Origin of the sequence: Paraburkholderia dilworthii (genome assembly GCF_000472525.1) — a bacterium.
Classification (GTDB): domain Bacteria; phylum Pseudomonadota; class Gammaproteobacteria; order Burkholderiales; family Burkholderiaceae; genus Paraburkholderia; species Paraburkholderia dilworthii.
Map to the genome: position 1 here is coordinate 1 of NZ_AWZT01000006.1, position 57671 is coordinate 57671.

Genomic DNA, 57671 nt, shown 5'->3' on the forward strand with positions numbered 1-57671 from the left:
TAATCATTTAATGAATCCACAAAATGTCCAGTCGCTCTGGCCGCACATCCATTCGCTGACGGTACTCGCCATGACCGCGAGTTTCACGGCCGCCGCACAGCGGCTGGGGATCAGCAAGGCTGCGATGAGCCAGCGCATCGCCGATCTCGAGGAGGCCGCCGGCGTGCCGCTCGTGCGTCGGACAACGCGTAGCGTNAGGCTCACAGAGGCAGGGCAGACGCTCGTCGATAGCACGCGCGAGGCCTACGAGACGATCGAGATGAACTTCGCGCGCGTGAAGGACCTGGCCGGCGAGCCGCGCGGCCTCGTGCGCGTGACGGCGCCCGTTGCGCTCGGCCGGCAGCAGATCGTGCCGTTGCTGCCAGCGTTCATCGAACGATATCCCGGGGTACGGATCGAGCTGGAGCTGTCGGACCGGCTGTTTTCGCTGTCGCAGGAGGGCTTCGATCTCGCGATTCGTCACACGACGACCGCGCCGCAGACACACGTGGCCTGGACGTTGTGCGAGACACGCTCGCTGCTCGTCGCCAGCCGGGACTATCTGGCGCGACGCGGTACGCCCGAACATCCGAACGCGCTCGTCGATCACGACTGTCTGTGCTATCTACGCGGCAACGAGCCGACAGCATGGAGCTTCGAGCCGCGCGACCGGCGCAAAAGCCGGGTCAGCGTACCGGTGCGCGGCTGCTTCGCGGCGAACAACAGCGAGGCGATGCGGGAAGCTGCGCTCGGCGGGCTCGGGATCGCGCTGCTGCCGGATTTCAGCGCACAGAACGACATCAACGCAGGCAACCTCGTGCCGCTGCTTGACGCATGGCGGCCGTCGGGTGCGTTCGGCGATCATATCTTCGCGATCCGGCCATACAGCCCGATCGTGCCGAGCGCGGTGCGCGCACTGGTGAAGTATCTACGCGAGCGATTATCGGGAGGTTTTTGATTGCCTTGGGCAGGCGCATTCACACGGTGCATGGGGCTAACCGACGCCGTTGACACATTTATTTCGCACCCTGCATGCCCTTGCGCAGCTAGGCCTTGCCGCACGCGGTGGAACGCCGCAGGGGCAAAGTGACACGTTTACTGTCGCAACGTTGACAGATTTAATACGTTCTACGTCTGCTGGAACAGAAAGTCGACATCCGTGTCATCCAGGTATTGCTGGGCCACAAGAAGCTGGAGACAACCGCGCTCTATGCGCAGGTCGCGACCGACCTGCTGCGCGAAGTGATCAGTCCGCTGGAGAAGCTGAACAGCAACGGCTGAACGGCGGCCCACCGCCGTGCCGGAAGTCGCGGACATCTTCCGCGCCCATGGGTCTGCGTGGCGACAGACCGTACAGCTGCGCCTGGGACAGCTGAAGGTCATGTCGGCGATTGAACAGTGCCGCAGCGCGGCGCTGGGAGGACATGTGTTGCGCTGTTCCGGCTGCGATCAGATCGAGGTCGCCTACAACTCCTACCGTAACCGCCATTGCCCGAAGTGCCAGGCAAGCGCCGCACACCGGTGACTCGAGGCACGTCAGGCCGATCTGCTGCCGGTCGAGTACTACCACGTCGTCTTCACACTACCTGCGGCGATCAGCGCGATCGCCTGTATAACAAGTCGATCATCTACGGGCTGCTCTTCGACGTCGCCGCCGAAACCCTGCGCACGATCGCTGCCGATCCAAAGCATCTGGGCGCGCAGATTGGCGCGACCCTGGTACTGCATACGTGGGGTTCTGCGCTCACACACCATCCTCACGTGCACGGCATCGTTCCCGGTGGAGGCCTCGCGCGTAATGGTGAGCGGTGGGTCGCATGCCGGCCCGGCTTCTTCCTGCCAGTACGCGTGCTCTCGCGGCTGTTCCGGCGCCGTTTCCTGGAAGAGCTCACCCACGCGTATCGCCAGGGCAAGCTGCGGTTCTTCGGTGATCACGCCGCACTTGCCGATCCCGCTGCCTTCGCGCGGTGGCTCGCGCCGCTGCGCGCATGCGAATGGGTCGTATATGCGAAGCGGCCGTTCGCAGGACCAGAAGCTGTGCTTGCGTATCTGTCGCGCTATACGCATCGCATGGCCATCTCCAACCAGCGACTCATCGCGCTCGACGAGCGCGGCGTGACCTTCCGCTGGAAGGACTATCGGGCCAGCGGTCGTACACGCCACAAGACGATGACGCTCGCGCCCCAGGGAGTTCATGCGGCGCTTCCTGCTGCATGTGCTGCCCGAAGGCTTCCGCCGCATCCGCCATTACGGTCTGCTCGCCAACCCGGTGCGGCGGCAGAGCCTCGCAACGATACGCGCGTTGCTGCGCGCTCCGGCAACCACTGCCGCCAGTGACGACGCGTCAGCCCACACAACGGCACCGCCATTCGTCTGCCGGCACTGCGGGGCGCCGATGGTCATCCTCGATATCCTGCTGCGCAGCTACCCGATTCGCGCGCCACCTCGGTCCCGAGGTAAGGCGTGAACCAGAATGACCAGGCATCATCAGTCCGACTGTCGGCTCTTAGGCAACGAGCGCCAACAGGAGACGCTCGTGTGCATCTCACCCGGCAGAGGTTGCCGCCTGTTGAGAATCCCGACAGAGGCGCTGTGCGACAGCATCGCTATTACAACGGCATCAATCCAGCCCCGGCTTCAGCTCATCAACGTGTGATCAACCGGGCCGCGCGATCACTTCAATCGCCATAGCCGCATCGGTACACTCCGCGGTTTCCTCCCTCGAGCGTTGTCCAACACCTGCCCACATACGCCGCTGCGGAGTCACGCGTCCGCAGACATGGGCAGACATCGAACAACGCTTAACAATAGCGGTCTCTCCTATAGAACTAACCTTGAGCCGCTGCCGGCGAAGTCTAGCGCTCATCCGTGACTGCATTCCGGTACGGTCTTCCCGAGCAACTCGCACGATGCGGCTCTGACTTCCTGATCTACGATTAGCGAACAGGCTCCATATAATTCGGACACGGGCTGCTGGATCAGAGTAGCGGCTGCTGACATCACTTAGAGAATCAAACTATGAACGAAGCCTGGATTCTTCAAGCCTCTGAAATTCGGCGGCCGTTTTCGCGAGCGACCTGGGTACCCCTTCGTGCGTCGCTCAATAACGAGAAGGGCAACGTGACGGAAGTGGGGTATGTCAGCGACGTATTCGCTTGCGGCTCCGTTGCTTTTCCCAAGCATCATCACGAGCTACCGAGCGTTTGAGTTGGAGCGACATCGGCATCGGGCACACCGTAGCACCGTATGCGTACTCGGACGGCCATTACTCGCCGATCGACGAGTATCAGTACAACGACAAGGAGCCTCTTGGGGTCAACCTCGTTTTCGAGCATTCGCAGCCCGTGGTCGGTCGCCCGCAGTGGATCCTGAATCCGGACCTGGTGGTCGCGCTTCGCCTCATTAAGGAGGGGCCGAACTGGGTCAGGCCGAAAGAGGACTTTGTCGTGGTCGCCAGGGAGACGGTGGACAGTGATGGCAGCCATCGCCTGATAGAGATCAAGCGCGAATTTCTGATGGACTATCTAGCTGCGCGGGGTCTTTCCCTGCGTCTGTCCTATTACCGCCAGCGCGTCGAGAACGTGGTCGACCTCAAGGACAGCCCCTATGCCGGTCTGAACGAGATCCAGGAGCAGCGTGAAGGTGGAAGGTACGAGCTGCGCATCAAGAAGCTGAACGCCGTGTTCGGCGGCAGCTAGGCGTCGTTTCGTATGTGGCGAACCGACGTCGACGAGGAGGAAGACGCTCCGGTCATGGGGCCTGAGACGAACGATAAAACCGCCTCAGAGAGCGCCAGGGGCCATCGAAGCGGCTACCCCGGCGTGCGTGTCGAAGGCGACTTCTGGCGCGATGAGTTGATCGAACATCAGGAAAAGAGCACACGTGTGCGCGGGGACGAGGATCAGAATCTGCCGTACTTCATCGCCGACACTGACGGCTCGCGCAAGTTCTCGGCCAGAGCTCAACAACGAAGACATCGGACGGTGGCTCTGGTTCCGCCCGTCCGCGGTCAATGAGCTTCTGAGCCATCGAGGCTTCTCCCTGGAGTGGTACACGGCTGAAACCGGCGCAATCAAATCCCCTTCGGCGAATTCGACCCATTTCGGTGTCAACGCCTCGGAACTCATCACAGTCTATGCTTACGACATCGCCAAGCTGCCCGCATGGGAGCAGTTGCTCTGGGCCTTGAACAACGTTGCGCCGGAGGGGAAAGTCAGCGCGGAGCTCCTCGCCTCACAGGTTAAGGCGCAGCCAGCGGACACGAATGCCGTGGAGGAGATGCTGTTTGGGTGCATGCGGTGGCTGGAGACCGACTTCCGCAAGACGTTCGGTGTGTCGCTGTTTTCACATGAGATTGACGATGTGGCGTCGATGCAGCACGTCTCTCGCTTTTCGAGCAAAGACCAGGCGTCGCTCTTGCGGCTGGCCAAGGAGCTCGTTCGCATCTTCTCCGACCGACTCGACGTGCGCTCTCTTCGAAAGCTGTCCAACCACCCCGACAAGGAGAAGCTGGGTTCTAACAAGTTGCTGCAGAACATTCTGGCACAGAATGCCGGAGAGGCTCTCGCACGCGAGGTCTTCGGTGCCATCGCTGGCGCCTACGATATGCGCCTTGGCGACGCACACCCGATGAGCTCCAAGATCGACGAAGCCCTTAAGCTCGCCGGCATCGACGGTTCGGCGTCGTATCTGCGGCAAGGCGAGCAGTTGATCCGCAACTTCGGCCACGCCCTTTGGTACACAGGGAATCTGCTTCCGAGGTCATGAGAAGAGCGGGGGATAAATAAAGCCGTCCGCTGTCGGACGCTGGTCGCCGTTGGCCCGCCGGTTCTGCTATGCCTCGTTATTGGGTCGGTACAGTGCCTGCAAGCGGTCACGGTCGACCTATACGGGCGTAAATCTGTCCGCTGCATCCCGCCTTGTAAGGATGTCTATCGTGTCGCTCGCCGACGTTCCAACGGGTTCGCGGCCCTTCTCGCAGCAAGCACTGCGCACGGGCCGTCGACGACAATAGCCGGCCGAGAACCACAACCCTAACTCGGAAACTTCTCACTGCGGTATCGAGCCAAGCTGTGCTACGGTCGCTGCCGGCGCTTTGTGCAACCAGCCGCGCCCATTCTGCATCCCGCACTGGATCCGCGTTGCGGAGCAAGGCCATGTTCATATATACACGACCCAGATCTTGCGCGTGGTCTCAATGCAGCGCCAGACGCCGGTGAAGTCCGGCTTCATGACAAACGCGTCGCCAGGGCGAACAAGCACTGGCTGCTTCCCGTCTTCCGTCAGTTCCGACAGACCTGAGAGGATGTAGCAGAACTCCCAAGTCCCGCCCTTGATGGACCGGTAAGTACCGGGCGTCGTCTCCCACACGCCTGTGCGCACCTTCTCGTCTGAAGAGCTGTCGACGTCCCAGTTCTTAAACTGAGGCTCACCTTCGATCAGGCGCTCCGGCAAGGGAGCGCCATCGCGCGAAGCGCCCAGGTCGTCGACTGTGAAGAATTTCAGATTGTTCATGAACGTTTGTCCTATTTGATGTAAGAAAAAATCGCGCCTGCAGAGAATCGAATCGCGCCGGTCGATTAGTATCTCTAAATTATATTCTCGTAGTTATAAAGACTGCGCCGTTTATTACAATTTGTGCAGTAACGTCTGATTCTTCCTTCGCTAATCTGAACGGCCCTCTGCGATCCGGACGTTCGACAGACGCAGTGCAACGAGAGTGCCATCGAAGGAACCTGAGCCGACGGCGTTGGTGGCAGTGTCACCGATGAAGCAGCAGTCCACACGACTGGCACAAACGCCGACGGTGTGCTCGCGATCTCGATCGACACGCTCTCGGTGACCGTCGGCGTTCTGGCGACCCGCTCGTGCTCTACTTGCGCTTCGGTCTTCCGCGCGATCCAGCCGCGAAGCACGTTCAAATTGAGGTCGTGCTCCATTGCCGTCCTGGCGATCAAGACGCCAGGCTGCAGACAAAGCTGCACAAGCTCATCGCGAGCAGCATCGTCGTATTCACGACCGCCCTCTCGCTTCCGGGCGGTCACCGATCGGCTAAGCCGTAAGCGCCCGGCAAAGGCACGGTATAGCCTGTTCAGACCGGGAGCGGCCGCCAGTGATGCGGCAGTAATTGGACGATGTGGTCGGCCCGATGAGTTGAAGCGGCGACGTCTTCGAAGCGGCATGCTGGGATCACGCGAGGAGGTACATATACGACGTTCACGAGCGTACGCCGACTGCGGATACCCAGAAACTGCTCGAGATGATCGGCGAGCTCTACAGCATCGAAGCCGACATTCGCGGCAAACCTCCCGATGAGCGGTTGCGTGTGCGGCAGGAGAAGAGCAAGCCTCTGCTCAACACGTTCGAATCGACGATCAGGGCCAAGCTTGCGACGCTGTCGAAGAAGTCTACGCTCACGGGCGCGATCAACTACTCGCTGAACCACTGGGCGGCGCTCACGTTCTATTGCGACGACGGACGCGCCGAGATCAGCAATGTACTCGCAGAAAATGCCCTGCGTTGTGTCGCTCTGGGCAGGAAGTACTACCTGTTCGTCGGCTCCGACAGCGGTGGTGAGCGTGCGGCAGCGATGTACAGTCTCATCGGTACGTGCAAGCTCAACGAAGTCAACCCACGTGCCTACCTCGAATAGGTGCTTACTCATATTGCGGACCACAAGGTCAATCGCATCGACGAACTGCTTCCCTGGAACGTGGCCGACAAACTGAAGCTGGCCGCTCCGCTCACGTCCAACGTTTGACCGCGTAGATCCAGATAGATCGTGGCCACGATCATGGAACGATCTTCACGTGGTCTACGCCAGACCTACCCACGCTCTCACATCATGCTCCACGCGCGCGCGAATCGGGGACGGGCCCTGCCGAGCCGCTTACGGAAAAACTGCCGACCGGATCCTGAGATTGTCGCTTTTGAGGCATGAGCCTGGAGACTCGAAAGCCATTTTTCCGCGTCAAGTCCGCGACGTGATGGCGTGCGTATGTTGCCAGCGAAACGGCCGGCTCAGTCAGCATCTTTTGCGGCCGCGTGCAGCGTATCGACGAATGCATCTAGGTCCGCTTCATTCATGTAGATATGCGGCGACACGCGCAGACCTTCCAACTGGCCAACGCGCCGGTACTTAACATGAACCGAGAACGATTGCCGCAAAGTACGCTCGAGGCGCGCGGCATCAATGCCGTCGATCGAAAAGAGGCTCACCGCGCCCAGCGTGTCCGCATCCAGCGGCGTGTGAATGCGCAAGCCGTTAATGTCCGCCGCGCGTGCGGTCCAGTAGCGGGTGAGCGCACTTAACCTCGCATGAATGTTTGCGACGCCGATCGCCTGATGAAAGCGAATCGCCGGCTCGATGCCGGCCTGCAACGCCGAGTTATAGGTGCCTAGATTCCAATGATCGAACTTGTCCACCGTGTCGGGCGCGGCATCGAACGGGGCGAGCAATGGCCAGGTTTCGCATATGCGTTGTCGATTGATGATCAGCATGCCGTTCCCGATGGGCGCGCCGAGCCATTTATGCAGGCTCGTTACGAAGAAATCGCAGCCCAGCTCGCAAAAGCTGATGGGCATCTGCGCGAAAGATTGCGCTGCGTCAACGATGGTAATGATGCCGCGCTCCCGTGCAAGCGCGCACAGGCGAGCGACCGGCAACACTCTGCCTGTCCAGTGAATCATATGCGTCAGGTGCAGCACGCGCGTGGCAGGACGGAATGCGGACGAATAGGCGGCGACGATTTCTTCATCACTTGCGAGCAGATCGAACGCCACCGTGTCGACGACAATGCCCTCGCGCGTCTGACGCTGTTGCCAGCCGGCGAGTGCGCTCGGATAGTCCCACGGCGACACGAGCACCCGCTCGCCGGCCGACAACGGGATGCCGAAAATCGCAACGCTAAGCCCTTCACTTGCATTCCGATTGAGTGCTATCTCTTCGGCGGAGCAATTGGCGAGCGTGGCTAACTGCCTCTTGATGTCCGGAAGCTTTGCGTCGAGGCCAGTCCACATATTGACGTCGGGATTTTTGCCGACGAAGCGGTAGGCTTCGATGACCGCCTGCTGGACAACGAGCGGCGGCGGACTCACGGATGCGTTATTCAAATTGAGCAGTGGGTGCTGCAGGGGATACGACTCGCGCACTCGTACCCAGTCCACGGCGGTGCTTGTTTCACCAGAAATACGTCCAAGCATGTCTTTCGTCCTGTTCTAGTCGCCGCGGCGGCGCATTCAAGTAACCTTCTCAAAACGCTCGCCACGGCTCATTGTCAAAGAATTCATACGGCTGCTCTGCGTGACCGCGTCCTCGTGGAAATGGTCATCGATGGTCGTCGTGCTGATGGACGCCGCAGAATGACACGCGGTTCATCTCGCTGCAGCGTGGCACGAGCGACCGCGGCCAAGCGGGGATCCGGCCGGCACGAACGCAGGTTCCGACGACCACCCATCCGCTGCGGTAGCCTGCGAACAGCCTGTCGCCGCGGAAACGGTGCACAGACCGACAACCTGCGGTCAAAGTCTGGCTATCACATCATTTCCGGTACCTTCAAGGAACTGCCATCTGTAAAGCGGCCCAAACGGTAAGGCGAGATATCCAACAATGGTTTGGCTCCGGTCACCATATCGGCGACAAGTTCTCCTGCCGCCGGGCCCAATCCAAAGCCATGACCACTGAACCCGGTCGCGACATAGAAGCCGGGAAGTTCTGAAACATCGGAGATAACGGGAATGAGATCGGGTGTCGTATCAATAGCACCGGCCCAGGCGTGCACAACGCGCATGTCGGAAAACTCCGGAATGGCGCGCTTCACACTATCCAGGGCAACTTTCACAAATTCGAGATCGGGCTTCGGGTCCAGCACGCGGCAGCGTTCGAACGGCGAAACCTCGTCAAATTGCCAGGTCGCCGATGCCTCGGGACCTTCGAACCAGGCCTTTGAAAGGCGGTACTTCAGCTTTTTGCGGATGTCATTTTGGTAATTGCTGTAATACCTCAACGCGTTCTTAAGGCCAAGCGGCGCGAGGTCGATGCGGCCAAAACCCGGAACGGCCAGCGTGTATGCGCCGTCAAGACGACGACGCAGTGCAAAACCCGGCCCGGCGAAGCAACCATTGACCACGTTCGCTGCGACAGACGTACGCATGGCCGTTCCCACAACGTTTACTGCTACAAGCTCAACGTTGTGGCGCTTGCAAAAACGTGAACTCCAGGCGCCCCCAGCGCATACCACTCTGCTCGCCTTGATCAGGCCGCGTTCGGTCCACACACCGCTGACACGCCCTGCACTGAGATCCAGGCCGCGTGCTGCGCAGTTCTGGTAGAGCAGGGCACCGTGACGCTTCGCCCCCTCAGCAAGAGCGGGTGCCGCGCGCGAAGGCTCAGCGCGCCCGTCGTCGGGCGACCAGACGCCACCCGCGTACCGCGGACCGCCACGCGGAGCGCGGCTGTTTATCTCGGTCGAGCTGAGCAAATGACTGACAAAGCCGACCTCACGCGCCCGCCTGCACCAGGCGTCCCACTGCGCGATGCTTTTTGCGTCGGCGCTGGCATAAAGAATACCTTCGCGGCGAAAGCCCAGGTCGATCTGGAGTTCATCCCGTAATTCGCTCCAACGACGAAGGCTGCGCATGGCAAGCGGCAGTTCGAAGATGTCGCGGTTCTGCTGGCGGACCCAACCCCAGTTGCGCCCCGATTGCTCGCCACCGACAACACCTTTGTCAACCAGGGCGACGGAAACACCCCGTCGCGCCAATTCATAGGCGGTAGCAGTCCCGACAATTCCAGCGCCAATCACGATCACATCGGCGGCGCCTGAAAATTCCGGCGTGTCATATACCTCTTCAACTCTAAGCATTTCAGGTTTCCATCGTTCACTCAGCCCAGCAACAGGCCAAGACAAGATCAATAACCGCACGACATGCGGACTACTACGCCGGTCAACGCTTCGTTGGCAAAGGGCTTTGAAGACTGGCCATCACGACTTCAGCGCCGCCTTCGCGCACGGTGCTCTCCAGCGAACTCGGACTGGCGCACGTGCCGCAGGCAGCACCGGATTGCGGTCAGCAGCGTATGCCAACCAGCCCTTACAGCCGTTACCCGTCCACGCCAGCGTTCTTTATGCCGGTCTGTTTTCTCCTGGGCGCTACAAGCGCCCATTCATGCCACGGCTTCTGTCCCGCCGTTATCCTCGTGCGGATCCTCGACGCGGTGCGTAAGGACGTGGCGCAGAAACTCCCGGGTGCGCGCTTCGCGTGGCGCGCCGAGCACCTGCTTGGCACTGCCTTCCTCGATAATGAGCCCTGTGTGCAGGAAGCACACGCGGTCGGCCACTTCGCGGGCGAAGCCCATCTCGTGCGTGACGACCAGCATCGTCATACCTTCGCGAACCAGCGTGCGCATGACGCCCAGCACTTCACCCACGAGCTCGGGGTCGAGCGCAGAAGTCGGTTCGTCGAAGAGCATCGCCTTTGGCTTCATCGCGAGCGACCGCGCGATCGCGACCCGCTGCTGCTGGCCGCCCGACAGTTGATGCGGATACGCGTCGAGTTTCTGGCCAAGGCCGACCTTGTGCAGCAAATCGATCGCCTCGCGCCGCGCTTGCGCAACGGGCTCGCGCTTGACATGCACGGCCCCCTCCATCACGTTCTCTATCGCAGTACGATGTGGGAACAGGTTGAAGCGCTGGAAAACCATACCTACCTGGGTGCGAAGCTGATTGATATGGCGCGAGCGCTGCTCAACCACTTGATCCAGAAGCTTGATCTCGCCCGAATCGTATGACTCGAGAGCATTGATGCATCGAAGGAGCGTTGACTTGCCGGAACCCGACGCTCCGATCAGACACACCACCTCGCCTTGTTCCACTTTCAGCGTAATTCCCTTGAGCACCGGCACACCACCGAAGCTCTTGTGCACATCCGTAATTTCGATCATCGCAATCTCACTTGACCTTGTGTTTTCCGAAGCGCCGTTCCAGCAACTTTGTCAAACTCATCAACGGAAGACTCATGGCGAGATAGCCGATCGCCACGAGCGTATAGACCGTCAGGTTCTGAAAGGTCGCTGCCGCAATCAGCGCCCCTTGGTGCGTCATCTCAGCAACGGTAATTGTGGAGGCAAGAGACGAATCCTTGACCATTGACACAAGCGTATTGCTATAAGGCGGCAATGCGACCTTGATAGCCTGCGGGAGAATCACCCGGGTCATGGTTTTGATGCGACCCATACCGATCGACTGCGCCGCCTCGTACTGGCCCTGATCCACCGACTCGATACCTGACCGGATAATTTCCGCGACGTACGTGGAATAACCAAATGCCAGACCAACGATGCTCGCTTGCAAGGCGCTCAGCTGGATATGAACCGAGGGCAATACAAAGTAGATGTAGAACAGGAGCACGAGCATCGGCAGTCCGCGAACCACGTTGATCAATGTGGTGGCCGCGCGCCTGACCGGCGCATGCCGTGACATCTTCAGAAGCGCCCAGACGAGACCCAGCGCAGTGCTGAGAATCAGGCAGCTAACTGTGATAAAGACGGTCATCCCGGCTCCTTGAAGCAGTATCGGGACAAACTCGACTATGTCGCTCCAACGCATGATTCGCCTTTTTAATAATCGTTACACTGTATGACGGCACCCATCCTCATCGTAGCTATCGATACCAGATGATTGTGCAAGCTACGCCCAGACATTCAGGCAACCGTCCGTCTCCATATTCCGCGACCGCATTCATGCACATCTCTCGGGCTGCGTCAGGGGTGCGGCAGGACCTGGCGCAAGACGCACGTCGCTATACGCCCATGCAAATCGAGCGACAGTCCGCATGCTAATTCACGAACTTCCACTTCTTCAGAATCTTGTCCAGCGTTCCGTCTGCCTTGATTTTGGCCAGCCCATCGTTGATCTTCGAAAGCAGCGCGGTGTTGCCCTTCTTGACTCCAAATGCGATCGGCACCTTTCGGATCGGCACGAAACTATCGACCACGCGCGTGCCCTGCATCGTACCGGCCGCTTCCTGGGCCTTCAGGATCGGATAGTCATTGAACGCTGCGGTAATACGACCCAACGCAACATCACGCACGATATCCGCTCCGCTGTTGTACAACCTGACCTCCTGGAAGATGCCAAGCTTCATGAGTTCGTCTGCGATGTCCTCGCCGGTGCCTGCTCCGACGATGGTCCCCTTCAGATCCTGAACTGTGCGGTAGTTGTGCTTATCGGAAGCGTTGACAATGATCCCCTTTCCGAACTCTGTCACTGGTTGAGAGAAGTCAATCACCTCTGCACGCTTTGGCGTGGGAGTCATGCCCGCAACGATGACATCTATCTTGTCGGAGAGAACCGACTGGATCAATGCGGGGAAAGGGATGACGTCGAACGACACGTCGAAACCTTCGCGCTTGCCGATTTCACGAAACACATCCGGCATGAGCCCTTCGATCTCATGCGTTTTCAGATCCAGGAAGGCGTTAGGAACGCTGGACGGCGTCGTCCCAGCGGAAACCTTGATTGCAGCTGCGTTTGCGTTACCGGCTCCGAATGCCATTGACATTGCAACGGCGGCGGCAACGAAAATGCGCTGGACGAAACGAGCATGCGTACCCGAAGCACATTGCGACGTATATCGATACATGACTGATCCTTAACGAAACTTCTTCAGACAAGTGCGGTAAAAGCATACGCACGGGTCACCCGACGGCCTTACGCCGATGGAAAGCACTACCAAAAGCATTCACCACCACATCAACCGACTCCAAACCAGATTCCTAGCTGTCGTTCGCGCTCCTACGTCTGCGCGTACGTTCACCTTTCGTCTTGACGGTGTACTGCCCGTCACAGTGGAAGCCTCGTGCTGGCCATCGAACTGCCAGTGATAGCGCCGTTTTACATCCGATCGAAGTCGATCAGCACGCTCTTGAAGCGCAGGCTGGCTTCCAGCGCCTGGCGTCCGAGATCTTTGCCGATACCCGATTGCTTGAATCCCCCCGTTGGAATGATCATGTCGCTGCTGCGGCCGTAGCGGTTAATCCAGACGGTACCCGCCGCGATACGGCGCATCGCACGCAGCGCCTGCCCGATGTCGCTCGTGTGAACGCCGGCGCATAGCCCATAAGTCGGGTGCCCGGCGAGCGCGATGCCCTCATCCTCTTCCCGAAACGTCTGAACGGTCAGGACCGGGCCGAACAGTTCTTCGCGCACCGCAGGCGTCGACTCTGTCACGTTAGCCAAAATCGTCGGCCGGTGGAAATAGCCATCGTCGGTGTCGTCGAAGTAACCGCCCCCGAAGATCACTTCGGCGCCGCTCGCGCGGCTTTCGCTGATCAGCGACTCAATCCGCTCTGCCTGGCCCCGGCTGATGATCGGGGAGTAGCTGGTCGTGCCGTGCCATAGCGGTCCCGGCTTAATTCCCGCCAGCTGCATCCGCACCGCGTCGAGTAGCGGTTCGGCGATCCGTTCGTGCACGATAAGCCGCGTACCAGCGACGCACGCCTGGCCGCCGTTGCTTGTAAAGCCACGCGCGATGCAACCGGCCGTGTGCGCCAGGTCAGGCACCGTCTCGAACACAAGCTGGGGGCTTTTGCCGCCAAGCTCTAGCGTAACGGGCTTCGTCCCATGCAGGGCTGCGTCACTCATGATCGCCGCGCCGGTGCGGGTCGAGCCGGTGAAACTGATCTTCGAAATATCCCGGTGGCGGATGAGTGCGGCGCCGGTCGTCGTGCCATGGCCGTTCACCACATTGAAGATGCCGGACGGCATGCCAGCTTCGATCGCGAGTTCCGCAAGGCGCAGCGTGGAGAATGGCGTCAATTCCGACGGCTTCAGCACGACGGCGTTACCCGCCGCTAGTGCGGGTCCGCATTTCCAGGAGCACATCGACAGCGGGAAATTCCACGGAGTAATCGCGCCGATCACGCCATAGGGCTCGGATGCCACGAATCCCACACTATCCCGGCGGGTCGCCGCAAAGTCGCCTCCAAGCTTGTCAGCAAGCTCTGCGAAGAAGCGGATCGCCTCCGCAGTAAACGGCACATCGGACGCATACGCTTCGGCTACCGGGCGCGTTGAACTGACGGCCTCAAGTTGCGCCAGCTCCAGTGCGTTCCGGTCGATGAGCTCCGCCCAGCGGGTCAACACCTTGGCGCGCTGACGCGGCGGCTGCGTTGCCCACCCACTGCTCTTCCATGCTTGCAGGGCGTTGCTCACCGCATGGTCGACAGTGACTGCGGATGCGTCGGGGACATAGCCGAGCAACTGGCCGTCGGAAGGGCGATAGACGGAGATCTGCGCTTCATCGGTCGAACAGTATGCACCTCCAATGAAATGTCCCTGCGGCAACGAGACAGTAGATGGATCGAAATCGAGTGACGGGTTGGACATGGTCGCCTGCTCTAAACACACCGTGAAGCGCCGACATGAGTTGCTGTTTCCAGACGTCGCCGCAAGTCGCGAGGCCTGTCATCGCGCTATGGGCGATGAACAGGCGTCAGATGTGGTTCATTATAGTGAACAAAAAATGAATTGCCAGTGATCAAAAAAGAAATGTCGAAAGTTTTCGTGGTGCAGTGCAGAAGGATTTTCCGCGCCCGAGCCGGCTGACAACCGATGAAAGGCTGCCCCTGCGCCAGCGCTGACGTGAGAGGGCCGCGCGCCGAGCACGCAGCATTGCCGTGGAAGGAAATGGCAGCGATGTTCGGCGAACGGATGCTGGAGCGCGCTCGACAGCGCCACGCATCAGAAATGGACGACCGGCGGCTGGGTGTTGATGAGCCACAGCAGACGAGCCGTCTTGCCGCTCTCGTTACGTACGCTGTGCGGCACTGTGCTCTTGAACTGGAAGCTGTCGCCGGCGTGCAGCTCGGCGCGGTGGTCGCCAACGTTCAGCACCACCGTGCCTTCGAGCACCAATCCTCCTTTCTCACCCACCCCGACGAGCACTTCATCTGAGCCTGTGCCCGCCGGAAGCAGGATGATCATCATCCTAAGATCATGCTCACCGTGCGGCGACAGCAGTTCTTTCTGGATGCCGTGGTTGCCGACATCGAACACCGGCCGCTCGGCTGCCCTGCGCACGAAGTCGCCCACGTCTGGATCCGATACTGCGTCGTCCTCCTCAAGCAGTGCGCTGAGCGGTACTGACAGCGCCTGCCTCAAACGTTCCAGGATGCGCACCGACGGATTCGCCTTGTTGCGCTCGATCTGGCTCACGGTGCCGACCGACACGCCGGCGCGCATCGCGAGTTCGTTCACGGACAGCGCGTGAGCGGTGCGCAGGGCCCGCAGTCGAGCACCGACGTCGGCGTGAGTCAGCTCGGTCACGCTCTTTTTCCTGACCTGTGTTGGCTTCATATCATCCCTGTTGAAACTGTTCGGTGGTCATTCCCTATGCCTATGCCTATGCCTATGCCTATGCCTATGCCTATGCCTATGCCTATGCCTATGCCTATGCCTATGCCTGCGCACCCGCATTCGTTTGCTCGTGCGCCTGCTTTCGTTGTGGCCAGCCGACATTGGCAGTCGTCAGCAAAATGAATGCGGGAATCTCTTGCTCATTATAATGAATAATGCCATATTGCGCTGAACGCAGGGCGGTTGTTCAACGCACCACAAGAAGATCTTTTATGACAGCGCCGAAGGCTGCGCTGTCGCCGTCGACGATGTCCGTTATCAGGAGCGATCAGTGTCCGATTCACTGCCTAGCAAGGCACCTACCTATCGACCGTTCAGGTCCGACGATATCTCCGCCGCTCATGCGCTGTCTGCGACCATACGCTGGCCGCATCGTGCAGACGACTGGCGCTTCATGTTCCAAACCGGCAGCGGCTTTGTCGCAGAGGATAACGGCGCTGTGATCGGCACCGCCCTGTACTGGAAGTTCGGCGAGCACTACGGCACCCTGGGGCTCGTGATCGTGTCTGCGCAGGAGCAAGGACGGGGAATCGGTCGTCAGCTAATGGAGCAGGTCCTTGAAGCGCTTGGCAGCCGCACGACGTTTCTGTACGCCACGCCGGCCGGCAAGCGGCTCTATGAGAAGCTGGGCTTCGACAGCTGCGGCACCCTCGATCAACACCAAGGCACCGTCGGCAGTACCGCTGCGGTCGCGCCGACAGAAGGCTACCAATTACGCCCGCCGGTAGCCAGCGATCTGCCGAAACTGATCGAACTCGCGTCGCGCGGATGCGGATTCGATCGTAGCGCGGTTTTGCCAGCGCTGCTCGATGTCGCGCAGGGCGTAGTGCTCGAACGTGGCGGCGAACTGGCCGGTTTTTCGCTGCTGCGTCGCTTCGGTTCGGGGTACGCGATTGGCCCGGTCGTCACGACACCTTCGCCCGACGAGCAGCTTGCGAAGTCTCTAATCAGCTACTGGCTCGCAAAGCACGCCGGAGATGTGCTGCGCATCGATGTGCCGGGCGGCACAGGCATCAGCGACTGGTTGATCGCGCTCGGCATGACGCGCGTCGACTCGGTGACGAGGATGGTGCGCAATGCGCCTGCCCAGCTGTACAGCGGCGAACCCGATGCCGCGTATCGCATGTTCGGCATCATTAACCACGCTATGGGGTAAGCGACGATGACCCTTCTCTACAAGTCCGATCCAGTCCGTGGTGCAATCTGGGCCGAGCGCTTCGCCGATCTCGCGCCGGACATCCCGTTTCGCGTCTGGCCAGACATTGGCAATCCTGCGGCCATTCGCTATCTCGTCGCCTGGCAGCCGGACGACCTGGCCGCCACGCTGCCCGCTCTCGAAGTGGTGTTTTCGGTGGGTGCCGGCGTCGATCAACTCGATCTAACCCGTCTTCCGGCCCATTTGCCGGTGGTCCGGATGATAGAGCCCGGCATTGTCGACGGCATGGTCGAGTACGCAACCGAAGCCGTGCTGGCGATCCATCGGGACCTGTTCGACTATGCGCTGCAGCAACAGGCGCGCGTCTGGAAACCCATGCCGCTGCGGCCGGCCGCTTCGCGGCGCGTCGGCGTGCTGGGCCTCGGGGTGCTCGGGACCGCAGTGCTCGAACGGCTGCGACTCTTCGGCTTCGCATGCGCCGGCTGGAGCCGTTCGCCGCACGACATTGAAGGCGTCGAATGTTTCGACGGCGACGCCACGCTCGATGCGTTCCTTGCGCGCACCGACGTGCTGATCTGTCTCTTGCCCCTCACCGACGCCACGCGGGGCCTGCTCAATCGACGCGTGTTCGCAGCGCTTCCCAAAGGCGCGTCGATCGTGCATGTGGGCCGCGGGCCGCAACTTGTCATGGACGATCTGCTCGAGGCGCTGGAGCGCGGCCAGATCCACAGTGCGGTGATCGACGTGACCGATCCCGAGCCCTTGCCCGCCGAGCACCCGCTCTGGAGCCAGCCGCGCGTGCGGATCACGCCGCATATCGCAAGCGCAACGTGCGCCGTCACCGCCGTCGACGCAGTGCTGGACAATCTGCGCCGGCACCAGGCAGGTGAACGCATGATCGGCGAAATCGACCGGGCGCGCGGATATTGAGCTAACCGGATGACTCCCGGACAAGGCCAATCATGAACAGGAAATATTCCCATGAGCATGAATCTCGAACTGCAGGCACGAACGCTCATTCGTGACAACAACTTCATCAATGGTCAATGGGTCGCGGCAGCGGGTGGACGGCGCTTCGCGGTCACCGATCCTGCTACAGGGAAACTGGTCGCGGACGTAGCCGATAGCTGCCCGGCCGATGCACGAGCCGCAGTGGACGCCGCCGCTGCAGCGTTGCCGGGGTGGCGCGCCACGCTCCCCAAGGACCGCGCCGCTGTACTGCGCCGCTGGCATGCTCTCATTCTGGAGCAGCAGGATGCGCTGGCCGCGCTGATCTCTCTTGAACAGGGCAAGCCGCTCGCTGAAGGCCGCGGCGAGATCGTCTATGGCGCGTCATACGTCGCATGGTTCGCCGACGAAGCTACCCGCATCTACGGCGACCTCATTCCGCAGCAGCAGCGCGGCAAGCGCATGAGCGCGATCAAGGAGCCCATCGGTGTGGTGGCGGCAATCACCCCGTGGAATTTCCCGCTGGCGATGATCGCACGCAAGATCGCGCCGGCACTCGCCGCCGGCTGCACCGTGGTGGCCAAGCCTGCTGAAGATACGCCGCTGACCGCCATCGCGCTGGTGATGCTCGCGCATCGGGCCGGCGTACCTGACGGCGTGCTGAATCTGATTTCGGCATCGCGCGAGTCGGCCGTCGAAGCGGTGGGCGAATGGCTCGCCGATAGCCGCGTGCGAAAGATTACTTTCACCGGTTCCACCCCGGTCGGTAAGTACCTCGCGCGCGAGTCGGCGAACTCGCTCAAGAAGGCCTCGCTGGAACTTGGCGGCAACGCGCCGTTCATCGTATTCGAGGATGCCGATCTCGACGCCGCCGTGACGGGCCTGCTCGCGGCCAAGTTCCGCAATGGTGGGCAGACCTGCGTCAGCCCAAACCGGGTCTACGTGCAGCGCAGCGTGTATGCGCGGTTCTCTACCCTGCTTAGCGCAAAGGTCGCCGAACTGCGCGTCGGCCCCGCAAGCGACCCGGCGTCGCAGATCGGCCCGATGATCAACGTACGCGCCGTCGAAAAAATCGCGCGGCACGTCGAGGACGCGCTCGTGAATGGTGCGCTAGTACTGACCGGTGGCAGGCGCCTCGCGGAACTCGGGCCACACTACTACGCACCGACGGTGCTCGCCAACGCGACGTCGAGAATGCTCCTTTGCAATGAAGAGACGTTCGGCCCCGTCGTGCCGCTCTTCGCATTTGACACGGAGCAGGAGGCCGTGCAAGCCGCGAACGATACGCCGTTTGGCCTCGCATCGTACTTCTATAGCCAGGATGTGCGTCGCATCGATCGCGTGTCGCGGGCGCTCGAGGCGGGCATCGTCGGCATCAACGAGGGCGCGCTCGCGTCTGAAGCGGCGCCGTTCGGCGGCGTGAAGGAATCGGGCTATGGCCGCGAAGGCTCGAAGTATGGCCTCGACGACTATCTGTCCATCAAGTATCTGTGTCAGGGAGGACTGGAATAAAGATGGATACCTACCCGATCGAAGTCGACTTTCCCGATCTTGCCGCGCATGCCCCTGGCAATGATGGCGTCCCTTACGTCTATACGTTCGATTCTGGTGTGGCCGGCCCGCACGTGATGGTCAACGCACTGACGCACGGCAACGAGGTGTGCGGCGCGATCATCGTCGATGAACTGTTGCGCGCGCGATTGCGCCCGCGTCGCGGCCGGCTCACGCTGTCGTTCGCGAACGTGGCTGCCTATGCGCGTTTCAATCCCGCGATGCCGGACAACGCGCGCTTTGTCGATCAGGACTTCAACCGCGTCTGGACCGTCGCCAAGCTCGACGATCCCGCGACGCGCTCGTCGGAACTCGATCGTGCCCGTGAGATGCGGCCGGTGGTCGATAGCGTCGATCTGCTGCTCGACCTGCACTCGATGCACGAGAAAAGCGCGCCGCTGATCGTCGCCGGCCCGCTAAAAAAGGGCTCTGAGCTCGCGCTGCGCCTGGGCACCCCGGGCACGGTGATCTGCGACGAGGGCCACCCCGAAGGACGCCGGATGCGGGATTACAAAGGTTTCGGCGATGAAGCCAGTCCGAAGAACGCGCTTCTCATCGAGTGCGGCCAGCACTGGGAGACAAGCGCCGTCACGGTGGCTCGCGGCTGCACCGCGCGTTTTTTGCTGCTGGCAGGTGTCGTCGACGAAAGCGATCTGCCGCGCGGATGGCTTGTACCCCTGCACGACGAGATGCGTGTAGTGCGCGTGACCGAACCGGTCGTTGCGCGAAGCATGGAGTTTCGCTTCGCAGGGCCGTACACGGGCCTCGAAGTGTTGGAGGACGCCGGTACGGTGATCGGCTGGTCCGAAGGACAGGCCATCACCACGCCGTACGACAACTGTGTGCTCGTCATGCCGTCTCTGCGCCAGTTGCGGCCCGGCGTGACCGTGGTGCGGCTCGGCCGCATCGAACAGCGCATTGACCATTCCACTCTGAAACAGGAGAAAACAACGTGAAAGTGCAGCATAACCTACCGGGAGACGAGATGTCCGAACTGCAACGACTAGCGACGGTAAATAGCCGTCCTCGATCCTTCATTGACCTGAAAGCGTTCGCGTCGGACGCCAGCCAGGGCATCGCGTTGGCCGCTTCGCCGGGCGATCGCTTCCTGTCCAGCCGCCGCTTTGTGGATTTACCGCCGGGCCCTGTGACGGCCGGCGTCATTACGCTCGCGGCAGACAGTGGTGCAGTATCGTTACAACCGGCAGACGAGTTCGTCGTCGTTGCCGAAGGAACGATAATGTTCAGGCAAGCAGAACGGGTGTTGACGCTGAATGCCGGGAGCAGCGCCGTGATCCCGGAGGGCGCGTACTTTGCGTGGTCGACGCAGGGACCGGTATCGATCATCTTTATGCGTTATCAAGGCGCGCAGGGTACGGACGGCACCATCGTGCCGATCGACGACGCCCCGCAACTGGAGCCGTCGGGCACGCCGTCCGAAGAGTTGCTACTCACGCCTACGCCGCAGTGCCGCAATCAGACGGACTATCGTTCGCCCGATGAGCAGTTTAACTGCGGGACGTGGGATTCGACGCCCTATCACCGAGTCGCAATGCTTTACCACCATCACGAGCTCATGCATCTGCTCGAAGGCAGCGTGACGTTCGTGGACGAAACAGGTCGCGGCGCGACGTTCTCGCGCGGCGACATTTTCCTCGTTGAGCAAGGCGCGCAGTGCAGCTGGGAAAGTCGCGAGCACGTCGCAAAGGTCTACGCGACCTATCGCCCCGCATAGCGCCGCCAATCGTCCGCGAATCACACCCCTGGTGTAGCGTCGCCCGCAGGCAGTCCATGTCTGCGGGCTTTTTTACGCGGCAGCGCGGTTGTGCACTCACGCAAATGCAGCGAGATCACGATCCTCTCGTAGTTCGGTTCGAAGCCATAAAGCGACGCCGCGAGTCGCGTTGCCACCGCGTGGCGGATAAGCAGTAATGGAAGGCTTAGTCCCGCCCAAAGGCGTATCCATTCGGCGGGCGCGAGCGCCCAGTGGCGGCGCTGGTAGATAGTCTGTAGAGCCAGTGGAAAATGCAGAGCGGCCGAGCCATACAACAGGATCGTTCCGGGTACGCTATGCCAGAGTGATATCGCCATTGTGAGCCCCTGCCCAGCAAGATTCAGAGACCAGATCCCAAGGGCATGGTTGATCAGGTGGAGAAAAACGTAGATCAGCACGATCACGCCCGATCCGAATTGCAAACGGCGCACAAACTGTTTCACCTTCGCCCTCTTAATGTTAGACGTGTAGAGAACGGCCGTTAGAAGTCGAGAAACAGTCGGCAGTGTCTAACTGGAACTACGCATTCGTCGCTGCTGGCGTCCGTTTCAACGTCCTTCGGCAATTGCGTTATCGCATCACGCAACGTTAGTTTTACTTAGTAGACGCCAGATCCGCTGCCGTTGCTGGTTGTGTTTTTCTGAACGGAAGGCTGCTGCATCATGCGGGCACCCCGCTTCGCGAGCATCAGATTGAGTTCGGCCGTTCCCGTGCACATCGATCGGTCCAATGGAGACCTCGTTTCTAGGGTTGTGCGCGAGCCGACCCGACAAAGGCGACAGAAAATTGCGTCCATGAAGAATGTCCTTATTGCAGGCATCTGAGTGTGTTGTGGAGATGCACTGAGTAGACGCGGATTCGTCTCTGGATATTCCTGGACTTTCAAAAAAGCCATTTCCCAGATCGATAACTCCGAAAACCGCCATCGACCGGCGTCGAAGTAGAAGCAGAAAGTACTCCACCACTTCTGATCACATCGTCCGCACGCGTCGACCGTTTGTAGTTAAATCGCGGCAGCTTCCACCAGCGGGACGAGCGGGCGCCCGGACGCATTCGTCGCGTTGAGCAGACGGGAATAAAACGGATGACGCGACAGTCTAGCTCTTGAACCCAGTCGCGAGGCCCGTTGGATGATCCAGCGATCCGCCTCCGTAACCTAGTCGTGAGGCCTATATGTCGTCAGATCTTCCATCCGATTCATCTCGTCGCGGCGCATTGAAATGTCTCGCCTTCGGCGGCGTTGGCACTGTATTTGTGCTGGCCGGCGGTGTTCTTACTCCAATGGAATTGGCTCTCGCCGCGACGGCGAAGAGCTCGTCGGCTGGAGCGGGCGTTCCTCTGTTTCTGCAGATCAGCGACAGTCATATCGGCTTCAACAAAGAAGCCAATCCTGATGTCGCGGGCACACTCAAGCAGACGATCGAATTCGTCAACGCGATGCCGATCAAGCCGGCGCTGACGATTCACACCGGAGACATTACCCATCTTTCCAAGCCGGAAGAGTTCGACCTCGCGGCGCAATTGATGTCGGGCCTGAATATCACGGAGTTGCATACGGTGCCTGGCGAGCACGACGTGACCGACGGGGCTGGAACCGAATACTTCAAACGTTTCGGTCAAGCATCCGACAACAAGGGCTATTACAGCTTCGATCACAACGGCGTGCACTTCGTCGGCCTCGTCAATGTGATGCATTTCAAGCCGAACGGTTTGGGGGGCCTTGGCGACGATCAGCTCGTCTGGCTGAAAAACGATCTGGAAGGCCGCTCGTCCAGCACGCCGATCGTTGTCTTCGCGCACATGCCGATGTGGACGATCTACGAACCGTGGGGCTGGGGTACTGGCGATGCCGGCCAGGCGTTGAGCTATCTGAAGCGCTTCGGTTCCGTAACCGTACTGAATGGGCACATTCATCAGATCGTGTCAAAGGTGGAGGGCAATGTCACCTTTCATACCGCGCGCTCGACGGCCTATCCGCAACCCACGGCGGGTAATGGACCGGGCCCCGGCCCGCTGAAGGTGGCCAGCGATCAGCTTCCGAGGATGCTTGGCGTGACCAGCATCAGGGTCATGCGCCATCCTCTGAGAGCGACGCTCGCGGACACGACCCTCGTCTGAATCGCCACACGGTACTTATCAACCAGGAACCATGTCATGCTAACCAAAATCTTTCGCCGCGCCGCCGCCGTCACTTTCGGGTTCGGAATGTTCATAGCGGCGTCTGCTGCTCTCACCGTCGTTCAGGCGCAGGAGCCCGATGCGGTCGTGATAAAGAACTTCATGTTCTCGCCGATGTCGCTCACCATCAAAGCCGGTTCGACCGTGACCTGGAAGAATCTCGATGGTGAACCGCATACGGTCGTCAACGACGCCGGAATCTTTCACTCGGCGGCGCTCGATCAGAACGACACCTTTCAGTTCAAGTTCGATAAACCGGGTGTCTACAAAGTGTTCTGCGGCATACACCCAACCATGAAAGAGACCATTACTGTGCAATAGACGCCCGCTGCGCGCGTTCGTGCCGCCAGAAGTTGCGCGACTGCCCCGCAAGAGAACGCGGGGCACGGCGTTCCAAGCTGACTGCGGGACGCTCGCGCGAGGCAGGAGCTTCGTTTCTCTGAAACTGAGGGCCACTGAGGGCGTCTGGATGACCATCGAAAGCTGAGGTGGGTCACATAGGAGCGGCTATCGAAGCGGCTGGCATGCCGTGGATCAGAGCGTCGCTGCAAGCGTTGGCTTGCGGCGAAGGTGCACGAAACCCTTGGCGTATCGAACCGCTTCACGCACCACCGTCACTGCCGCCGACATTGCGCAACCCTGTATGTCGAGCACTAGTGCGACGACCGGCCGAATGCGCAACACCGGATATCGCGTCGTCATGTGTAGCCCCAAGTGTGGAGTCGGGCAGGTACTGGCTGCTTGTCCCAAGCAGTCAGTACACGCCCGACTCTTTCGCAACCGGCGGATCGCTGCCAGACAGTGTGCCGACTCATGGCGTCGGCGGCATCTTTTCAGCCCGGCCTACGTCCGCGACCGCATCTCGTTCCGCTTGATGCTTAGCAGCCACCTTTGCCTCAGCAGCCTGAATATCCGCGGGATAGTCACTATCGTCGCCTTGGGACGGGTTATACCCGACCGCCTCGAGTTCTTCGAGCTCATGGCGCACTTCCGCTTGAGTGACCTGATGTGCGGCAGGCTCAGACCGTGTTTGCGCGTACACGCAGGATGAACCTGCCATCAGCACCGCGCCGGCGACAACGAGGATCCGTAATGGCCGGTCAACAACTCCGTCTAATGAATCAGATTTCACGTTAGTACTCCATATTGGTAAGAACTTCTGAACAGTCGGATTTGGCGTGGCGTCTATGTGATGATGGCGGTACCGCCACGACACAGATACGCACGTCCTGACACACCTTGGAAAACGAACCAACCCGAAACGTCACGTCAATCGATAGTGTTCTGCATACTTACCTGCCGCCGTTCCGCAAGATACTCCTGCTTCAATCGCGCGACCTGTGTCGTGAAGATCGGATTAACATCCGGGTACGATGTTTCGGTGACATAATTCAGGCCGTTGTTTTGCGCTTCGATCAATTCCTGATAGACCTCAGCGCGCGTCTTGCTCTGGGCAAATACGCCCGACGAAGCGAGAACGGCAAGCGAGGTCGCGGTGACAGCAAGCTTCTTCATTTTCGACTCCTGAGAGTGTTTTGCGATATGCGATGAGTAGACGCCGCGTTGCCACCGGATATTCCCGCACATCGAACAAAAATCGCTGCGCTGACCGATGACGGCCCGCGGACCGCATTGCGTGCTGCTGCTGTGCGTAAAATCGAAGCAAGCGTGCCGGATGGCGCACCTCGCCGTACGGAGCCATTCGCTGGTCCGGGAATAAAAGTAACGTTCCGGCGGTCTGCTCACTGTCGGTCACGGAATGCGTTTACTGCAGGGATTTGACAATGGCCGGTCCAGATACTGCGCGGCGCTTCGAAACGCTCCTTTTGCCTCATATGAATTCGGCGTTTAATGTCGCGCGATGGCTGACGCATAACGATCAGGATGCGCAGGACGTGGTGCAGGAGGCCTATATCCGAGCATTCAGGTTCTTTGGCGGATTCCGCGGCGAGGATGCTCGCGCGTGGCTGTTAAGCATCGTGCGCAATACCTTTTACACGTGGCATCAGCAGAACAGGGGGCACGCTGCTGATACGACGGAGTTCGAGGAAGACATGCATAGCCAGGAGACGACTACCGCTGACCGTGACGACAGTCCCGAAGCGATGCTCACCCGCAGCCAGAACCGGAAGCGGGTGCACGAGGCGTTGCAAGGACTGCGTCTGGAGTATCGGGAGGTGATCGTGTTGCGGGAGCTCGAGGAATTGTCGTACAAGGAAATCGCCGATATCGTGGGCATCCCGATAGGTACCGTGATGTCTCGCCTCGGGCGCGGACGCCAGCGGCTTGCGGCGCTGCTTGCACCGACGGATCAGGAGGCGTGATGGATCACGAACAGGCATTTGAACTGCTGCCGGGCTATGTCGACCAGGAGTTGAGCCTGTCGGAATCGCTCGCATTCGAGCGTCATCTTGCCGGCTGTGAGCATTGCCAGCACGCCTATCGGCAACAACGCAGCGTTAGTGCGCAGCTCAGGCAGGCGGATTTGCGCGTCGAGGCGCCGGATGAACTCGTCAAACGTATCAAGGCTGCGTTGCCAGTTCGGCGCTCGCTGTGGGAACGGCTCGTCGATCGGTTCAGTAACGGCACACGCGGGCGGTCATGGGGCCTGGCGCCGGTTGGCGCAATGGCTTTCAGTGTCATTGCGCTCGCCTGGAGCGCGGGTCTATACCTGTCGACCTCGTCGGGCGAGGCACGCCTGACTCAAGAACTGGTCGACGATCATATTCGGTCGTTGCAGTTCAATCACCTGTCCGATGTCATCTCGACCGACCGGCACACGGTGAAACCCTGGTTCGACGGGAAGCTGGATTTCGCCCCGCCCGTGGTCGACCTCGCGCAGCAGGGGTATCCACTGATTGGTGGCCGGCTTGATTACCTCAATGGGCGCACGGTAGCTGTGATGGTCTATCGTTACAAGCTGCATCCGATCAACCTCTATGTATGGCCGGGCAACGACGCCGGCGCACCGCCCCCTCGCATCGATGAGGAGAAAGGCTATCGCCTTGCTCATTGGAGTGCAGCAGGGATGAACTACTGGGCGATTACCGATGCCGGCGAAAGCGAACTGAACGGCTTCATTACCAATCTGCTCGCGCATCCCGCTTCGTAGCTGGCGTAGCGGAGTACCAGGCAACAAATCCATGCGTGAAGCGGCGAACCGGCGTCGCCTTTTTCTTCCGCTGTTCCTGATGTTGCCGGTGCCCGCCCCCCTGCTCTTTGCGCGCTCGCCCTTTCATGCGATCCATGCGTCCCTTCAACGCGATGCCAGGCATATCTCTTCGAATCTTCGCCGCGTTCACGTTTGCGCTGCCCACGCTCTATTTCAAGAAGCTGATCTACAACGCCGATTAGAACGTCGCCGGCGCCCGCCTCCTTTTCGCAACAACCCAGTCTGTTTCCCGCGTTCTACGCCTGGTCAACAACGGCCAGTGCTGCCCGCGCTAATAAGAGCGCTTGCCCACAAAGCAGATCATCGCTGCTCCTGATTTATCCGCCAATGTTGGATGCCCCACGGTTCTCCTAATACCATATTCGTAAAGTCAACAAAAAACAGACGTCATTAAAAGCGAAGAGAAAACCGCAAGCATCGATTGATCGATGCTACGGGGAGACCGCCTCAACCGGGGATACCAAACGCTCCATGACTCACGATGCGATAGCGCGCAGGCGCCCGCTTGTCATGGCGCCTCGGAGTCCAATCGATTGATTCGGACTAAAAACTTCTTACTCAGTACCTGCCACATCCCGGCGTCAATGTGGCTGGATAACCGTGCGCCGTCAATCTGGAGACTAACGATGAAACGCAATCTGATCGCAGCAGCAGTGCTCTCGCTCATTTCCGCCGCCGCCTTTGCTACCGGCACCCAGTCCACCTCGAGCTCGACGTCGGGCGGCTCGACCGCTGCCGCCGTAATTGGCTTTGGTCACTTCACCGCAACCAACTCGGGCACCGCAAACGGTCATGCCTCGGCTACTGCAGGCTCTGGCTTCGGCGGCACGGGTAACACGACGAACGCAACGACGAGCCACATCAACACGTCGCAAGTCGGCGGATTCGGCTTTGGCGGCTCGACGGCTGGCGGCACGTCGGGCGCCGATGCAGCGGCAAATGCATGGAGCAAGCTGGGCGGCGGTTGGCACTAAGCCACCAGGCGGCTGAGACACCGGCTTTGAATTCGAGGTCAGCAGCCAGCCCGAAATGATGTTGTTGATTGTCACGATGAACACGGGGTATTAGTTCACGATCTAAGGAGTACATATCATGAGACTCAAGTTGATTGCTGCGGCACTTTTCTCGCTTTGCTCGGTAGCTGCGATGGCCGGGACAGGAACGACTTCCAGTTCCAGCTCGACATCAGGCGGGCAAACGTCCGCGGCCGTATCGGGGTTCGGGTCCTTCAGGGCCACCGACTACGGCACCGCAAACGGCAATGCACAAGCGATCGCAGGTAGCGGGTTCGGCGTCACGGGCAACGCCACCAATGCGTCGACTGGCCATACCAACACTTCGACGGTCGGCGGATATGGCCACGGCGGATCGTCGGCGACGGGGCTTTCCGGTGCGGACGCGGCGGCCAACGCATGGAGTTCACTCGGTCGCGGCTGGCACTAGCCACCAGAGGTGAGGCGGTGCCCGAACGATCCATTGGTCGAACCGGTCCCGCCTCGTTTGAACTCATTAAAACGATAGAGCATGTTCGGGGATCGCTTGTCGGTGGCTGCTGTCACGGCATCCCTCTTCATTCAGGGAGGTCTAAAATGACCAAGTTCACTTTACATCTGGTATGTGGCGTTCTGTTCTGCGCCGCGCAGGCCACTCATGCCGAGACCACGGCCAATTCATCGTCGGGCTCCGTATCCGGTTCGAGTTCCGTCGGTATCGGCCAGGGCGGCGGCTCGAGCCTGAACAACATCGGGACCTCGTCCAATTCTTCGGCTACTACGAATTCCAACTCGTCGTCGGTCGGTGGCATCGGACGAGCCAACGCGACGGGCGGCTCCTCCAACGTCAATGTATCGGTCACGATGCCGACACTCACGGCGTCGACAGGCGCAGGCACTGGGAACGGCGGCGGGATAGACGCAACCGGCAAGGCAGCATCCGGTCCGGGATCGAGCGCGTATGACACGAGGGCGACGGTGGACTACAACCAGAGTTCCTACTCGGTACGCACTACGCCAAGCATCGCGGCGCCGGGGCTTACCACCACGCTTTCCGATACCTGCATGGGCTCCACGAGCTTCGGACTGTCGGTTACCGGCTTCGGTCTGACAGGTGGCACGACGCAGGTCGATCAGGCTTGCGTGCGACGACTCGATGCGCGCGAGTTCCGTGCAATGGGGCTGACCGATGTCGCACTCGCGCTGCTGTGCCAGAGCGACGCCAACCGCAAGGCAGTCGAAGCCACGGGCCATCTCTGTCCCGGCACGACCGCGCCGCTCGCTCGCGCCTCCGAAGTTCCGCAGTATTCGGACGACGAAAAATATCGTGATCCGCTCGTGCGCGCCCGCTTGGGTCTTCCGGTCTACTCGACCAGCGAACAGCCGCTCGGTCATCCGCAGCCCGTAAGCGGATCGACGAAGCCGGCGCCGTTCAAGGATCAACGTAACGGGGTTGCCGCTGCAAAGCCGGTTCGGCTAACGGACGACAGCACAGAGATTTCGCTCGTAAAATAAGGTTCGAACGAGCACTCCGCAAAAAGAGATTCGCTTTGTGCCTTCTTCCGCGTTTCGGGGCTGGCCGTTGTCGTTGATTCGGAAAACGCAGCCCTCGTTTTATCGTGAGGCGTCGTATGAAAAGCTATCTCATGGTTGTCATGTTGTCGCTCACGGCCATTACGAACGTGAACGCCCAAAACACAACAACCGCTCCGGCGATCTGGGCAGCAAGCCCGGCGGGTTCACAGCCCATGCCCGACGCGCCGCCCTTGGTCTTGCTCCAGTGGAGCGGCGCAATCCCACTAAAGGTTTCTGAAGGGGGCAAGTGCCTGCTGGTCGCGCGCCGCGGACAGCAGATCGTGGCAATCGAACTGTCGCCGGTGACCGACGGGCCTAAACTACTCGGCTGGTCGCCGAAAAAAATCGACATGAACGCGGCCACTTCGAGGTGGGGATATGTCCCACCGGCATGGACTTCGGAACAGGCGAAGTTCGGCAATCCGGCGACGGCATCTATCGCTGCTACCAACAAAACCATCGTGAACCACAGTGTCGCGCCAACAACACGATCAAGCGGCGAAGCATGGAGCAACACCAACGTGCAAGCGCACAGCAAGGCCGCGCTCGAAAGCGAAGCCAGCGAGTCGATAACGGTCAACGGCAAGACCTACAGCAAGTACAGCCATTTCAAGGCTGCATCGGCAGGAACACCGGTGGCGGTCTCGGATGAATACATCTGTCAATGAGCAGGCAGTCACGCGGCTCGCAAGCAATCGCAACCGACTGGATCAAGCTGTCATTTGCTCGGGGACGCCGTAAATCCGGCATGAGTCGAACGCTCTCGCGTTCTTCGCACGAGGCGCGTTACGGAGCATAACCCGCGCCGCGCCTCGTGCTCCGCTATGCGCCGGCAAGCCTGCGCGCCAGGGTCTCCGCCACCGTTGCGAGGTTGGGCTCGACAACGAGATCGGTATGCGCGCCCTCTATGTTCTTCACGACGAGGCCGCTTCGCACGGCGCGTTGCCACGCTGGGAGCGGATCGCCCTGCCCGCCCTCCTTCACAGACGCGCGAAGGTACAGAACCGGGCCGCCACGGTAGCGGCGCGGACGATACGTCGCCATCGCGACGCGCATCGACTCGCGCACCTGCCGCAGGACCGGCGGCAGCCCTTGCGTATCGGCCGCGGGTCTGGACGCCATCCTGCCAAGCCGCATGCGAATCCGGTCAGCGGCTCCAGACAGTCGCTCCTTCATGTAGGCAGCGCGACCCCGTGCAGAAAGCGCACGGAACGCGCGCACACGCTCCGCCATGACATCGCATTGGAAGCCCAGCCACGCATGCAACGGCAAATAGCGCTCATCCACGTAGGTATCGAGCAGACACAGCAACTCGATCTTTTCACCTTCGGCGACAAGCTGCTGCGCAATCTCGTACGCGACGAGCCCGCCAAACGAATAGCCGACCAGTGCATACGGACCGCGCGGCTGCACGGCGCGCATCTGCTGGATATAAACGCGCGCCATCTCCTCGACGCTGCGCTGCGGCTCCTCTTCTCCATCGAGCCCACGCGCCTGCACGCCGTACACAGGCCGCTCGCTTTGCAACATGCCGGCAAGCGTCAGGCACTCCATCACTGAGCCCGTGATGCTATGAAGCATGAAGACAGGCCGTCCGCGGCCCGCACGCATCGGCACGACATTGGGGTGTGCGTGCTGCACGCGCTCTCCCGCGATGACGGCCGCGAGCCGCGCTATAGTCGGTGCGATGATGAGCGTCGCAAGGGGCAAGGTCCGGCCCGTTGCAAGCTTTATTTGCGCGAGCATCTGCGCGCCGAGCAGTGAGTGGCCGCCGAGCTCGAAAAAGTTGTCATCGCGACCGACGGGCGAGAAGCTGAAAAGCTGCTCCCAAAGGGCACATAAATAAGCCTCCACCTGCTCGGCCGATTCGCCCGGCTCCGGCAACTCGCGACGTGTACGTGCAAACGCGGGATGTGCGCTGATCTTCTCGACGCATCCGGGATTTGCGAGCGACGACAGATTACGCACCGGCAGACCGTTCACGGCATCGCGCGCTGCCGCCTCCGACGCCTTGCCGTTATGCGTGACGGGCAGCGCTTCGACTTCGGCAATCACATCTGGCACGAGCGCCGCCGACCCCTGCCGCATGAGCTCGCGCCGCACGCGCGAAGCGAGCGCGGCCGTCATCTGCGCGCCCTGGCGCAACACGAGCAGCAGCACCACGCGCTGGCCTTGTCCGCTTGCGTCATGGGCAGCCTGCGCGACGACCATCGACTGACGGATGTCGCTAATGTCGCTGAGGATGCGATAAATTTCGCCAGGGCTAACGTTGATGCCGCGCACATTGAGAACGCCGTCGCTGCGCCCGTGCAGGCGCGCCGACCCCTGCGCCGAAAATTCGATGATGTCCCCATGCGTCCACACGCCCGGGTTCGCCTTGAAATATGCGGAGTGAAAGCGGGAGCCGTCTGCGTCGTTGAAAAAGCCAAGCGGGCGCGACGGAAATGAATTCACGCAAACAAGCTCGCCGGTCGTGGAAGTGGCTGCGCCTTCATTCCACGCCTGAACATCGAGACCGAGACTCTTGCACTGCGCTTCTCCTGCATAAACCGGCAGATTCGGATTGCCCAGCACGAAGCAGCCGATGATATCGGTGCCTCCTGAAATGGACTGGAGCGGCAACCGCTTGACGTGCGAGTTCACCCATTCGAACTGCGAATCGTAGAGCACGGCACCTGTCGACATCATCGCGCGCAGCGCGTCGAGCCTGAACTGCTTACCGGGCTCTAGGCCCGCGTCCTCGCACATCTTCAGATACGCGGGACTGGTGCCGAACACGGTCACGCGTTCGTCGGCAACGAGGCGCCAGAGTGTGTCGACCTCGGTGACCGGTCCGTCGTACGTGACAATTTCGACACCGGAAGCGAGCACCGACAACTGCCAGTTCCACATCATCCACGAGCAACTGGTGTGAAAGTACAACTTGTCACCAGGACCCAGATCGCTGTGCAACTGATGCTCTTTCAGATGTTCCAGCAGCGTGCCGCCGGCACCGTGCACGATGCACTTGGGCTTTCCCGTCGTACCCGACGAAAACATGATGAAAAGCGGGTGGTTGAACGGAAAACGCCGCCACTCGAATCCTGCTGCGTCGCCGTGAACAATGAGATCGCGCAGCGAGTGCTGAGGCTGGCTGACCGTGCTCGGCAGCGGTGTCTCATCCAGACAGATGACATCGGTGAGCGTCGGCAACGCCGCGGCCACGGCGGCGACATGCGCAGCGATTGAGCCGGCCGTATCGAATGAGCGCTGCGTCGTATGCGCAAACAGCATGCGCGGCTCGAGTGGCTCGAAGCGGTCAAGGATCGCTTGCACACCCGTTTCAGGTGCCGCAGTCGATAGCGTCGCGCCAAGCGCTGTCACGGCGAGCGCCGTGACAATCGCCTGTGCGTCATTGCGCATCATCGCGACGACGCGGTCGCCCGGACGCAGACCAAGTCTGCTGAGCGACGAAGCAAGGCGCTCGACACGATCGCGCAGATCGCCGCGCGTCATGGTTTCACGGCGGCCATCGGCATAGCAGGCGGTGACCGCTGGTGATTCGTCCGGCGCGATCTTTCGCCCAAGAACGCTTTCGGCGTAATTCAGCTCGACGCCGGGAAAGAAACGTGCAGTCTCGCATACGTCGCCCACGCACGCCGGCTCGGCACTACCGGACCATTCCATTCCTTCGGTCCACTGCAGAAAACACTGCCAAAAACGGCGATATTCTCGCGTGGAGTATGCATGCAATTCCGGGTATCCCACGAAACGCTCGCCGGTGAAGTTCTCGAGCGCCGCCGTGAAGCGTGACATGCGCGATTGAGCCGCGCGTTCCGGCAAGTTCTGAAATATGGGTTCGCGCGCATACATGCGCATGCTCGCCCCGACTACGTTCTCGTGATTCATCCGCGCACCAGTAGTGGAACAAAGCGTTATAGGTATTGATCTGCGTGCCGGCATGCGCCTGTGGACAACCGAAGTCTCACCATGCCTCGCACTCGACCATGATCACTGCTGTCTCTCGCAAAGCGAGATTACTGCGGGGGAGAACAATGCTATGTGCGACCTCACACAAAATTACATGCTTCGATTAGTGGCTCCTCAAAAGCAACCCACCGGTCGTAGCCTGTTGAATTCGCTCGCCACTTCGCAGAGTGTTATCTACCGTACCGAACGCATGTGCAAAGAACGCTTCAATCGACCGCAAGCAATCAAACGAAATAGAGGACAGCTCATGCGCCACATGATAAGAACATTGCGCGGTCCGGTTGCAGGAGAGGCTGCAACATCCGTTCTTCGCCACATAGCGATAGGAGACGATAGCTACACAGACCGGAGCAACTCATGAAGCCGATCGTATTCGGTGGGCGCTTTGGATGGCTGCATCATGGGCAAAGCACACGCGGCGTTGTCATCTGCAGTCCGTTCGGTCATGAAGAGGCGTGGTGTCATAAAGGCATCCGCTATCTCGCGGAAGAACTGTCCGCGTACGGCATTCCCGTATTGAGGTTCGATTATCTGGCGGCGGGAGATTCCATAGGCATAGACGGCGACGATCATCACCTCGATGCCTTCGTGGCCGATACTGTCGCGGCTGTCGAGCGGCTCAAGGAGCTGACCGGCGTGACAAGCGTCACGCTATGCGGCTTTCGTCTCGGCGCGACCGTCGCGGCATTGGCATCGTGTCACCATGCGGTCGACTCACTTGCACTACTCGCGCCCGTCACGCGTGGGCGCGCTTATTTGCACGAATTGTCGGCGCTGCGCAAAGTGTGGCTCGAAAACCTGGCCGCGCCTTTGCGCGCACGGCAGTCTGACAAGCCACTCAACGTGCTGGGGCAGGTTTATAGCGACCGGCTTTGCAGCGAACTGGATGCACTCGATCTCGCGAGGACGATGGAACGGCAGTCTTCCATTCCGGCACGAGCTCTTGTGCTCGATGCATGGCCTCGCGCCAGCGCCGCACTGTGTTCATCGCTGCGCCTACGCGGCGTCGGGCTCGAAACCGGCGCTTTCGAAGGCTACATCGAATATGTAAACGAAACCAAATCTTCTGTCGTCCCGGCTCGCTCGCTTGCACGGGTCGCGGAATGGGTCGCGAGTATCGATCACGGCGCACCCGCGCGAAGTCACACGAATATAGGAGAACGTCCGGCGGAATCGCTGTTCGGCGAAGCGATCATCGAGACGCCTGAGGCCCGGGAGCGCCCCGTCGTGTTCGGCGCGCACGGCCTCTTCGGCATCCTGTGCGAACCGCGCGGCAGTGTTGCGCGCGGCCCTATCATGTTGATCACCAATACGGCGGGCAGCGTGCATCACGGCGATAGCCGTTTGTCGGTGCGCATTGCTCGGGAGATGGCTCGCCGCGGCATTGCATCGATGCGCATCGACGCGCGTGGAATTGGTGATAGCCCGCCACGGTCCGTGCAAGGGCCACTCGATCTCGTCCCATCGATCCATGCATCCAAGACCATAGAAGACGTCGCGACGGCAGCCGCCTGGCTCAAGCGCAAGGGCTATTCCACGGTCATCTCGTTCGGGATTTGCTCGGGCGCCTATAGTGCCGTGCGCGCGTCGCTGGTGGAGCCTGCACTTACGGCCGTGATCGCAGTCAACCTCGCGCTCTTCTACATCTCTGAAGACATCCCTATTGCGCAGTTGGAAGAGATGCAGCGCCACTCGATGGCGCGTGTCGGGCCTGCAATCTTCAAACCGTCGAAGTGGTGGCTCGTCCTCAGCGGACGACGCAAGCTCGGACCGATCGTTCAGGCAGTCGCATCGAACGTCGTCGCGCGGCTGCGCTCGTACAGACTCGATGCAACTGGCAACGGTGCCGGTTCTGGCGAAGACGATAGCTGCACGGACCCGCATGCCGTGGTTCGTGTGCTCGAGCGCAAGGGGGTAAAGACTCTTTTTATCTACGGTTCAACTGACGAGGGTATCGAGCAGTTCAATACCCATTTTGGCAAGCGCGGAAAAAAGTTGTCTCGCTTCTCGAACGTGAGGGCCGCCGTGCTGGACGATATCGATCACGCGCTTTTCGATCCGCGGGCGTCTGCAATAGTCACTGCGCTTGCAGAAGCGTTCATCAAGGGGCTGCCTCAAAAGGCCGCCTCGCGTAACGTGCCTGACCCGCTGTTTTCACTACCGCAGCGACGATGAGACCGCACGCCGGGTTTTTTGCTTCTGTGGGTCGAGCGGCGGCTTGGTGTGCCTCTTCCCGGCCCGCCACAAGAGGCAAGACGTGAAACGACCGATAGAGACGCTCCTGAAAGCGGTCATGGTGATCTCTATCGTGCTGTCTCACACGGCCAGCAATCGCGTGCAAGCCATCGAGACGGCCGCGCCCTGGATAGGTACGTGGTCAGTCTCGCCATCCGTAACCGACGACGCCGGCTTCCAGAACCAGACGTTGCGGCAGATAGTCCACACCAGCATCGGCGGCACGTCCGCGCGAATCCATGTGTCGAATCTTTTTGGCTCCGCACCTCTCGTAATCGGCGACGCTCAAATCGCGCGGCGCGCGCGAGGTCAAGCAACGGTGGCCGGAAGCGGCCGCCCCGTCACGTTCAGCGGCAAGCGAAGCGTGACGGTCGCCGTCGGCGCTTCGGTTGTCAGCGATCCTGTTCCATTCGCAGTGCCACCGCTTGCCGATGTTGCCATCAGCCTTTATTTACCCATGCGGACGCCTCCGCGTTCGACAGGTCACGTCGACGGTCTGCAAGATTCATATATCGCGCCTGGGAACGTCGGTGCCGATCCAGCTTTTCGCGGCGGGGTCACACGCTCCCAAGGCGGGCAGTCCTACTATTTCTTGACCAATCTCGACGTGCGGAACGAGGCGGCGAGCGGCGCGATCGTTACCTTTGGCGCCTCGATCACAGACGGCTTAATGTCGGGTGTCAACAAGAACCGGCGTTGGCCCAATCGCCTGGCAATGCGGCTGCAACAGGCCGGCATGACCGTGGGTGTGCTCAACCAGGGTATCAGTGGAGATAGCTTCTTTACTCATCACGCCGGACAATCCGGTCTCACGCGCTTCCATCGCGCCGCACTCGAGCAGCCGGGCGCAAAATGGGTAGTTATCTCGGATGATGCAATCAACGATCTGAACACCGACAAACCGCCCAAGGCTCATCAGTTGATCGGCGCATTGCGACAACTCATCGAGCAAGCGCATCGTGCCAACATAAAGGCAATCTGCTCGACGCTGACGCCGTTCGGCGCAAGGGGCAAGATAGAAGCTGCGCGCCAGGAAGTGAACGCATTCGTTCTGAGTTCAACCAGCGGCTGCGATGCGGTACTCGATCAGGCGAAGGCAGTCAGCGATCCACGCGATCCCACTGTTTTTCTGCCGGCCTATAACAGTGGCGACAACCTGCATCCGAATGAAGCAGGCTTGCAAGCGATTGCCGACTCGCTGGATCTGAATGCGCTCGTAAGCACGCCTCGCAATCGCGCGCCTTGAGCGCGCGACGCGTTAGTCACTTGCGTGACCATATTCGACGTCCGCCCGGTTTCTGCGCCCGGGCATGGTTCTTTCGAACCTTCCTTTTATCTGGCGAAAATACCAGGACGTCCATCACCGCTAGCAACGAGAGCACGACGACCGCGACGAAAACGACCGTCCCGATGATGCTCAAAAGTGTCATATGCCCTCCGTCAGTTAGGCGAAAGCGAGATCGATGCGGGCGTTATCCATCGACGGTTGGCGATCTGATCAAACGTCACCCTGAATTGCCACACTTTCGGCTGCCCTCGACGCAGGCTGCGGATTCGTCGGCAATGGTTGTCGCTGGCGGGTAACCGCGTTTGGCAACGCTGTCTTGCGCGACACCGGACTAGCTGGCTCAATCCTGCTTTCTCCTATAACGCTCCATAAAGTGGTTAGCAACAACCCGCTCGCCCGACCCGGTTCCTGCGACTTCGAGTTCCGCACTGTACCTCAATGTCGGCGTCCGTAAAGCGGCAGAGAAATCTGCTCCGCGGACAATGCCGGCCACGGCGCTCGCCGTACCCGCATCTTTTGCAGGTTAATAGACCCTTATTGTCCGCGCATTGCGATGCAGTATGACTGCTGTGTGCGCAGCGCCGCAGAAGAGCCACGCCGTTGGCCGCACCATCGGAACGAAATACACCAAAAGATGGAGACCAGGATGGCAATCAGTAAATTTGAGGCACCAGGTTGAGCTGCCTGGTTTGAACGCTTCCGGTCGTTCACGCCCATTAATCGATTCCAATGTACAGGCTCGCCATGACTACAATAACCACCGCTATTCTGATTATTTCGGCCTGGGTCATCGTCGTACTGCTGCTGTGTTCTCTCGTTCGCAACGGTGCAATACGGGAGCGTGAGGAACACGAGAGGTTGACAGCAGCGGCCCACAAGAAGGACTATACGGTGGCCGAGTGGCGCTATGGGTCGACGCAAACTCAGGCGTCCATTGCCAGCCACGATGCGGATCATGGTCAGGCAGAACTGCCCGAGGTAGGCGGCCCGCCTGGACAGAAGACGATGCCGTAAGTACTGGATAGAGAAAGACGCCGGCCATTAACCCGCAGCCTCAGGCGGGGAATCCTGCACCGCCTGGCACGGTGGATCGTTCGCACCTGGAGTCATCCGGCTCTGCGCCGCGCGCTTATTTAACGCGCGTTATCATCCCGTCGATGACGCTCAATCTCCCTGCCCGGTTGAACGTGTGGACACGATCTATGCTTGCGTCCCAGTTTGCTTCGATCCGGCTTGCCGGTGTCTCGCGGTAGGTCGTTTCGTCGATTGTATCGATACGCTGAAACGACAATGCACGCCCGTATTTGCCGCTGCAATCCTGCGCGGGTCGATACCATGCGCCCTCGTACTCGAAGATGTTACCTGCCGGACGGGCAACTCTGATATCCGACACGATCGGATTGCAGGGATGTGGATGCCAGTCTTTTGACAGCAGCGTATCCGACCAGAATAGAAACAGTTCGTCGGACAGCGGTGCATGTTCGTTTTCCCGCATGCAGGCAAAGAGCCAATACTTGCCGCCATGACGCCAGATCGTCGTATCGACGGCCATGACGCCGTCCATCAGGTTCATGACGTGTTCCCATCTATCCGGAAATCTGGTGCATCGATAAAGCTCGATGGCGTTACTCTCGTTCGTCTCCGGAATCATGTAGAGCTCGCCGCTCTCCTCCAGCATGAAGGGGTAAGACAAGTGATAAGGCCGCTCCAGTATCTTCACGGGCGGCAATATCGGCTGGTCGTTCGCGCCGAAACGGATAACCGAAAGATGTCCCCTGTTCTTCGAGTATTCGAGTTCTTCTATGAACACCGCATACTCGCCGTTTCGCTCGACGACAAACGGGTCTGCCCAGAACCGGTCTTTGGGAGGCAGCAGTTGCTTGAACTCGAAAAGGCGGTCGGGCAACTCACCTTTTTCGCTGAAGTGATACAGCAGCATCCACTGTTCGAATTTACGCAGCCCGCCCAGCTTTTTCGCGGCGGTTCGTGCCAATAGCTGGCCGATAAACTTGCCGCAAGCTCCGTTGGTCGGCTCGGCGATTTTTTCTCCGGTATAAAACTCCGGAGGTACATCGGTTCTCGTGTACTTCAGCTTGAAGTTTTCTTCGCCGATCTGCCTGAGCTCACGCAACTTTCGCGGCGCGAACGATAGTGTCTTCCAGTAACAGTGGCTGCGGTTTCTGTGGATCGACACAGGGTATGTCATGGACCACGATCTTTGCAGCGTGCGCGCGCGTTCGCCTGCGCCCAACTGAAACTGCAAGGCGGATGCGGTTGTTTCCCGGTCGAGAAGAATGTCCCACGCGCCGACGGGCCCGGTGCGGTCAACGACTTCATCGCCATGCCGATACGACCAGATACCGCAGGAAGCAGTATCGAAGATCTCGCCGCACGGGCGCAGCGGGCCCAGTCGCAGCAACACGGTAATGCGATGTGCAGCGATCTTTTTCAGATCGCCAGCATCGAAATGATCGCCGCACTCCTTGCGCTGCACCTCAACATTCAACGTTGGGATGTCGGGCAGCGCAAACCCCAGCGGCTCGGTCCTGAATGCGTCATGCCTAACCTTGACGAGCCGCCTGTCGAACGCCATCCAGAGCGACAGCAACCACGGACCGGCCTGCGAAGCGATCTTCTTTGCCGGCCGCGGTCCATACGCATATTTGACGACGAGAGCGATCTCCATGCCCTCTTCGTTGGCAATCAGCCCGAGCATGTGATTCACCCACGCCGGCAACGCAATGTCGTCGACGAGAACACCAACCCTTATTTTGTTCATCGCTGATTGTCTTCGTGAGTCCGTATGCACGGTGCCGCGCGCCTCATTCCACCGTCACCGATTTGGCAAGGTTGCGCGGCTTGTCGACGTCCGTCCCTCGCGTGCACGCGGTGTGGTACGCGAGCAGTTGCAGGGGCAACACGTGCAGGATCGGCGACAACGCCCCGTAGTACTCTGGCATCTGAATGACACGCAGCCCTTCGTCATTTGACAGATTCGCATCGGCATCGGCGAAGACATACACCTGGCCCCGGCGCGCGCGAACTTCCTGGATGTTCGACTTGAGCTTTTCCAGCAAACCATCATTTGGCGCGGTCACGACGACCGGCATGGAGTCGGTTACGAGCGCAAGCGGTCCGTGTTTCAGCTCGCCAGCCGGATATCCCTCGGCGTGAATGTAAGAGATTTCTTTGAGCTTCAACGCGCCTTCAAGGGCGATCGGATAGTGCGATCCACGGCCGAGAAAGATAGCGCTGTCCGTGCGCGCGAGTTCGTGCGCCCACGCGATGATCTGCGGCTCACGCGCAAGCACGCCCTGCAACGCAGTGGCAAGGCCCGAGAGCTGTGAGCGATAGTCTGCTTCGCGCTGGTCGTCAACATGTCCGCGCGAACGGCCGAGCGTCACCGCGAGAACAAACAGCGCCACGAGCTGCGTGGTAAAGGCCTTGGTCGATGCAACACCGATCTCCGCGCCAGCCTGAGTGATGAACGACCAGCGGGATTGCCGCACGATCGCGCTCGTCGCCACGTTGCAGATCGCGAGCGTATTTTCGTGACCCAGCGATTGCGCATGGATCAACGCGCCGAGCGTGTCGGCGGTCTCGCCGGATTGCGAAACGGGTACCACGAGCGTGTTGCTGCCCGCGATCGTCTCGCGGTATCGGTATTCGCTGGATATCTCGACCTCTGTCGGAATCTTCGCGATCGATTCGAACCACGTTTTTGCAGTCAACGCGGAATAGTGACTCGTGCCGCAGCCCAGCAGCAAGATGCGGTCGATCCCGGCGAACGCGTCAGGGTCGGTCGCACCAAAAAGCGTGGCGTCGAACGTACTGTTCCGAGGAAACGTTCTCGAGACCGCAAGCGGCTGCTCGAAGATTTCCTTCTGCATGAAGTGTCGATACGGTCCGAGCGCAGCCTCGGCCGGCGGATGACGCAAGGTCCGTACCTCGCGCACGACCGGGCTGCCGTCCCGGCTCATGATCCGGATGCCATTGCGCGAAAGATCGGCGATATCGCCGTCCTGCAGAAAGACAAACCGGTCAGTGACGTCGGACAACGCGAGCGGGTCAGACGCGAGAAACGATTCCTTGTCGCTCACGCCGATCACCAGGGGTGAGCCATATCGCGCACCCACGACTCGCTCCGGTTCCGCCTTGCAGAAGACCGCAATTGCATAGGCGCCGCGCAGTTCGCTGACGGCGCACCGCACCGCTTCCGCCAGATCGCCCTTGTAATAACTGTGAATAAGATGGGCGATCACCTCGGTATCCGTCTGGCTCGCGAACTCATAGCCGGCGCGGCTCAGGCTGAGCTTCAGCGCCTCGAAGTTCTCGATGATGCCGTTGTGAACGATCGCGACCTCGTTCCTCGAAAAGATCGGATGGGCGTTCTGCGTTGCGGGCGCGCCATGAGTTGCCCATCGCGTGTGGGCAATGCCCGTCCCGCCTTCGAGTCCGGCTTCGCGGACCTCGAGGTCCAGCGAGCCGACGCGGGTAAGACTGCGCACGCGGTGCGGTGCGCCGTCCCGAAGCACCGCCACTCCGCAGGAGTCGTAGCCGCGGTATTCGAGCCGCCGCAAGCCTTCGAGCAATACTGGAACGACGTTGCGTTCCGCGGTCCCCGCCACGATGCCACACATATGATCCTCCGATCGTCTAGTCCGTCCGTTGCGCGACCCGGCAATGCCGGAATATCGCGTGGACTTAATAAAGCATGCTGCGTAGCGCCAAGCAAACCGTCGCTTCACGCATACGTTTTCATGTAGGTATCCAAAGTTAACTATCCCGCCTTCCGCGCGACAGTGAGCGTCATTCAGCTCATACCGCTTCCATAGAAACGGGGTCCGTGCTGCGGCTGACGAGGTGCATCATCGCTGCCTTGGCGCCTTCGGCATCACCAGCTTCGATCGCACGCACCACTTTCCCGTACTCGGTGAGCCGCGCATCGCAAGCGAGCGCTTGTCTCGTGCAAATCGGCTGAATCGCCCTGAGGCCCATCCTGATGACACTGCCCATCTGTCTGAGCAACGCATCGCCGCTTGCATCGACGATCGCCGCCTGCAACGCATCTTCGGCGGCTTGTTGCGCCACGGCGTCGCCGCCCGCGCGGTGGAGGTTCTGGTACATGACAGTGATCGCAATGCGCTGGTGGCGGTTCGCGCGAGTAGCCGCAAGCCCAGCCGCCCGTGGGTCAACCAGCCTGCGGAACTCGATCAGACCTTGCAGATACTCGGGATCGGGAGTCACGCGAAGCCGCCATTCGGCAACTTCGTGATCGATGATTAGCCAGTCTTTAGCAGGCGTGATGCGAGTACCCGTTTTGGGCCTGACATCGAGCATCCGGCGCGAAACCAGGATGCTGATCGCTTCGCGCATGATGGCGCGGCTCACGCCATGCTTCTTCGACAGAATGACCTGCGGAGGCAGCATGTCGCCCTCATAATCCCCGTTGGCAATGTCGGCCACTAGTTGGTTGATCACTCGCTTGACGAGCGATACTTCGTATCCGTGGTTCATTTATGTTCTCGTGACACAGTGTGGCGTTAAGTCCGCGTTGCACCCTTCCTCGAATCCTCGCCGTGGCGCGGACACTTTCGTGGTGCTTTTCAGTGGAAATGGTGCATCGGCTTTGACTTCGGCAACGTACGTCGTCACACACTGATCAACAATACGACCCCGATCTGTCGATCACGCAATGCGCCGCCAGGAGGAACCGGGGCGGCACCTGCGGAATACTCATCTGTCCATCAGTGGCGCGGCTCTTCCGCTCCACGCGGCGCGACCACCGGTGCGTGCCCTGTGATCATCAGCCAGCGAGGCGTCCTCATGCGCACGATCGCCACATACAGATGCAAGTAGACCATGACGAATGCGACGGTTGCGCCTGCAAGCGCGATAGGCGTGTCCCAGAAGAACGTAGCCGGAGCGATGCCGACGAGGCTAAGCACCCACAGATAGACCGAGGTATATGAGTTACGCAGCGCGCGTTGCCGCAGGGAGCCTGCGCCCACACCCTTTCGCACGACTCGCCGATACACGAGCGTATGCAGATGAAGTCCGTCGGGGGCGCCTGCCGGTCTTCCGCGCACTACCCGGCGGCGATAGATGGAAAAGAGCGTCTCGAAGATCGGATAAATAGCGACGGCCATCGCATACCACGCGGACACGCTCGGGTTTCGCATGACTAGGAGTATGAGCAGCTCCGCCATGATGAAACCGATGAAATAAGCTCCACCGTCTCCGAGGAATACGGAGGGCACCGGAAAGTTCCAGAGTACGAAGCCGCCGATCGCTCCCATCATCATTAGTGCCATGCTCATAATGAGCCAGTCATTGACGCTGTGCGCGACGTAGCCGATCGAGGCGAAGATCAGCAGCGTCACGACCGACGCGAGCCCGTTGAAGCCGTCGATGATGTTGACCGCATTCGTCAGTCCGGCGACGCCGAGCATTGTGAAGCCAATGCCGACGGGCACGATGCGCAGCAACTGATCGACGAGGGGCAAATCCACCCGCGTAAGCGTCGCATGCATCAGAAGGCAAGCCGCGAGCGCCGAAGCGAGCGAGCACAGCATGCGCACTCGCGGGCTCACGCGCTTGGTCATGTCCTCGATCACGCCGGCTGCGAACGCCGGCACCGCGCACAAAAGAAGCAGCAGCTGGCCCGTCCCGGGGTTAGTCGCCCACAGCGGTTGTATGACCGGAATGATGGTGGCGGCGCATGCAATTCCAACTCCACCGATTCGTGGCACTGCGTAAGCGTGGTTCTTCTGAATGCCCCGCAAGTCGTGGTCCATAGTAAGCATTCCATGCAGCCCCGAACTTCGCACGATGAAGAATATAACCAGGAACGACACAACAAAGCCAAGCGCAAGATTCAACATCTCAGTCTCCAAATTCAACGGAGGAATTTTTATTTCTTGTCGCTTGAATGATCTCTAGGACAAGTTTAGTAATGCACACCGTCTCCCTTTCCGGGTCTTTCCTCTGTGGCATTGCCAACACAAACCGGACGCCATCATTTTATGAGCGGACAAATAGGCGTAAGTCTGGCGCGCGCCGCAAATCGGACCAAATCAGGTTATCGACGGATGGATAGCTGTGTATATCAAATGACGATTGTTTAGACGTACGGAAACGACGAACCCCAGGAGCGGGCAGAAGCCTGCTCATAAAAAGTAGCTATAGGTGCCAAGCAGGTAGTTCTTGATCACGTCATAGGCCAGGATCGCCATGACGAAGGCGACGATCCATAACACCAGCGAGTTCTTGAGGCGGACTTCCGGCAGCATAAAAGCCAGTAGCAGCGGTCCGTAGTAAACAATTCGTTGGGTCCCGAACGGATATACAAAGAAGGAGATAATGAGGAACATAAGAAGCCCAATGTGCATCATCGCGATCTTATGGACGACTAGTTCGCGCATCGTTTCCTCGATGTTCTTTCGACGAAGAACGAGTATGAGCGTCGGCACGATTAGATACAGCGTGAGCGAAATCAGGAAGTTGAAAGTAAACTCGTCGTTCTGGCTGTATTCTTCGAGACGTCGGCCACCGAACGTATTGAAAAGCCACGCTGAGGCCAGCGACATGGCGAGCGCCGCACCTATCACGCCCACGATCGCAAGCAGCTTGCTTCGCTTAATGAGAAGGTGAGCAAGAATCAGAAACAACGCGGGATAAGCAAACGTCGTGTGAACAATGCTGGCGAGAAGCGCGCCTCGAATGGGCTGCTGCCGGCACATGGCGAAATACATCGCAATCGACAACGCAAATCCCTGACGAATCTGGAACAACCCGACCGTCGCGAGGCCGGTCGGAATAAGCGCCCATAGAAGCAGTGCGAGTAGCGGCCGGCGAGTCCGGCTGAGAGCAAGCACCATCAGCACGTTGAGCGTAACAACTGTCAGTCGCACCGCGTTGTCCGGTGAGACGCCCAGTGTATCGACGCCCAGCACCCAGAGCCGCCAGCCGAGCTCATCCGTGACCGCCTTCGCGATGAAAAGTATCCACGATTGGCTACTAGACCAGAGATGAGCAATCCAGAGAGGATCTGCTTCCCTGAAGTACGCGACGTAGTTGTCCTGATCGAGCAACCTGCCGCGGTCGCCCAGAGCGACCCTGCAGACGATGAACGCCGCGACTACCAGAAATCCGAGCGTAGAAGGGCGCAACCATCGGTAGCCGATTGAATGCACCTGAAACTTCGAGTTGAGTTGTTCTGCCACTTCCGTGTCTCTCTTGCCCCCAGCTTGCCAGTGCGACGTAAGCTGAAAGAGAAGCGTTGATCTGATGCGGCTTTCACCGGCGGTGCAATCTGTCCGCTCGATGGCCCCCGAACACACATGAACCTTATGTCCTGCACGCTATCAGGTTTCTTTTTGAAGCTACGAGCGGAACGGCACATAAGTCGTGCTTCGACTCGAATTCTCGAATGGTCGATTCGTATACCGAAACAGATTTTCTTTGGAATGAGCCGGCAAACTGCTCCTGTTTATGTTGGATGTCGAACGGTAAAGCGACTGAGCAATCACTTAGTCTTTCAATAGTCTTGCCCGCGACGGGAAACCGATCATTGAGAAAGGCAAAGCAAAAAAGCGGCCGTTCGCGATTCGCTCAGTTCTTTTCTGGAATCGAGCGTCACCCGCACGAACGGTTCATTTCACCGGATGACAGACTGTGCGAAGCAAATGAAAATTGTCCACATTATTTCGGGACTCGGTGTGGGTGGCGCCGAAACGTTGCTGTTGAACCTCGTTTCGGAGTCGCGCAATGCCGGCGGCACGCACGTCGTCATTTCCTTGTCCTCGATGGATACGATGGCTGACCGTCTTCGCGCAGCCGGTGCGGAAGTGAGATTCCTGGGAATGCGGCGCGGCGTCCCCAATCCGCTACTCCTGATCCGACTGGCCAGGTGGATCGTCGATGCGAGGCCCGATGTCGTTCAGACATGGATGTATCACGCAGACGTTGTCGGAGGTGTCGCCGCGCTGCTGGCCCGACAACTGTCCCGGCTCAAGGGAAATAACCATCGGTTCGCGCTCGTCTGGGGCATCCATCGAACCGAAGTGCCCACCGCGCAAGTCGGGCGCCTCCTGAATGTGCTCGCACGAATCGGCGCGATGACCTCCAACCGGTTGCCGGATTCGGTGGTTTGCTGTGCCAACGCGTCACTCAAGACTCACGTCGACTACGGCTATGAGCGCACAAAGATGCGGGTGGTACATAACGGGTTCGATGTTCGCAAGTTCGTGCCCGATGCGAATGCAAGGAGTATGCTGCTCAGCTCGCTTGGCTTGCCGCCACACTCCATCTTGATTGGAATCGTAGGACGCTCAAACCCCGCCAAGGACTACGATAACTTTCTGCACGCGGCCGCGATGCTTCGTAAGCGCGTACCGGTCTGCCATTTCGTCATGGTCGGGAAAGACGTCGATGCCGACAATAAGGTACTCGGGCGCACGATCGATCAGCTCGGCCTGAGCGGCGCATGTCACCTGTTGGGCGCCCGAAACGACTTGCAACGAATCATGCCGGCGTTCGACATGCTGTGCCTGTCGTCGCGAACGGAAGGCTTGCCGACGGTTGTCGGCGAAGCGATGGCCTGCAGCGTCCCCTGCGTGGTGACGGATGTTGGCGATACCGGCCAACTCGTCGGCGACACCGGTCTGGTTGTTCCGCCGCGCGACCCCGTCAGTTTGTCGAAAGCGCTGGAAGAGATGGCGACGTTAAGTCTGGAGCAGCGCAAGAAACTAGGTGAGCGGGCGCGCGAACGGATTGTCGAACAGTTTTCTATTACCGTTTGCTGGCAAAAGTATCGGGAGATGTACACGGCATTGCTTCGTGGGAAAGGCGTGACGCATTGAGCGTCACGCTGTTCGGTGCTGCTACCGTATGATCGTGGGATTCGAAATGTCGATCTTCGGGCCCGCACGATCATAGTCGGTACTGACAAAGGCGTCTCTGTGTGGACGAATCCACGTAGGCGAATTGCTCGTGATATAGCCAGTGACGACACTGCCTTTCGTCTTCAATCCGGATACGCTAAAGGCCGCTTCTCTGCTTTCTTCATCCTTGTGTCCGCTGATCACGACGCTGACGTACTTCTCCCGCTTGCCCGGCAGTGCCTGTAGCCACACGAGGATTCCGAACTGGCAGTTTCGCGTCGTCGGATTGATGATCCGGATGTTTTCCACCACGTCGGTGTTCTCATTCGGCTCGATGTCCAGTCCAGCAGAAGGTAGCGTGCCGGCTATGTTTTCCCATACGGGACGCTCGAACAGAACATTCTTGCCGCTGATAATTGAAACACCTTGTCGGCGACAACCGGAGGCATAGTGGTTCATTACGCGGACGTCGCTTGAATACGGCAGACCATTGCCGAAGCTGTTCGCGATGTAAATACCGTCTCCCCAACAATTCGTGGTGGTCGGAGAAAGTATTGTCACGTCGGTGCTTCCTGCGATCGATATGCCCATTCCCCACTCGCCGCCGCTCACGGCGTTCAACTCTTTACTGCCATCAACGCGAGGATTTTGCAGGACGACGTGCCGCACATCCCAGATACGGATGACTTCATAGGTGTGACTGTCATGCGGGAGCAGCTTGATTGAGGCTCCGGGCGCAAAGCGGACGCGGCTATTGCTTCGCATGTGCAGTCCGCTTGAATCTATCCTGCATGGGCCAGTAATGACGAGTGTCTTGCCGACCGAACTATCGATTGCCTTCTGAAGCGCGGCGCGATCGTTCGTCTTGCCGTCGCCCCTGACACCGAACGCTTTGTCGACGACCTCCTCGGTCGCGGTACGCTGATTATCCACAACGCCTGCCCACGCAACGAGGGGTCTGCCGACTGCACCCACCACGCTGCCGGCGACAAACGCAATCACCGCTCTCCGGCTACTTCGCACAGTGCACTCCCATGAGATTTGAGGCCCCTTAAACGCCGCATGGCCCGCAGCGGGGTGGAAGTTAAAAAGCGCATCGCCGTCGCGACGCCTGGTAGCGCTGATTTCACGCTCGCGGCTTCTTCGAATGAAATGAACCGTGAGCGATTCTTCCTTACGAATCCGATGATCCTTTCGATATCGGTCTCGCTTAGCGTATTGACGTGCAGGCAGATGGAATACACGCCGAAACCGAAATGCAGCGCGGATGCAAATAGCTGAGGTACGGCAGTGAGCCTGCCCATCGCGTATGGATAAACTCCGCATCCGTCCGTCAAGTATTTGAAGTCGAGATCGGCAAGTGCCCGCAGTGTGACGGCGTCGAACGAATGAGACGGTGCCATGAATACCGGCTGCCATACGCCTTGGTCCAGCAGGATCTGCTTTCCCGCCTGCAGCTTGAAGAACTGTTCCTCGTATGAAAGGCCGGCCAGTTCCGACCGGCTCGCAAGACGGAGGATGCCGGCATCCGGCGTGACGTACTGGTGAGTGTATCCGTGCTGCGCGATGCACCAACCACGCCCGGCCCAGCCGCGAACCGTGTCCCAGAACGCTTCGTGAGCAGGCTCGACGACGAGCGTCGGATCCAGGCAGTTTGGAACCACGCCCACGAGCAGTGGCAAGTCCAGATCGAGGGAAAGTTCGTCAAAAGGATTGAACCGCGACCACGCCATTTGCGGGGTTACGTCATCGAAGCGCAATATGAACTTCGGAACCGTCATCGCCACTTAATCTCCGTTAATTCTCTTTTTGCGTCGGCATGACGCTCGCCTCGCGGCTCGTATCTGTTCTCTGACGAATTCCTTCGGGACTAAAGGAATCGCCGGCAGCCAGCGGGGCTCAGATTTGCCGCTCGCGCTCGCTCGCCATGCCGACCCGGTAAGGCACGCTGTCCAGCAATTCGTCGTAGACCCGCAGGGTCTTGCTGATCACAATCGTTTCGTCGAATTCACTCAAAGCCTTCGCTCGCGCCGCAAGGCCCAACTTCCGGCAAAGCTTTCTATCGTCGTCGAGAAGACGAATCGCATCGGCCAGTGCGGCGCTGTCGCGCACCGGCACGCGCAGACCATCCTCTCCACTACAACTGACGACTTCGCGGCAGCCCGGGGCGTCGGTCGTGATCAGCGGCAACGCGCACGCGGCCGCCTCGATCAGCGTCTTAGGCAAGCCTTCGCGGTAACTCGGTAACACGACGACGTCCACATCGGACAGCAGCTTCGGCATATCGCTGACATGCCCCAGCCACGTGAGAAGTCCCTCGTTGGCCCAGCCTTCGATGAGTTCGCGGGAGACGGAAGCCGGATTGCCATCGTCCGGAGAGCCGGCAAGAAGGAACTTCACCGAGCGGTTTTCGCTTGCCAGTGCCCGGGCAGCTTCGACGTACTCGGCAATGCCCTTGTCCCACAACAGGCGAGCAGCCAGCACGACGCGCAACGGCGCCCGCGTTTCGTCATCTGTCTCTTGCCGGGCGGAGAAGCGCGAACAGTTCACGCCCGATCCTTTAATGAGCCGTATTGAGCGGTCATCCACGATTCGCGCGCGTTTGAAAATCGCGACGTCGTCGGGATTCTGCAGTATCAGCGCATCGCGGCGGCCATTCAGAGCGGAGCGCATCAACTGGCGCACGATAGGTCGCAGCACCCGGGCTTTCAGATCGCGGCTCGTGAATACATAGCCCATGCCGGCCACAGCATTGATCCGCGCTGGCACTCCCGCAAGCTTGCTTGCCAGCGATCCGTACACCGCACACTTGATCGTGAAACCGTGGACGACGTCGGGCTTTTCACGCTGAAGAAAGCGCACGAGCCACGCGAGCACGCCGACCTCGCGCAACGGGTTGAGACTGCGACGATTCATCGGCACCGCGTGCCAGCTAAATCCGAGTGCTTGCAGCCTAGGGCCGAATTCTCCCGGTGGCGACAGCAACACCACATCGTAGCCGTCCTGCCGAAGCTTCTCCGCCAACGAGAGCCGGAAGTTGTAGAGATACCAGTCGGTATTGGCAAAAAGAACCACTTTACGTCCGTTCATGTCCGCTCCTTGATTTCTGAGCTTTGTGTGGATACGGCAGGTCACGGCCGCAACGATGAATCACCTGTCACATTCAATGCGGCGATTGCAGGCGCTTCGCACGCGCGCCTACCCGCTCGAACATCTCGTCCCAGATCTGCAATACCGCCGTCAGCGAATAGCGTTGCCGCACCGAAATAGCTGCCTTCCTGCCTAACTCGGCGCGCAGCAAATCGTCCGAGATCAGTCGGCGTAACGCAGCAGCCATAGATTTCGCGTCGCCCGGCGGGATAAGCAGCCCATCCTCGCCGTTCCGGGTCAACTGCCTCGGTCCGCTGGGACAGTCGAAGGACACAACCGGCAACCCAATTGCCATGCTTTCCATCAGCGCCATCGGCAAGCCCTCATGACTCGACGACATTGCAAAGACGTGCCCCTTGGCCAGTTCGCTCCACGGGCTTAGCGTCCGGCCTGGCAGGAAGATTCTTTCTTTCATGTGCAGTTGCTCGACCTGAGCCTCGAGAGCGGCGCGCTCGGGTCCTTCTCCCCAAATCCACAGATCCCAGTCGGGGCACTCGTCCGCGAGCAGTGAAAAGGCGCGAATCAGCAAATCGAACTGCTTTGTCCTGTTCAACCGCCCCAGCGAAATGACTCGCTTACGGGTTGCCGCCTCTTGCCGTTGCTGCACGAACAGCCCATCGGGCAGTGGATTAGGCATCACCGCAATGTCCTTCATTCCCGGCACGAATCGTCTAAATGGCGCGACGACGTCATCTGTCAGCAGCGTCAGAAGGTTTGCCTTCGGATAGACAAAACGGCACAGCAGTCTCCATAACAATGAACGGCGATCTGCAAGCGGATTGGTGTGCTCGCTTACGATGACTGGAATGCCGAGACCTCGTGATGCGAGAATCGTCGCGACATTCACATTCGTCAGAAACGATACGATTACGTCGGCCTTGCTCTCGCGCATGAGCGCGCGCAACGCACGCATGCGTTCGATATAAGCGAGGGGCGCTCGGCCTCGCCGCGTCACGAGGTCGGCCAGATACACGAAGTTCACGCTCGGCGAGACGGGGTAATTGCAGACGCTGCGCCCCGAATAGGTGGCGACGAGCGTCACCGAGTCGCCCCGCTCGACCCATGCATTGACCAGAGTCGCGGCAACACTTTCGGCACCGCCGTCCTGCATCGCGCTGATGAACAAAACGATATTCATGAGAAGTGAGCTCTCAAACCACACGATTGATGAAACGCAGCGTCCGCGGCTTTCACTCCGTCACCTGCACGGAATGGCGATCGATGACTGTCGTAGGTCCGGCGCCGGTCTGTGCGAACAGATCACGCCACATCGAAAAGACGCGGGCCACCGAAAACCTGTCGACGACAGCGCGCGCGCGCAATGCCATGAGTGATCGCGTCTCGTCATCGCGCATCAAAGTCGACAACGCATTCGCGAGTTCCTGCGGGTCACCGACAGGCTGAACCAGCAGGCCGTCATGGCCATGCGTGATGATGTCTCCAGGGCCGGCGTCGCAGTCGAAGCTCACCACGGCACAGCCGCTGGCCATCGCCTCGACGATCGTCATCGAGAAGCCCTCGAATCGCGAACTCAGCACGTAGAGATCGGCTCGCTCGTACCAGTCCGGCATATTGCCGACCTGGCCCGGCAGCAACACGCGGTCATTCAATCCCGCTGCCTTGACTTGTTCCTCGAGCGGACGCCGGTCATCGCCATCGCCGAGAATCACGAGATCCCAGGCAGGAAAATCGCTCGCTATCCGGCCGAAGGAATCGATCAGAATATCGAAGCCCTTCTGCTCGGCGAGGCGCCCCGCTGCGAGCAACACACGACGCTCCGCGCTTACGACATCTTGCGGCGATAACACCGGTTCCACGACAGGAATCGGCAGGGAAATCGAATTGGGAATAACGGCGACGGCCTTGCAGTTGCACTGCTCCTGCAACCACACCCGGCTCTTTTCCGTCAGCGCGACGACTTTGTCCGCGAACCGATATGTCCAGCGGCGCAGGCATTCCCACAGCTTTCCTTCGAAAAGCATCGGCGGGTGAATGTGCTCTGTCGCTATCACCGCGCATGGCAAGCCGCGGCCTGCGAGGATGGCCAGGATCGAGGGCCTCGTCTCTATGCCGATGACGACATCCGGTCTCACTCGTTTGAGCACGCGGCGCAACGCCAGCATCCGGCGCATGTTTGCGGATACTGCGTCCAGCAGGCCGCTAGTCGCACCGGCAAGATCAAGCGCAATGCGTTCGACGGAGTGGTGTAGCGAATAAAAGTCGCTCGCCGTGGAAGACAGCGTGACGACACATACATCCTGACCTTGCGCCACCCATTCGCTCGAAAGGTTCATTGCCACACGCTCGGCACCGCCGTAATGCAGTGAGTGGATGAACAACAGAATCTTCATAGCGGACCCGTCTTTTTCAACGTGAGAGACAGATAGCACACGAACGCGCTGCCGCCCATCACTCCGGTTGCAAGGACAACTCCCGTGATGCCCAGCCATCGGATCAGAAAGAAGTTGGCGACGGCCTTTACAGCGAAGTTCACGACCGCGATGCCGGCCATCGCTTTGAAGCGGCCTTGACTCGCGAAAAGTTGAACCAGCACCAGTACCGAAAAATAGAAAGGTATCTGAATCAATCCCCAGCGAAAGAGGCCGGACACTGCGACCGTATCTGCAGCGCTAAAGGCACCGCGCTGAAACAGCAGCTTCACGACGATCGGCGCGAGGAACCACGCCACAACCACCATCACGCCCCCGATGGCCAGCATCAGGAGAGACCACTTTAGCGCGATGCTACGGGCGCGAACGTTATCTCCTGCACTCAATAGCTCGGACAGAACCGGCAAGGTTGCCCTGCTGATCGCGACGGCACCCATGCTGACGAGCAGGCCGAGCACGCGGTTCGCATAGCCGAGCGTCGCGATCGCCCCGTCGCCGAGACCGGCCACGAAGTATTGGTCCAGCGGCGTAGCCAGACTCATGATGAGCTGGCCGATCATGAACACACCCACTGCGCGGTACATGTGGGGCCACTGGGGAGAACTGAGAGAAAATCTGAACCGGGCCCTCAGCTGGTCAGCACGCCCGGCGAATACGCCCAGGATCACCGCGTGACAAATGAAGCCGAGCGTGGTGCCCCATATCAACGGCGCGGGCGAGCTCGCATCGTGCCAGGGAACGACGAAGCACAGCAACACCATCGCCGGAACGCACTCGAGAAGTGTGTTGACATGTTTTTCACGAGCCTGGAGCCGTGCCGCATACACGCAGATGGTCAGCATCAGGATGCCCACGGGCGTCATGCCGAGCATGATTCGCCGCGACATTGCGCTCGTCTGCGCCGACAGCTTGTGCGCCATCAGATCGAGTGCGAATGGCCACGAGAAGTACAGAAGGACCGCGAATACCACGCCGACAGAAATCGCCATCGCGTCGAGTTCGCCGAGAAATCTCGCCTGCTCCTGCTTGGGCTTTGCGCGCAATTCGACTAACGCCGGAACGAGTACGACGCTCAGGACCGCTACGAAAGTAGCCGGCAACCAGGTTACTAGCGTCAGCGTAAGCTGATAGGCATCCACCACGTTGCTGATGCCGTAGCGATAAGCAATCGCGATTTCCTTCAGCGCGCCCGCGGACTTGCTGATCAGCGCGAACATGGAAACCCAGACCGCGCTACGTGCAATCCGGCTGTGGTCCGGATGAATATGCACAAGACGGTTTCGCCAACTGGCAGTGTGAGACATTGACGCTACCGCCTTAAGAAAATCAACGCGTTGCATATAAATCCGTCATGCCGGAGTGCGTCCTTCGTGCTGCACCCCAAAGGACGTCATCTTTGCGATATGAACTGGATGTACCAGGGCATCGCGCGGGACAAGCCTTCCACCAACGGGATGGTGTTCTCATAGCCCAATAGCCGTGCCGCCTTGTCCACGTTCGCCTGTGAATGCCTGACATCGCCGGCGCGGAACGGCCCGAACACAGGGCGCTTGTCGCAGCGAACACCGTTATCGCCGAGTACAGCCCGCAAGCCGTCGTAGAGCTGAATCAAGGTTGTGCGGTCGCCGACGGCGACGTTGTAGACCTCGTTCCTTGCCGCATCGTCGGCCATTGCCGAAAGGATGTTTGCCTGCACCACGTTGTCGACAAAGCAGAAATCCCGGCTGGTTTCGCCGTCGCCATTGATCAGGACGTCTTCGCCCGCAATGAGCGCCGCCGTCCATTTCGGAATCACCGCAGCGTAAGCACCGTCCGGATCCTGGCGCTTGCCGAACGCATTGAAGTAGCGCAGACCGATCGTCCGGAAGCCATAGGCGCGAGCAAACACCGACGCGTACAGTTCATTGGCGTACTTGGTGACCGCGTACGGTGAGAGCGGCTGGCCGATCTGGTCTTCTACTTTGGGCAAACCGGGATGGTCGCCATACGTCGAGCTCGACGCGGCATACGTGAAACTCGACACTTTTGCGTCGCGGGCAGCCACGAGCATATTGAGGAAGCCACTGATGTTCACGTCGTGCGTCGCGATAGGGTCGACGACCGAACGCGGAACCGATCCGAGCGCCGCCTCATGCAGCACGTGGTCGACTCCGTCGACGGCGGCGACGCAATCTTCCAGACGACGGATATCGCCTTCGATGAATCTGAAACGCTTCCATTGCTCAGGCGAAACGACTGAGCGCACTTCGTCCAGGTTGCGCTGGTAGCCGGTTGAAAAGTTGTCGAGTCCGACCACCGTCTGATCGAGCTGGAGAAGCGCCTCCAGCAGATTCGAGCCGATAAAGCCGGCCACGCCGGTAATCAACCACTGTTGCGGGTGGCTTGCGAGTTGCTGCCGTATTGTGTCGTAGCGATCAGGCATCGTGCCTCCGGATGAAAAGAGCAGGCCATCACTTCGTGACGGCGCGACGTGCGATGTGCCGGGAGTTGGCTAGAGACGCAGATCGCTTTCTTCTGGGGGCAACAGGTACTTCAGGTCGTACAGTACATGTTCCGGCTTTCCGAAGACGCGAATAACTTTTGAACCCAACTCCCGAAACCGGCTGTGGGCGACGGCTAGAATTGTCGCGTCGTATACGCCGTTGTCGGGGTGCTCGATCGGGTCGAGATTATGTTCGCGCCGGGCTTCCTCTTTGGAGACCCACGGGTCGTAGACATCTACTTCCATGCCGTACTCGCGCAACTCCGCAACGATGTCCACAACGCGCGTGTTGCGCAGGTCCGGACAATTTTCCTTGAATGTCAGACCCATGATCAGCACGCGAGCACCCGAGACGCCTATCTGCCGCCTGGTCAACGCCTTAACGAGTTGAGACGCGACGTAACCGCCCATGCTGTCGTTCAAACGCCGGCCGGCGAGAATAATCTCGGGATGATAGCCAATCGCCTGCGCCTTATGCGTCAGATAATACGGATCGACGCCGATACAATGCCCGCCCACCAAACCCGGTCTGAACGGCAGAAAGTTCCATTTGGTCCCCGCTGCCTGCAACACCGACTCGGTGTCGATTCCCATCTTGTTGAAGATGATCGACAGTTCGTTGATCAGCGCGATGTTGACATCGCGCTGCGTGTTCTCGATGACCTTGGCTGCCTCGGCGACGCGAATGCTGCTCGCCTTGTGCGTGCCCGCGACGATAATCTCGCGGTACAGCTCATCGACCAGTTCGGCAGTCTCCGGCGTCGAGCCGGACGTGACTTTCCTGATATCCGTCACGCGGTGCGCCTTGTCGCCGGGGTTGATTCGTTCGGGACTGTAGCCCACGAAAAAATCCACGTTGAACTTCAGACCCGAAGCCCGCTCGAGTATGGGCACACATTCCTCTTCCGTCGCACCAGGATAGACGGTCGATTCATAGATGACGACGTCATCTTTCTTGAGCACGCTGCCGATGGTCTCGCTCGCACCGATCAGGGGCCCGAGGTCGGGACGCTTGTAGCGGTCGATCGGCGTTGGAACGGTTGCGATATACAGGTTGCAGGCTTTCAGCCCTTCGACATCCGACGTGAATTTGATGCCGGTGGCCGCAGCGAGTTCTTCGTCGCTGACTTCGAGCGTAATGTCGCGCCCTTCACGTAACGCCGAGATGCGGGTGGTGTTGATGTCAAAGCCCACTACCGGGCGGTGCTTGCTGAACTCCACCGCGAGCGGCAACCCGACATAGCCGAGTCCGACCACGGCAACCTTTAGTTGGTCTAACGAATGCATGATTAGTATTCCCCTTTCTTTGGATACGCGTCTTTGTAAAACCCGGTGCCAGGTTCAACGGCTGAACTTCTTCACCGGGTTACGCGCGCTATTTCGTGACGGAGTCGGAGTAGTAAGCCTCGTATGCGTAGCCACCGTACCGGCGCGACTGCGCGTAATTGCCACGACTCACCTTGAATTCGTTCAGCAGAATGCCTTCGACTTTCGAACCTGTTTGCGCGAGACGCTTGACCGATTCCGAAATTTCGCCGGCGCGTGTGTCGCCGAAACGCGCGACCATGAATATCGAGTCGGCGACGGGCGCCATAGTGGCCGTGTCGGATACGGCAAGAATGGCGGGCGCGTCGAGCAACACGATGTCGTACTGCTCGGAAGCGGCGCGAATGGTTGCCCTGAAATTGCTGCTCAACAACAATTCGGCCGGATCTGGCGGATACTCGCCGCACTGCAGGACGTCCAGGTTCGGCAGGACTTCACGATGTACGGTTTCCTGGAGCGAGCGGGTACCGGCTATCACATCGGCGAGCCCTTCGCAGCGTGGCAAACCGAAGTACTGGTTCAGGTGGCCGCGGCGCAAGTCACCGTCCACCAGCAGCACGCGTTTTCCGCCTGCCGCCAGCAACGTGCTGAGGTTGGCCGACAGGAACGACTTGCCGATGCCCGGCAACGGCCCCGCCAGCATGACCACGTTATTGCGCTGGCCGTTCAGCGCGAACTGCAGCGACGCGCGCATGGTGCGCAGCGCTTCCACAGCCGGGTCCATCGGATAGCGGAAAGCGAGAGCGAGCTTCTCGGGGCCCTTCGTGGACATTCTCTGCGTCAGTTGATACTGCTGATCGCTGACCGGAATCGTCGCGTACACGCTCAGGCCGGTACGGGATTCCAGATCTTCCGGATCGGCCACACCCTTGAACAGGAAATCACGCAGGAACGCGAGCCCGACACCGATGAAAAGACCCAGCACGCCGGCGATGATCAGCACCAGCGATTTCACCGGTTTGACGGGCCGCTCGGGGACATCCGCACTATCCAGCAACTGCACGGAGGCGGACTTGCCGGCCTTGACGAGCCGCAAGGTTTCGATGTTGGTACGCAACGCCGCGTACATGTCGGAGCTCAGACGCATGTCCCGCATCAGACGCAGCGCACCTTGCTCAGCCGCCGGCATAGCCCTGACACGGCCCGCGAGGTTGTCCACGTACCTGTTGGTGCTGGCGATCTGCTGATCGATCGCGACCACGCTCGGGTGAGCAGGCGAAAAACGGGCAATCAGGTCTTGGCGCTGGCGCTTGAGATCGAAGAGCCGCGCGTCCGCGTCAGTAGCCTGTCTGAGGATAAGCCGGCTTTCCTCGTCCGCATCCAGCAGGCCGTGACTGTTGCGGTAGGAGTTGTAGGCTTCCTCCGCCTGATCCATGTCGTGCTTCGCCGCCGGCAACTGCATCTCGAGATAATTCAGCGACTTCTCGGCGTTGGCGCCCTTCTGATTTACGTTCTGGCGTACGTACTCCTTGCCGACCTCGTTGAGTATGGTGCTGATCAAAACCGGATCGGTTCCTTCCAGCACTACACCGAGCACGTTTGACTTGTTCCCCTGCTCGTCCACTTGCAGGCTTTTTTGCAACTGTTCGAGGGCCTGTTGGCGCGAGTGCCGCGTGACATTGAACACCACTCCGTTCTCGCCATCGATCTTGCTCACCAGCAAAGTGATCGGCCCGCGGCTGCTTTCAAACTGTTCCTGGACTCCGACCTTGCCGGTGACCGGTTGCTCCAGTCCGGGCCCTTGCAACTCGTACTGGCCTCCAGGCAAAGCGGTGACGGTGTATGCGGTTCCTTCCTGCTTCCTGGGAACTTCGAACGTCGCCACGTCGATGGTTTCGTCTCCCCATGCATAGCCGCCCCACCCGAACAGTCCGGGTGCGATCCGTCCGTCGCTGTGCCGCGCAATGAAGCTTCCGATCACCGGCAGGCGTTTTGGCCGGGCGTCGATATAAAGCTTGAGCGAATCCACCGTTTGCAGTGCGATGGCTTTGGACCTGAGAATCTGCATTTCGCCTTCGGCCGAGGACTTCTCCTCGAACATCGACGATGCAGTTCGCACAAGGTCTTTCGAATCGGGCAGCGCGCTCGGCGTGTTGTCCTCGACCCTGATGGAGATGTTTGCGCGATAGACTGGCGTAGTGCAGAACGCGTAAAACGCCCCCATCAAAATGAAGGCAATCGTCGTCACGGCGATCATCACGCGGTG

General features: G+C 59.8%; 47 protein-coding genes and 4 pseudogenes (1 of these 51 running past the window's edge). 24 read left to right on the top strand and 27 right to left on the bottom strand.

What is annotated here, in order from left to right; genetic code table 11:
* Window positions 1-10: 10 nt before the first annotated feature.
* The 5 genes and pseudogenes from F759_RS0107475 to F759_RS43985 all read left to right on the top strand — a co-directional run bounded on the left by F759_RS0107475 (window position 11) and on the right by F759_RS43985 (window position 4746).
* A complete protein-coding gene (locus tag F759_RS0107475; RefSeq protein ID WP_027799300.1) occupies window positions 11-937 on the top strand; it encodes a LysR family transcriptional regulator in 927 nt (308 codons plus the stop codon).
* 164 nt (window positions 938-1101) lie between these two features.
* A pseudogene (locus F759_RS40685) lies at window positions 1102-1260 on the top strand (tyrosine-type recombinase/integrase); the annotation flags it as partial.
* Window positions 1261-1276: 16 nt separating this feature from the next.
* A pseudogene (locus tag F759_RS37395) lies at window positions 1277-2446 on the top strand (IS91 family transposase).
* Window positions 2447-3182: 736 nt separating this feature from the next.
* Window positions 3183-3677 carry a hypothetical protein gene (locus F759_RS43980; RefSeq protein WP_244438796.1) on the top strand — a complete coding sequence of 165 codons (495 nt, stop codon included), beginning with the start codon at window positions 3183-3185 and terminating at the stop codon, window positions 3675-3677.
* Between the two features lie 184 nt (window positions 3678-3861).
* Window positions 3862-4746: a hypothetical protein gene (locus F759_RS43985; protein ID WP_244438797.1), complete on the top strand. Its 885-nt coding sequence runs from the start codon at window positions 3862-3864 to the stop codon at window positions 4744-4746.
* Window positions 4747-5139: 393 nt separating this feature from the next.
* Here the strand turns inward: F759_RS43985 and F759_RS0107505 are convergent, their stop codons facing one another.
* Window positions 5140-5493 (bottom strand): cupin domain-containing protein, encoded by a 354-nt coding sequence (locus F759_RS0107505; RefSeq protein WP_027799304.1) that lies wholly within the window; start codon window positions 5491-5493, stop codon window positions 5140-5142.
* A gap of 646 nt (window positions 5494-6139) precedes the next feature.
* Between F759_RS0107505 and tnpC the strand changes: the two are divergent.
* Window positions 6140-6739 (top strand): annotated as a pseudogene (tnpC, locus tag F759_RS37410) (IS66 family transposase); the annotation flags it as partial.
* 260 nt (window positions 6740-6999) lie between these two features.
* Here the strand turns inward: tnpC and F759_RS0107525 are convergent.
* The 7 genes from F759_RS0107525 to F759_RS0107555 form a co-directional block, all read right to left on the bottom strand.
* Entirely contained in the window at window positions 7000-8181 is a 1182-nt protein-coding gene (locus F759_RS0107525; RefSeq protein WP_027799306.1) for an aminotransferase class V-fold PLP-dependent enzyme, read from the bottom strand.
* A 332-nt stretch (window positions 8182-8513) separates the two neighbouring features.
* Entirely contained in the window at window positions 8514-9842 is a 1329-nt protein-coding gene (locus tag F759_RS0107530) for an NAD(P)/FAD-dependent oxidoreductase (protein WP_027799307.1), read from the bottom strand.
* 302 nt (window positions 9843-10144) lie between these two features.
* Complete coding sequence (locus F759_RS0107535) at window positions 10145-10921, bottom strand: amino acid ABC transporter ATP-binding protein (protein WP_027799308.1); 777 nt, start codon at window positions 10919-10921, stop codon at window positions 10145-10147.
* Window positions 10922-10928: 7 nt separating this feature from the next.
* Window positions 10929-11585: an amino acid ABC transporter permease gene (locus F759_RS0107540; RefSeq protein WP_027799309.1), complete on the bottom strand. Its 657-nt coding sequence runs from the start codon at window positions 11583-11585 to the stop codon at window positions 10929-10931.
* Between the two features lie 229 nt (window positions 11586-11814).
* On the bottom strand, window positions 11815-12621 hold the full coding sequence (locus F759_RS0107545; protein ID WP_027799310.1) for an ABC transporter substrate-binding protein: 807 nt from the start codon (window positions 12619-12621) through the stop codon (window positions 11815-11817).
* A 251-nt stretch (window positions 12622-12872) separates the two neighbouring features.
* The gene (locus F759_RS0107550; protein ID WP_027799311.1) at window positions 12873-14366 is read right to left on the bottom strand and encodes an aldehyde dehydrogenase family protein; all 1494 of its coding nucleotides are present in this window, start codon (window positions 14364-14366) and stop codon (window positions 12873-12875) included.
* Between the two features lie 354 nt (window positions 14367-14720).
* Window positions 14721-15305 carry a cupin domain-containing protein gene (locus F759_RS0107555; RefSeq protein WP_244438798.1) on the bottom strand — a complete coding sequence of 195 codons (585 nt, stop codon included), beginning with the start codon at window positions 15303-15305 and terminating at the stop codon, window positions 14721-14723.
* 53 nt (window positions 15306-15358) lie between these two features.
* On the opposite strand from F759_RS0107555, the gene F759_RS42040 reads away from it, so the two are divergent.
* From F759_RS42040 to F759_RS0107580, 6 genes are all read left to right on the top strand, one after another.
* Window positions 15359-15544 carry a hypothetical protein gene (locus F759_RS42040; RefSeq protein ID WP_154670906.1) on the top strand — a complete coding sequence of 62 codons (186 nt, stop codon included), beginning with the start codon at window positions 15359-15361 and terminating at the stop codon, window positions 15542-15544.
* Window positions 15545-15666: 122 nt separating this feature from the next.
* On the top strand, window positions 15667-16551 hold the full coding sequence (locus F759_RS0107560; protein WP_027799313.1) for a GNAT family N-acetyltransferase: 885 nt from the start codon (window positions 15667-15669) through the stop codon (window positions 16549-16551).
* 6 nt (window positions 16552-16557) lie between these two features.
* The gene (locus F759_RS0107565) at window positions 16558-17481 is read left to right on the top strand and encodes a 2-hydroxyacid dehydrogenase (protein WP_027799314.1); all 924 of its coding nucleotides are present in this window, start codon (window positions 16558-16560) and stop codon (window positions 17479-17481) included.
* 51 nt (window positions 17482-17532) lie between these two features.
* Window positions 17533-19011 (top strand): NAD-dependent succinate-semialdehyde dehydrogenase, encoded by a 1479-nt coding sequence (locus F759_RS0107570; protein ID WP_027799315.1) that lies wholly within the window; start codon window positions 17533-17535, stop codon window positions 19009-19011.
* Between the two features lie 2 nt (window positions 19012-19013).
* Window positions 19014-20006, top strand: coding sequence for a M14 family metallopeptidase (locus F759_RS0107575; RefSeq protein ID WP_209440478.1), 993 nt, complete (start codon window positions 19014-19016; stop codon window positions 20004-20006).
* Window positions 20007-20290: 284 nt separating this feature from the next.
* Window positions 20291-20785 (top strand): cupin domain-containing protein, encoded by a 495-nt coding sequence (locus F759_RS0107580; protein ID WP_244438799.1) that lies wholly within the window; start codon window positions 20291-20293, stop codon window positions 20783-20785.
* A 107-nt stretch (window positions 20786-20892) separates the two neighbouring features.
* Here the strand turns inward: F759_RS0107580 and F759_RS37415 are convergent.
* A pseudogene (locus F759_RS37415) lies at window positions 20893-21255 on the bottom strand (hypothetical protein); the annotation flags it as partial.
* Window positions 21256-21997: 742 nt separating this feature from the next.
* Between F759_RS37415 and F759_RS0107595 the strand changes: the two are divergent.
* Window positions 21998-22942, top strand: a complete 945-nt coding sequence (locus F759_RS0107595; protein WP_027799318.1) for a metallophosphoesterase family protein — start codon at window positions 21998-22000, stop codon at window positions 22940-22942.
* A gap of 87 nt (window positions 22943-23029) precedes the next feature.
* The gene (locus F759_RS0107600; RefSeq protein ID WP_244438802.1) at window positions 23030-23323 is read left to right on the top strand and encodes a cupredoxin domain-containing protein; all 294 of its coding nucleotides are present in this window, start codon (window positions 23030-23032) and stop codon (window positions 23321-23323) included.
* 213 nt (window positions 23324-23536) lie between these two features.
* Here the strand turns inward: F759_RS0107600 and F759_RS42830 are convergent, their stop codons facing one another.
* The 3 genes from F759_RS42830 to F759_RS0107615 form a co-directional block, all read right to left on the bottom strand.
* Window positions 23537-23704: a hypothetical protein gene (locus F759_RS42830; protein ID WP_154670907.1), complete on the bottom strand. Its 168-nt coding sequence runs from the start codon at window positions 23702-23704 to the stop codon at window positions 23537-23539.
* 109 nt (window positions 23705-23813) lie between these two features.
* The gene (locus F759_RS0107610) at window positions 23814-24134 is read right to left on the bottom strand and encodes a DUF4148 domain-containing protein (protein ID WP_027799320.1); all 321 of its coding nucleotides are present in this window, start codon (window positions 24132-24134) and stop codon (window positions 23814-23816) included.
* Between the two features lie 137 nt (window positions 24135-24271).
* A complete protein-coding gene (locus F759_RS0107615) occupies window positions 24272-24517 on the bottom strand; it encodes a DUF4148 domain-containing protein (RefSeq protein WP_027799321.1) in 246 nt (81 codons plus the stop codon).
* A 269-nt stretch (window positions 24518-24786) separates the two neighbouring features.
* Here F759_RS0107615 and F759_RS0107620 point away from each other — a divergent pair, with 269 nt between their 5' ends.
* The 6 genes from F759_RS0107620 (at window position 24787) to F759_RS0107650 (ending at window position 29409) form a co-directional block, all read left to right on the top strand.
* Window positions 24787-25326 (top strand): sigma-70 family RNA polymerase sigma factor, encoded by a 540-nt coding sequence (locus tag F759_RS0107620; protein WP_027799322.1) that lies wholly within the window; start codon window positions 24787-24789, stop codon window positions 25324-25326.
* Entirely contained in the window at window positions 25326-26114 is a 789-nt protein-coding gene (locus tag F759_RS0107625) for an anti-sigma factor family protein (RefSeq protein WP_036023833.1), read from the top strand. The genes F759_RS0107620 and F759_RS0107625 overlap by 1 nt, the downstream gene beginning before the upstream one ends.
* A gap of 686 nt (window positions 26115-26800) precedes the next feature.
* Window positions 26801-27148, top strand: coding sequence for a hypothetical protein (locus F759_RS0107635; RefSeq protein ID WP_027799324.1), 348 nt, complete (start codon window positions 26801-26803; stop codon window positions 27146-27148).
* 118 nt (window positions 27149-27266) lie between these two features.
* Window positions 27267-27617, top strand: a complete 351-nt coding sequence (locus F759_RS40690) for a hypothetical protein (RefSeq protein ID WP_084534218.1) — start codon at window positions 27267-27269, stop codon at window positions 27615-27617.
* A gap of 146 nt (window positions 27618-27763) precedes the next feature.
* Window positions 27764-28681, top strand: coding sequence for a hypothetical protein (locus tag F759_RS0107645; protein WP_027799325.1), 918 nt, complete (start codon window positions 27764-27766; stop codon window positions 28679-28681).
* 116 nt (window positions 28682-28797) lie between these two features.
* Window positions 28798-29409, top strand: coding sequence for a hypothetical protein (locus tag F759_RS0107650; RefSeq protein ID WP_036023836.1), 612 nt, complete (start codon window positions 28798-28800; stop codon window positions 29407-29409).
* 154 nt (window positions 29410-29563) lie between these two features.
* Here F759_RS0107650 and F759_RS0107655 read toward each other — a convergent pair whose 3' ends face one another.
* Entirely contained in the window at window positions 29564-32629 is a 3066-nt protein-coding gene (locus F759_RS0107655; RefSeq protein WP_027799327.1) for an acetoacetate--CoA ligase, read from the bottom strand.
* Window positions 32630-33067: 438 nt separating this feature from the next.
* Between F759_RS0107655 and F759_RS0107660 the strand changes: the two genes are divergently transcribed.
* The 3 genes from F759_RS0107660 (at window position 33068) to F759_RS0107675 (ending at window position 37247) form a co-directional block, all read left to right on the top strand.
* On the top strand, window positions 33068-34885 hold the full coding sequence (locus tag F759_RS0107660) for a serine aminopeptidase domain-containing protein (RefSeq protein WP_027799328.1): 1818 nt from the start codon (window positions 33068-33070) through the stop codon (window positions 34883-34885).
* Between the two features lie 82 nt (window positions 34886-34967).
* Window positions 34968-36191 carry a GDSL-type esterase/lipase family protein gene (locus F759_RS0107665; RefSeq protein ID WP_036023839.1) on the top strand — a complete coding sequence of 408 codons (1224 nt, stop codon included), beginning with the start codon at window positions 34968-34970 and terminating at the stop codon, window positions 36189-36191.
* A gap of 786 nt (window positions 36192-36977) precedes the next feature.
* The gene (locus F759_RS0107675) at window positions 36978-37247 is read left to right on the top strand and encodes a hypothetical protein (RefSeq protein ID WP_152530605.1); all 270 of its coding nucleotides are present in this window, start codon (window positions 36978-36980) and stop codon (window positions 37245-37247) included.
* Window positions 37248-37362: 115 nt separating this feature from the next.
* On the opposite strand, the gene F759_RS40075 is transcribed toward F759_RS0107675, so the two are convergent.
* The 5 genes from F759_RS40075 to F759_RS37425 form a co-directional block, all read right to left on the bottom strand.
* Entirely contained in the window at window positions 37363-39012 is a 1650-nt protein-coding gene (locus tag F759_RS40075) for a glucosamine inositolphosphorylceramide transferase family protein (RefSeq protein WP_051377182.1), read from the bottom strand.
* A 43-nt stretch (window positions 39013-39055) separates the two neighbouring features.
* On the bottom strand, window positions 39056-40873 hold the full coding sequence (gene glmS / locus F759_RS0107685; RefSeq protein WP_027799331.1) for a glutamine--fructose-6-phosphate transaminase (isomerizing): 1818 nt from the start codon (window positions 40871-40873) through the stop codon (window positions 39056-39058).
* Between the two features lie 178 nt (window positions 40874-41051).
* On the bottom strand, window positions 41052-41750 hold the full coding sequence (locus F759_RS0107690) for a FadR/GntR family transcriptional regulator (RefSeq protein WP_027799332.1): 699 nt from the start codon (window positions 41748-41750) through the stop codon (window positions 41052-41054).
* A 230-nt stretch (window positions 41751-41980) separates the two neighbouring features.
* A complete protein-coding gene (locus tag F759_RS0107695; protein WP_027799333.1) occupies window positions 41981-43117 on the bottom strand; it encodes an MraY family glycosyltransferase in 1137 nt (378 codons plus the stop codon).
* Window positions 43118-43402: 285 nt separating this feature from the next.
* Entirely contained in the window at window positions 43403-44458 is a 1056-nt protein-coding gene (locus F759_RS37425; RefSeq protein WP_051377184.1) for an EpsG family protein, read from the bottom strand.
* Between the two features lie 495 nt (window positions 44459-44953).
* Here F759_RS37425 and F759_RS0107705 point away from each other — a divergent pair, with 495 nt between their 5' ends.
* On the top strand, window positions 44954-46096 hold the full coding sequence (locus tag F759_RS0107705; RefSeq protein WP_244438800.1) for a glycosyltransferase: 1143 nt from the start codon (window positions 44954-44956) through the stop codon (window positions 46094-46096).
* Between the two features lie 21 nt (window positions 46097-46117).
* On the opposite strand, the gene F759_RS0107710 is transcribed toward F759_RS0107705, so the two are convergent.
* From F759_RS0107710 to F759_RS0107750, 9 genes are all read right to left on the bottom strand, one after another.
* Window positions 46118-47119, bottom strand: coding sequence for a right-handed parallel beta-helix repeat-containing protein (locus F759_RS0107710; RefSeq protein WP_244438801.1), 1002 nt, complete (start codon window positions 47117-47119; stop codon window positions 46118-46120).
* On the bottom strand, window positions 47116-47898 hold the full coding sequence (locus F759_RS40695; protein WP_084534220.1) for a DUF2334 domain-containing protein: 783 nt from the start codon (window positions 47896-47898) through the stop codon (window positions 47116-47118). The genes F759_RS0107710 and F759_RS40695 overlap by 4 nt, the downstream gene beginning before the upstream one ends.
* 118 nt (window positions 47899-48016) lie before the next feature.
* Window positions 48017-49207, bottom strand: a complete 1191-nt coding sequence (locus tag F759_RS0107720; protein ID WP_027799335.1) for a glycosyltransferase family 4 protein — start codon at window positions 49205-49207, stop codon at window positions 48017-48019.
* Between the two features lie 73 nt (window positions 49208-49280).
* Window positions 49281-50405, bottom strand: coding sequence for a glycosyltransferase family 4 protein (locus F759_RS0107725; protein ID WP_027799336.1), 1125 nt, complete (start codon window positions 50403-50405; stop codon window positions 49281-49283).
* 52 nt (window positions 50406-50457) lie between these two features.
* The gene (locus F759_RS0107730) at window positions 50458-51618 is read right to left on the bottom strand and encodes a glycosyltransferase family 4 protein (protein WP_027799337.1); all 1161 of its coding nucleotides are present in this window, start codon (window positions 51616-51618) and stop codon (window positions 50458-50460) included.
* On the bottom strand, window positions 51615-52961 hold the full coding sequence (gene murJ, locus F759_RS0107735) for a murein biosynthesis integral membrane protein MurJ (RefSeq protein WP_027799338.1): 1347 nt from the start codon (window positions 52959-52961) through the stop codon (window positions 51615-51617). Before murJ ends, F759_RS0107730 begins: the two co-directional genes overlap by 4 nt.
* A gap of 86 nt (window positions 52962-53047) precedes the next feature.
* Window positions 53048-54079, bottom strand: coding sequence for an NAD-dependent epimerase/dehydratase family protein (locus F759_RS0107740; RefSeq protein WP_027799339.1), 1032 nt, complete (start codon window positions 54077-54079; stop codon window positions 53048-53050).
* A 69-nt stretch (window positions 54080-54148) separates the two neighbouring features.
* Window positions 54149-55426 (bottom strand): Vi polysaccharide biosynthesis UDP-N-acetylglucosamine C-6 dehydrogenase TviB, encoded by a 1278-nt coding sequence (gene tviB, locus F759_RS0107745; RefSeq protein WP_027799340.1) that lies wholly within the window; start codon window positions 55424-55426, stop codon window positions 54149-54151.
* Window positions 55427-55514: 88 nt separating this feature from the next.
* A protein-coding gene (locus F759_RS0107750) for a polysaccharide biosynthesis tyrosine autokinase (protein ID WP_027799341.1) crosses the window boundary here: on the bottom strand, window positions 55515-57671 show its 3' portion. 87 nt of this gene lie beyond the right edge of the window; 2157 of the gene's 2244 nt are visible here — the last part of the coding sequence; the start codon falls outside the window, past its right edge; its stop codon occupies window positions 55515-55517.

What these genes read in the sequence shown, in the direction of transcription:
- F759_RS0107505 (WP_027799304.1), bottom strand. Translation starts at nt 5,493, where the DNA reads ATGAACAATCTGAAATTCTTCACAGTCGACGACCTGGGCGCTTCGCGC.
- F759_RS0107525 (WP_027799306.1), bottom strand. Translation starts at nt 8,181, where the DNA reads ATGCTTGGACGTATTTCTGGTGAAACAAGCACCGCCGTGGACTGGGTA.
- F759_RS0107530 (WP_027799307.1), bottom strand. Translation starts at nt 9,842, where the DNA reads ATGCTTAGAGTTGAAGAGGTATATGACACGCCGGAATTTTCAGGCGCC.
- F759_RS0107535 (WP_027799308.1), bottom strand. Translation starts at nt 10,921, where the DNA reads ATGATCGAAATTACGGATGTGCACAAGAGCTTCGGTGGTGTGCCGGTG.
- F759_RS0107540 (WP_027799309.1), bottom strand. Translation starts at nt 11,585, where the DNA reads ATGCGTTGGAGCGACATAGTCGAGTTTGTCCCGATACTGCTTCAAGGA.
- F759_RS0107545 (WP_027799310.1), bottom strand. Translation starts at nt 12,621, where the DNA reads ATGTATCGATATACGTCGCAATGTGCTTCGGGTACGCATGCTCGTTTC.
- F759_RS0107550 (WP_027799311.1), bottom strand. Translation starts at nt 14,366, where the DNA reads ATGTCCAACCCGTCACTCGATTTCGATCCATCTACTGTCTCGTTGCCG.
- F759_RS0107565 (WP_027799314.1), top strand. Translation starts at nt 16,558, where the DNA reads ATGACCCTTCTCTACAAGTCCGATCCAGTCCGTGGTGCAATCTGGGCC.
- F759_RS0107570 (WP_027799315.1), top strand. Translation starts at nt 17,533, where the DNA reads ATGAGCATGAATCTCGAACTGCAGGCACGAACGCTCATTCGTGACAAC.
- F759_RS0107575 (WP_209440478.1), top strand. Translation starts at nt 19,014, where the DNA reads ATGGATACCTACCCGATCGAAGTCGACTTTCCCGATCTTGCCGCGCAT.
- F759_RS0107580 (WP_244438799.1), top strand. Translation starts at nt 20,291, where the DNA reads ATGTTCAGGCAAGCAGAACGGGTGTTGACGCTGAATGCCGGGAGCAGC.
- F759_RS0107595 (WP_027799318.1), top strand. Translation starts at nt 21,998, where the DNA reads ATGTCGTCAGATCTTCCATCCGATTCATCTCGTCGCGGCGCATTGAAA.
- F759_RS0107600 (WP_244438802.1), top strand. Translation starts at nt 23,030, where the DNA reads ATGTTCATAGCGGCGTCTGCTGCTCTCACCGTCGTTCAGGCGCAGGAG.
- F759_RS42830 (WP_154670907.1), bottom strand. Translation starts at nt 23,704, where the DNA reads ATGACGACGCGATATCCGGTGTTGCGCATTCGGCCGGTCGTCGCACTA.
- F759_RS0107615 (WP_027799321.1), bottom strand. Translation starts at nt 24,517, where the DNA reads ATGAAGAAGCTTGCTGTCACCGCGACCTCGCTTGCCGTTCTCGCTTCG.
- F759_RS0107620 (WP_027799322.1), top strand. Translation starts at nt 24,787, where the DNA reads ATGGCCGGTCCAGATACTGCGCGGCGCTTCGAAACGCTCCTTTTGCCT.
- F759_RS0107625 (WP_036023833.1), top strand. Translation starts at nt 25,326, where the DNA reads ATGGATCACGAACAGGCATTTGAACTGCTGCCGGGCTATGTCGACCAG.
- F759_RS0107635 (WP_027799324.1), top strand. Translation starts at nt 26,801, where the DNA reads ATGAAACGCAATCTGATCGCAGCAGCAGTGCTCTCGCTCATTTCCGCC.
- F759_RS40690 (WP_084534218.1), top strand. Translation starts at nt 27,267, where the DNA reads ATGAGACTCAAGTTGATTGCTGCGGCACTTTTCTCGCTTTGCTCGGTA.
- F759_RS0107645 (WP_027799325.1), top strand. Translation starts at nt 27,764, where the DNA reads ATGACCAAGTTCACTTTACATCTGGTATGTGGCGTTCTGTTCTGCGCC.
- F759_RS0107650 (WP_036023836.1), top strand. Translation starts at nt 28,798, where the DNA reads ATGAAAAGCTATCTCATGGTTGTCATGTTGTCGCTCACGGCCATTACG.
- F759_RS0107655 (WP_027799327.1), bottom strand. Translation starts at nt 32,629, where the DNA reads ATGAATCACGAGAACGTAGTCGGGGCGAGCATGCGCATGTATGCGCGC.
- F759_RS0107660 (WP_027799328.1), top strand. Translation starts at nt 33,068, where the DNA reads ATGAAGCCGATCGTATTCGGTGGGCGCTTTGGATGGCTGCATCATGGG.
- F759_RS0107675 (WP_152530605.1), top strand. Translation starts at nt 36,978, where the DNA reads ATGACTACAATAACCACCGCTATTCTGATTATTTCGGCCTGGGTCATC.
- F759_RS40075 (WP_051377182.1), bottom strand. Translation starts at nt 39,012, where the DNA reads ATGAACAAAATAAGGGTTGGTGTTCTCGTCGACGACATTGCGTTGCCG.
- glmS (WP_027799331.1), bottom strand. Translation starts at nt 40,873, where the DNA reads ATGTGTGGCATCGTGGCGGGGACCGCGGAACGCAACGTCGTTCCAGTA.
- F759_RS0107690 (WP_027799332.1), bottom strand. Translation starts at nt 41,750, where the DNA reads ATGAACCACGGATACGAAGTATCGCTCGTCAAGCGAGTGATCAACCAA.
- F759_RS0107695 (WP_027799333.1), bottom strand. Translation starts at nt 43,117, where the DNA reads ATGTTGAATCTTGCGCTTGGCTTTGTTGTGTCGTTCCTGGTTATATTC.
- F759_RS40695 (WP_084534220.1), bottom strand. Translation starts at nt 47,898, where the DNA reads ATGACGGTTCCGAAGTTCATATTGCGCTTCGATGACGTAACCCCGCAA.
- F759_RS0107720 (WP_027799335.1), bottom strand. Translation starts at nt 49,207, where the DNA reads ATGAACGGACGTAAAGTGGTTCTTTTTGCCAATACCGACTGGTATCTC.
- F759_RS0107725 (WP_027799336.1), bottom strand. Translation starts at nt 50,405, where the DNA reads ATGAATATCGTTTTGTTCATCAGCGCGATGCAGGACGGCGGTGCCGAA.
- F759_RS0107730 (WP_027799337.1), bottom strand. Translation starts at nt 51,618, where the DNA reads ATGAAGATTCTGTTGTTCATCCACTCACTGCATTACGGCGGTGCCGAG.
- murJ (WP_027799338.1), bottom strand. Translation starts at nt 52,961, where the DNA reads ATGTCTCACACTGCCAGTTGGCGAAACCGTCTTGTGCATATTCATCCG.
- F759_RS0107740 (WP_027799339.1), bottom strand. Translation starts at nt 54,079, where the DNA reads ATGCCTGATCGCTACGACACAATACGGCAGCAACTCGCAAGCCACCCG.
- tviB (WP_027799340.1), bottom strand. Translation starts at nt 55,426, where the DNA reads ATGCATTCGTTAGACCAACTAAAGGTTGCCGTGGTCGGACTCGGCTAT.